The sequence below is a fragment of the Leisingera sp. ANG49 genome (assembly GCF_059694505.1).
Genome location: NZ_JCATZN010000012.1, coordinates 1 through 52,453, shown reverse-complemented (window position 1 = coordinate 52,453; position 52,453 = coordinate 1). Strand labels below are relative to the sequence as shown.

General features: G+C 61.8%; 56 protein-coding genes and 4 pseudogenes. 38 read left to right on the top strand and 22 right to left on the bottom strand.

Translation table 11 applies throughout. The annotated features are described in order from the left end of the window. Positions 1–55: 55 nt before the first annotated feature. Together AC58NV_RS22120 and AC58NV_RS22115 are read right to left on the bottom strand one after the other, a co-directional pair. Positions 56–163 (bottom strand): annotated as a pseudogene (locus AC58NV_RS22120) (IS5/IS1182 family transposase); the annotation flags it as partial. A gap of 116 nt (positions 164–279) precedes the next feature. Next, positions 280–1,164, bottom strand: coding sequence for a LysR family transcriptional regulator (locus AC58NV_RS22115; protein WP_497229076.1), 885 nt, complete (start codon positions 1,162–1,164; stop codon positions 280–282). Between AC58NV_RS22115 and AC58NV_RS22110 the strand changes: the two genes are divergently transcribed. Next, positions 1,121–2,437: a CaiB/BaiF CoA transferase family protein gene (locus AC58NV_RS22110; RefSeq protein WP_497229075.1), complete on the top strand. Its 1,317-nt coding sequence runs from the start codon at positions 1,121–1,123 to the stop codon at positions 2,435–2,437. The two genes, AC58NV_RS22115 and AC58NV_RS22110, sit on opposite strands and share 44 nt — an antisense overlap. After that, positions 2,434–3,570, top strand: coding sequence for an acyl-CoA dehydrogenase family protein (locus AC58NV_RS22105; protein WP_497229074.1), 1,137 nt, complete (start codon positions 2,434–2,436; stop codon positions 3,568–3,570). Before AC58NV_RS22110 ends, AC58NV_RS22105 begins: the two co-directional genes overlap by 4 nt. 220 nt (positions 3,571–3,790) lie before the next feature. Here AC58NV_RS22105 and AC58NV_RS22100 read toward each other — a convergent pair whose 3' ends face one another. After that, entirely contained in the window at positions 3,791–4,153 is a 363-nt protein-coding gene (locus tag AC58NV_RS22100) for a winged helix-turn-helix transcriptional regulator (RefSeq protein WP_497229073.1), read from the bottom strand. 242 nt (positions 4,154–4,395) lie between these two features. Here AC58NV_RS22100 and AC58NV_RS22095 point away from each other — a divergent pair, with 242 nt between their 5' ends. Genes AC58NV_RS22095 through AC58NV_RS22075 form a run of 5 tightly spaced genes read left to right on the top strand, consistent with a single transcriptional unit; the run spans position 4,396 to position 8,145 of the window. Continuing rightward, the gene (locus AC58NV_RS22095) at positions 4,396–5,637 is read left to right on the top strand and encodes a hypothetical protein (RefSeq protein ID WP_497229072.1); all 1,242 of its coding nucleotides are present in this window, start codon (positions 4,396–4,398) and stop codon (positions 5,635–5,637) included. A 7-nt stretch (positions 5,638–5,644) separates the two neighbouring features. Then, on the top strand, positions 5,645–6,481 hold the full coding sequence (locus AC58NV_RS22090; protein ID WP_497229071.1) for an Ig-like domain-containing domain: 837 nt from the start codon (positions 5,645–5,647) through the stop codon (positions 6,479–6,481). A gap of 26 nt (positions 6,482–6,507) precedes the next feature. Further along, entirely contained in the window at positions 6,508–7,122 is a 615-nt protein-coding gene (locus AC58NV_RS22085) for a glutathione S-transferase family protein (RefSeq protein WP_497229070.1), read from the top strand. 2 nt (positions 7,123–7,124) lie between these two features. Continuing rightward, positions 7,125–7,700, top strand: a complete 576-nt coding sequence (locus AC58NV_RS22080; protein WP_497229069.1) for a hemerythrin domain-containing protein — start codon at positions 7,125–7,127, stop codon at positions 7,698–7,700. Next, complete coding sequence (locus AC58NV_RS22075; RefSeq protein ID WP_497229068.1) at positions 7,687–8,145, top strand: SgcJ/EcaC family oxidoreductase; 459 nt, start codon at positions 7,687–7,689, stop codon at positions 8,143–8,145. The genes AC58NV_RS22080 and AC58NV_RS22075 overlap by 14 nt, the downstream gene beginning before the upstream one ends. Positions 8,146–8,294: 149 nt before the next feature. Here the strand turns inward: AC58NV_RS22075 and AC58NV_RS22070 are convergent, their stop codons facing one another. From AC58NV_RS22070 to choX, 7 genes are all read right to left on the bottom strand, one after another. Further along, positions 8,295–8,615, bottom strand: a complete 321-nt coding sequence (locus AC58NV_RS22070; RefSeq protein WP_497229067.1) for a monooxygenase — start codon at positions 8,613–8,615, stop codon at positions 8,295–8,297. Positions 8,616–8,674: 59 nt separating this feature from the next. After that, entirely contained in the window at positions 8,675–9,049 is a 375-nt protein-coding gene (locus AC58NV_RS22065) for a hypothetical protein (RefSeq protein ID WP_497229066.1), read from the bottom strand. Continuing rightward, positions 9,042–9,506, bottom strand: a complete 465-nt coding sequence (locus tag AC58NV_RS22060) for a MarR family winged helix-turn-helix transcriptional regulator (protein WP_497229065.1) — start codon at positions 9,504–9,506, stop codon at positions 9,042–9,044. Before AC58NV_RS22060 ends, AC58NV_RS22065 begins: the two co-directional genes overlap by 8 nt. 124 nt (positions 9,507–9,630) lie before the next feature. Next, on the bottom strand, positions 9,631–10,662 hold the full coding sequence (choV, locus tag AC58NV_RS22055) for a choline ABC transporter ATP-binding protein (RefSeq protein ID WP_497229064.1): 1,032 nt from the start codon (positions 10,660–10,662) through the stop codon (positions 9,631–9,633). A 1-nt stretch (position 10,663) separates the two neighbouring features. Then, positions 10,664–11,497: a choline ABC transporter permease subunit gene (gene choW / locus AC58NV_RS22050; protein ID WP_226431553.1), complete on the bottom strand. Its 834-nt coding sequence runs from the start codon at positions 11,495–11,497 to the stop codon at positions 10,664–10,666. Then, the gene (locus AC58NV_RS22045; RefSeq protein ID WP_497229063.1) at positions 11,484–12,416 is read right to left on the bottom strand and encodes an alpha/beta fold hydrolase; all 933 of its coding nucleotides are present in this window, start codon (positions 12,414–12,416) and stop codon (positions 11,484–11,486) included. The genes choW and AC58NV_RS22045 overlap by 14 nt, the downstream gene beginning before the upstream one ends. Before the next feature lie 5 nt (positions 12,417–12,421). Further along, a complete protein-coding gene (gene choX / locus AC58NV_RS22040) occupies positions 12,422–13,294 on the bottom strand; it encodes a choline ABC transporter substrate-binding protein (RefSeq protein WP_497229062.1) in 873 nt (290 codons plus the stop codon). A 163-nt stretch (positions 13,295–13,457) separates the two neighbouring features. On the opposite strand from choX, the gene betI reads away from it, so the two are divergent. Continuing rightward, a complete protein-coding gene (gene betI / locus AC58NV_RS22035; RefSeq protein ID WP_497229061.1) occupies positions 13,458–14,099 on the top strand; it encodes a transcriptional regulator BetI in 642 nt (213 codons plus the stop codon). Positions 14,100–14,848: 749 nt separating this feature from the next. Here the strand turns inward: betI and AC58NV_RS22030 are convergent. Continuing rightward, entirely contained in the window at positions 14,849–15,742 is an 894-nt protein-coding gene (locus AC58NV_RS22030; RefSeq protein ID WP_497229060.1) for an AraC family transcriptional regulator, read from the bottom strand. Positions 15,743–15,943: 201 nt separating this feature from the next. On the opposite strand from AC58NV_RS22030, the gene AC58NV_RS22025 reads away from it, so the two are divergent. Genes AC58NV_RS22025 through AC58NV_RS22015 form a run of 3 tightly spaced genes read left to right on the top strand, consistent with a single transcriptional unit; the run spans position 15,944 to position 19,459 of the window. Continuing rightward, positions 15,944–16,783 carry an SDR family NAD(P)-dependent oxidoreductase gene (locus tag AC58NV_RS22025; RefSeq protein WP_497229059.1) on the top strand — a complete coding sequence of 280 codons (840 nt, stop codon included), beginning with the start codon at positions 15,944–15,946 and terminating at the stop codon, positions 16,781–16,783. A 35-nt stretch (positions 16,784–16,818) separates the two neighbouring features. Further along, the gene (locus AC58NV_RS22020; protein WP_497229058.1) at positions 16,819–17,280 is read left to right on the top strand and encodes a (2Fe-2S)-binding protein; all 462 of its coding nucleotides are present in this window, start codon (positions 16,819–16,821) and stop codon (positions 17,278–17,280) included. Position 17,281: 1 nt separating this feature from the next. Next, entirely contained in the window at positions 17,282–19,459 is a 2,178-nt protein-coding gene (locus AC58NV_RS22015; RefSeq protein ID WP_497229057.1) for a xanthine dehydrogenase family protein molybdopterin-binding subunit, read from the top strand. A gap of 685 nt (positions 19,460–20,144) precedes the next feature. Here AC58NV_RS22015 and AC58NV_RS22010 read toward each other — a convergent pair. Continuing rightward, the gene (locus tag AC58NV_RS22010) at positions 20,145–20,441 is read right to left on the bottom strand and encodes a DUF3299 domain-containing protein (protein ID WP_497229056.1); all 297 of its coding nucleotides are present in this window, start codon (positions 20,439–20,441) and stop codon (positions 20,145–20,147) included. A gap of 3 nt (positions 20,442–20,444) precedes the next feature. Continuing rightward, positions 20,445–20,732 carry a hypothetical protein gene (locus tag AC58NV_RS22005; RefSeq protein ID WP_497229055.1) on the bottom strand — a complete coding sequence of 96 codons (288 nt, stop codon included), beginning with the start codon at positions 20,730–20,732 and terminating at the stop codon, positions 20,445–20,447. A 65-nt stretch (positions 20,733–20,797) separates the two neighbouring features. Here AC58NV_RS22005 and AC58NV_RS22000 point away from each other — a divergent pair. After that, positions 20,798–20,983 (top strand): annotated as a pseudogene (locus AC58NV_RS22000) (integrase core domain-containing protein); the annotation flags it as partial. A 329-nt stretch (positions 20,984–21,312) separates the two neighbouring features. Here AC58NV_RS22000 and AC58NV_RS21995 read toward each other — a convergent pair. The 6 genes and pseudogenes from AC58NV_RS21995 to AC58NV_RS21970 form a co-directional block, all read right to left on the bottom strand. Continuing rightward, a pseudogene (locus tag AC58NV_RS21995) lies at positions 21,313–21,501 on the bottom strand (transposase); the annotation flags it as partial. A gap of 469 nt (positions 21,502–21,970) precedes the next feature. Continuing rightward, entirely contained in the window at positions 21,971–22,519 is a 549-nt protein-coding gene (locus AC58NV_RS21990) for a DUF3833 family protein (protein ID WP_497229054.1), read from the bottom strand. Further along, positions 22,516–23,742, bottom strand: coding sequence for an MFS transporter (locus tag AC58NV_RS21985; protein ID WP_497229078.1), 1,227 nt, complete (start codon positions 23,740–23,742; stop codon positions 22,516–22,518). The genes AC58NV_RS21990 and AC58NV_RS21985 overlap by 4 nt, the downstream gene beginning before the upstream one ends. Positions 23,743–23,744: 2 nt before the next feature. Next, the gene (locus tag AC58NV_RS21980) at positions 23,745–24,236 is read right to left on the bottom strand and encodes a hypothetical protein (RefSeq protein WP_497229053.1); all 492 of its coding nucleotides are present in this window, start codon (positions 24,234–24,236) and stop codon (positions 23,745–23,747) included. Next, the gene (locus AC58NV_RS21975) at positions 24,229–25,386 is read right to left on the bottom strand and encodes a class I SAM-dependent methyltransferase (protein ID WP_497229052.1); all 1,158 of its coding nucleotides are present in this window, start codon (positions 25,384–25,386) and stop codon (positions 24,229–24,231) included. Before AC58NV_RS21975 ends, AC58NV_RS21980 begins: the two co-directional genes overlap by 8 nt. After that, positions 25,325–26,674, bottom strand: coding sequence for an NAD(P)/FAD-dependent oxidoreductase (locus tag AC58NV_RS21970; protein WP_497229051.1), 1,350 nt, complete (start codon positions 26,672–26,674; stop codon positions 25,325–25,327). Before AC58NV_RS21970 ends, AC58NV_RS21975 begins: the two co-directional genes overlap by 62 nt. Before the next feature lie 124 nt (positions 26,675–26,798). Here AC58NV_RS21970 and AC58NV_RS21965 point away from each other — a divergent pair, with 124 nt between their 5' ends. Further along, positions 26,799–27,569, top strand: coding sequence for a DUF1365 domain-containing protein (locus tag AC58NV_RS21965; protein WP_497229050.1), 771 nt, complete (start codon positions 26,799–26,801; stop codon positions 27,567–27,569). Then, complete coding sequence (locus tag AC58NV_RS21960) at positions 27,566–28,291, top strand: SDR family NAD(P)-dependent oxidoreductase (protein ID WP_497229049.1); 726 nt, start codon at positions 27,566–27,568, stop codon at positions 28,289–28,291. The genes AC58NV_RS21965 and AC58NV_RS21960 overlap by 4 nt, the downstream gene beginning before the upstream one ends. A gap of 25 nt (positions 28,292–28,316) precedes the next feature. Here AC58NV_RS21960 and AC58NV_RS21955 read toward each other — a convergent pair whose 3' ends face one another. Together AC58NV_RS21955 and AC58NV_RS21950 are read right to left on the bottom strand one after the other, a co-directional pair. Next, entirely contained in the window at positions 28,317–28,952 is a 636-nt protein-coding gene (locus AC58NV_RS21955; RefSeq protein ID WP_497229048.1) for a ChrR family anti-sigma-E factor, read from the bottom strand. Then, positions 28,953–29,582 (bottom strand): sigma-70 family RNA polymerase sigma factor, encoded by a 630-nt coding sequence (locus tag AC58NV_RS21950; protein ID WP_497229047.1) that lies wholly within the window; start codon positions 29,580–29,582, stop codon positions 28,953–28,955. A gap of 882 nt (positions 29,583–30,464) precedes the next feature. On the opposite strand from AC58NV_RS21950, the gene AC58NV_RS21945 reads away from it, so the two are divergent. The 24 genes from AC58NV_RS21945 (at position 30,465) to AC58NV_RS21830 (ending at position 51,864) form a co-directional block, all read left to right on the top strand. Further along, positions 30,465–31,358 carry a protoglobin domain-containing protein gene (locus tag AC58NV_RS21945; RefSeq protein ID WP_497229046.1) on the top strand — a complete coding sequence of 298 codons (894 nt, stop codon included), beginning with the start codon at positions 30,465–30,467 and terminating at the stop codon, positions 31,356–31,358. 1 nt (position 31,359) lies between these two features. Continuing rightward, positions 31,360–31,716: an STAS domain-containing protein gene (locus AC58NV_RS21940; protein WP_497229045.1), complete on the top strand. Its 357-nt coding sequence runs from the start codon at positions 31,360–31,362 to the stop codon at positions 31,714–31,716. 8 nt (positions 31,717–31,724) lie between these two features. Further along, a complete protein-coding gene (locus AC58NV_RS21935; protein ID WP_497229044.1) occupies positions 31,725–32,129 on the top strand; it encodes an anti-sigma regulatory factor in 405 nt (134 codons plus the stop codon). Beyond that, entirely contained in the window at positions 32,126–32,767 is a 642-nt protein-coding gene (locus AC58NV_RS21930) for a SpoIIE family protein phosphatase (protein ID WP_497229043.1), read from the top strand. Before AC58NV_RS21935 ends, AC58NV_RS21930 begins: the two co-directional genes overlap by 4 nt. Beyond that, positions 32,764–33,927, top strand: a complete 1,164-nt coding sequence (locus AC58NV_RS21925) for a sensor histidine kinase (RefSeq protein ID WP_497229042.1) — start codon at positions 32,764–32,766, stop codon at positions 33,925–33,927. Before AC58NV_RS21930 ends, AC58NV_RS21925 begins: the two co-directional genes overlap by 4 nt. Before the next feature lie 6 nt (positions 33,928–33,933). Beyond that, entirely contained in the window at positions 33,934–34,347 is a 414-nt protein-coding gene (locus AC58NV_RS21920) for a response regulator (RefSeq protein ID WP_497229041.1), read from the top strand. Between the two features lie 36 nt (positions 34,348–34,383). Further along, a complete protein-coding gene (locus AC58NV_RS21915; RefSeq protein WP_497229040.1) occupies positions 34,384–34,737 on the top strand; it encodes a delta-class carbonic anhydrase in 354 nt (117 codons plus the stop codon). Between the two features lie 771 nt (positions 34,738–35,508). Next, positions 35,509–36,495, top strand: a complete 987-nt coding sequence (gene nuoH, locus AC58NV_RS21910; RefSeq protein ID WP_174149498.1) for an NADH-quinone oxidoreductase subunit NuoH — start codon at positions 35,509–35,511, stop codon at positions 36,493–36,495. Positions 36,496–36,512: 17 nt separating this feature from the next. Next, complete coding sequence (locus tag AC58NV_RS21905) at positions 36,513–37,091, top strand: 4Fe-4S dicluster domain-containing protein (RefSeq protein WP_497229039.1); 579 nt, start codon at positions 36,513–36,515, stop codon at positions 37,089–37,091. Positions 37,092–37,156: 65 nt separating this feature from the next. Beyond that, entirely contained in the window at positions 37,157–37,600 is a 444-nt protein-coding gene (locus AC58NV_RS21900; RefSeq protein ID WP_366661604.1) for a CBS domain-containing protein, read from the top strand. 62 nt (positions 37,601–37,662) lie between these two features. Next, on the top strand, positions 37,663–38,214 hold the full coding sequence (locus AC58NV_RS21895; RefSeq protein ID WP_497229038.1) for an NADH-quinone oxidoreductase subunit J family protein: 552 nt from the start codon (positions 37,663–37,665) through the stop codon (positions 38,212–38,214). Beyond that, complete coding sequence (gene nuoK, locus AC58NV_RS21890) at positions 38,211–38,513, top strand: NADH-quinone oxidoreductase subunit NuoK (protein ID WP_366661602.1); 303 nt, start codon at positions 38,211–38,213, stop codon at positions 38,511–38,513. The genes AC58NV_RS21895 and nuoK overlap by 4 nt, the downstream gene beginning before the upstream one ends. A 4-nt stretch (positions 38,514–38,517) precedes the next feature. Continuing rightward, positions 38,518–40,008, top strand: a complete 1,491-nt coding sequence (locus AC58NV_RS21885) for a monovalent cation/H+ antiporter subunit D family protein (protein ID WP_497229037.1) — start codon at positions 38,518–38,520, stop codon at positions 40,006–40,008. Next, positions 40,008–40,262, top strand: coding sequence for a hypothetical protein (locus tag AC58NV_RS21880; RefSeq protein WP_497229036.1), 255 nt, complete (start codon positions 40,008–40,010; stop codon positions 40,260–40,262). The genes AC58NV_RS21885 and AC58NV_RS21880 overlap by 1 nt, the downstream gene beginning before the upstream one ends. Continuing rightward, positions 40,255–42,027, top strand: a complete 1,773-nt coding sequence (locus AC58NV_RS21875; protein WP_497229035.1) for a Na(+)/H(+) antiporter subunit D — start codon at positions 40,255–40,257, stop codon at positions 42,025–42,027. Before AC58NV_RS21880 ends, AC58NV_RS21875 begins: the two co-directional genes overlap by 8 nt. Beyond that, the gene (locus AC58NV_RS21870) at positions 42,024–43,502 is read left to right on the top strand and encodes an NADH-quinone oxidoreductase subunit M (RefSeq protein ID WP_497229034.1); all 1,479 of its coding nucleotides are present in this window, start codon (positions 42,024–42,026) and stop codon (positions 43,500–43,502) included. Before AC58NV_RS21875 ends, AC58NV_RS21870 begins: the two co-directional genes overlap by 4 nt. 10 nt (positions 43,503–43,512) lie before the next feature. Then, positions 43,513–44,961: an NADH-quinone oxidoreductase subunit N gene (locus AC58NV_RS21865; protein ID WP_497229033.1), complete on the top strand. Its 1,449-nt coding sequence runs from the start codon at positions 43,513–43,515 to the stop codon at positions 44,959–44,961. Between the two features lie 111 nt (positions 44,962–45,072). Beyond that, positions 45,073–45,435, top strand: a complete 363-nt coding sequence (locus tag AC58NV_RS21860) for an NADH-quinone oxidoreductase subunit A (RefSeq protein WP_174149507.1) — start codon at positions 45,073–45,075, stop codon at positions 45,433–45,435. Next, complete coding sequence (locus AC58NV_RS21855; RefSeq protein WP_174149508.1) at positions 45,423–45,935, top strand: NADH-quinone oxidoreductase subunit B; 513 nt, start codon at positions 45,423–45,425, stop codon at positions 45,933–45,935. The genes AC58NV_RS21860 and AC58NV_RS21855 overlap by 13 nt, the downstream gene beginning before the upstream one ends. Positions 45,936–45,937: 2 nt before the next feature. Continuing rightward, positions 45,938–46,447, top strand: coding sequence for an NADH-quinone oxidoreductase subunit C (locus tag AC58NV_RS21850; protein ID WP_497229077.1), 510 nt, complete (start codon positions 45,938–45,940; stop codon positions 46,445–46,447). Further along, positions 46,444–47,661 (top strand): NADH dehydrogenase (quinone) subunit D, encoded by a 1,218-nt coding sequence (nuoD, locus tag AC58NV_RS21845; RefSeq protein ID WP_497229032.1) that lies wholly within the window; start codon positions 46,444–46,446, stop codon positions 47,659–47,661. Before AC58NV_RS21850 ends, nuoD begins: the two co-directional genes overlap by 4 nt. After that, positions 47,658–48,185 (top strand): NADH-quinone oxidoreductase subunit NuoE family protein, encoded by a 528-nt coding sequence (locus AC58NV_RS21840; RefSeq protein WP_497229031.1) that lies wholly within the window; start codon positions 47,658–47,660, stop codon positions 48,183–48,185. The genes nuoD and AC58NV_RS21840 overlap by 4 nt, the downstream gene beginning before the upstream one ends. Next, positions 48,182–49,459, top strand: coding sequence for an NADH-quinone oxidoreductase subunit NuoF (nuoF, locus tag AC58NV_RS21835; protein ID WP_497229030.1), 1,278 nt, complete (start codon positions 48,182–48,184; stop codon positions 49,457–49,459). The genes AC58NV_RS21840 and nuoF overlap by 4 nt, the downstream gene beginning before the upstream one ends. Beyond that, positions 49,453–51,864 carry a molybdopterin-dependent oxidoreductase gene (locus tag AC58NV_RS21830; RefSeq protein WP_497229029.1) on the top strand — a complete coding sequence of 804 codons (2,412 nt, stop codon included), beginning with the start codon at positions 49,453–49,455 and terminating at the stop codon, positions 51,862–51,864. The genes nuoF and AC58NV_RS21830 overlap by 7 nt, the downstream gene beginning before the upstream one ends. 168 nt (positions 51,865–52,032) lie before the next feature. On the opposite strand, the pseudogene AC58NV_RS21825 reads toward AC58NV_RS21830, so the two are convergent. Next, positions 52,033–52,453 (bottom strand): annotated as a pseudogene (locus AC58NV_RS21825) (IS5 family transposase); the annotation flags it as partial.

Sequence of the window (52,453 nt, the reverse complement as noted above, 5' to 3'; positions counted from 1 at the left end):
AACACGTTTTCGATCATTGCCCGGCAGTGCATTGCGCAGCAATGTCACGAGAGGGGCGGTTGCGCCGTTTGCAGCGGCGATTGTCGTACTTCACAGGCGTCTTGCGCTGCTTCCGGCCGGGGGTTCAGACACGCACCCCCCTGTTCTTTAAAGCATTTCTGAATCAGCCGGCATCATAGCGATCCCCGCGCCCGAAAAGGCCGATCGCAAAAGCCGCAGGCAGGATGGGAAACCTAAATCCACGTTGTAGTGGACCTGTGCTGGAGTGGCGCCTTATTCTCAGGGATGCTGATTGAAAAAGGCTTCTGTAAAGGCGGTGAAAGCCTGGAGAATTGGCCGTTTGAGAGCTGCACCACGATGGGCAAGAGCGATCTGATGAAGGGGCGGATTGCCGGAAAGGGGGACCCGGATCAATGGGCTCCCATCATAACAGGGGGCATCCTGCAGATCGGTGGCCAGCAGACCGACGCCGAACCCGTTGGCCACCATAGAACGCAGCATTTCGATTGACCTGGTTTCGTGGGCGACCTGCACTGAGCCCTTGGCGTTTTGCAGCAGGGACAGAAAATAACTGCGGCTGTGGGGCAGGTTCATCAGGATGACCGGCTCCTGCGCCAGGTCTTCGGCGTTCACGCTGGGCTGTTGTGCCAGATGGTGCCCCTGCGGCAGCAGGGCATAGGGCACCGCCGCCATCAGCGGTGTGATGACAAAGTCGGATGGAATGCCGAAGTCGTATAGCAGCGCCATGTCAATCCGGCCTTCGCTGAGCCAGTCGAACAGCGTTTGCAGGTCACCTTCGAGGATACGGACTTCGGCGTCCGGGCGATCGTCCAGGAAGCGGCGCACCAGCCGTGGGGCATAGCGCGGGCCGAGGGTAGAAAACACTCCCAGGTTCAGGAACTCCGGTGTTCCGTCACCGCCGCTCAGTACCCAACGCGCTTGCTTCTCCAGTTCGCGCAGCTGGGCGACCTTGTGCCGCCCGAACGGGGTCAGCTCCATCCCGCGCCCGGGGATGCGGAGAAAGAGCTTCTGTCCGAACACCTCCTCGCAGCGGGCAATGGCCAGTGAAACCGAGGGCTGCGAGGTGTTCAGCGCGCGGCTCGCCGCGGCAGTGCTGCCGGTGTCTGCGACCGCCAGCAGGATTTCAACCTGGCGGAAGTTCAATGGTATATTCAAACAAGAATACCCTTCATATCTATCTCGTATTTTCTACAATACCCAACCGAAGGCTATCCTCCAGCAAGCAATTGAAGGTGGATGCATGTTAAAAGATGACAAAACGGCAGGCCGCAGGCCGCTCGAAGGAGTCCGGGTGCTGGATTTCTCACGTGTTCTGGCCGGGCCTTACTGCACGGCGCTGATGGCTGATCTGGGCGCGGAAGTAATCAAGGTTGAGCCCGCTGCAGGCGATGACTACCGCCATATCGGCCCGTTCAAGGAAGGCGAGAGCCTGCTGTTCCAGTCGGTGAACCGGGGCAAAAAATCCATCGTTCTGGATCTGAAAACCGCGAAAGGCGCGGCGGCGGCACGGGCGTTGGCGGCAGATTGCGACGTGCTGATCGAAAACTTCCGCCCCGGTGTGATGGAGCGGTTCGGGCTGGGTGCCGAGGAGCTTTGCACGGCCTATCCACAACTGGTCTATGTCTCGGTTTCCGGCTTTGGCCAGACCGGTCCGAACCGGATGCTGCCAGCCTATGACATCATCATCCAAGCGATGAGCGGCCTTATGGACATGACCGGCGATCCGGGCGGCCCGCCGATGATGGCCGGTGACGCCTTTGCCGATGTGGCGGGCGGCATGTTCGCTGCATTTGGGACGATGGTGGCGCTGTTCGACCGTACACGCAGCGGCCGCGGACGGCATGTTGATCTGGCGCTCTACGACTCGCTGGTGTCGATGATGCCGGTGGCGGCCTGCCGGGCGCTGATGGCGGGTGAGACGCCAAAGCGGACGGGCAGCAAACATGCGCTATCGGCGCCATTTGGCACCTATCCGGCCAAAGATGGCAGTTTCTCTGTTGCGGTACTGAACGACCGGCTGTTTGCCCGTTTCACAGAGGCCATTGGCGCGCCGGATCTGGCGGAGGACGAGCGTTTTGCCAGTGATGTGATGCGGCGTCAGAATGAACCGGCCCTGGCTCGGCATATCGAAGACTGGGCCACCGCGCGCTGCGCGCAGGACGCGGTGGCGGTCCTGACAGAGGCGGGCATTCCAGCCGCGGCCCTGAGTGCAGTGTCTGAGGCCTGGGCCTCGCCTCAGGCGCAGGCGCGTGGGCTGGCATCCCCAGTGAAACATCCCATTCTCGGCGAATTTTTTGTGCCGGAACAGCCCGTCCATTTCAGTGGAGCGGCAAGAGGTCACCTGCAGGCGGCCCCGGAACTGGGCGCGCACACACAGGAAATTCTACAACAGTTACAGGACGGAGAGGCCAAATGATCAGCGACCTGAACAGCGAAGAGCAGGCTGTCATCGGCCAAATTGAACGGTTTTCCGGCGAGGTGCTGGCACCTGCCGCCGCCGCCATCGACGCCAAGGGGCAGTTTGCAACCCTGCACCGCGCGGCACTGGCAGAATTGGGCATCATGGGCATGAACTTGCCAGAAACCTATGGCGGCATCGGCCTGTCCGGGCCGGCTCTGTACGGCGCGGTGGAGGCCATCGCAGGTGCCTGCGGCTCCACAGCCTCGATGCTGACGGCGCACTTCCTGGCAACAGATTCGCTGCTCCTGGGCGGGGATGAGGCGCTTAAACAGCGCTTCCTGCCGGCCGCCGCAGCGGGCGAGGCACTTGGCGCTTTTGCGCTGACTGAGCCGATGGCGGGTTCCAACCCCGCTGATATGCGCAGTACCGCCAGCCGCGAAGGCGACGGCTACCGGCTGAAGGGCTCCAAATGCTTCATCTCCAATGCGGGTGCTGCGGATTTCATCGTGATCTATGCCAAGACCGACAGCGCAGCCGGTGCCCGCGGGGTCAGCGCCTTTGTGGTTGAACCGTTCAGGAGCGACGGGGTGGAGATCGGCAAGCATGAGGAGACTCTGGGCTTGCGCGGTGGCCATGTTTTTCCGATTTCGTTTGACTGCCTTGTGCCCGCTGAAAACCGGCTTGGCGAGGAGGGGACTGGGTTCCGCACCGCTATGAGGGTGTTGGACAACGGGCGTATCGAAGTGGCCGCCCAGGCCACTGGCATTGCGCGTGCCGCACTGGATGCGGCTGTTTCCTATGCCAAGGAACGAGAGGTCGGCGGACAACCGATCGGCAATTTCCAGGGGCTGCAATGGATGCTGGCCGACAGTGCCACCGAACTGGCCGCGGCGCGGGCATTGGGGCTGCAAGCCGCCCGCAAGCGGGGAACCGGAGAACGGTATTCGTCGGAGTCTGCATTCGCCAAGCTTTATGCCAGTGAGGCTGCCTGGCGTATTGCGGACCGGGCGCTGCAGATCCACGGCGGCTATGGCTATACCCGTGATTTTCCGGTGGAACGCTACTTGCGCGACTTACGGATCTTCCGGATCTATGAAGGATCATCGGAGATCCAGCGAACCATCATCGCGCGCGAAATGCTGAGTTAACGGCTTAGGCGGGCGTCATGTCTGTTAGCGCCGTTTTTGAACATTGCTTCAGCGGAGTGCAACTGAACAGGCATTGTGAAGGCTGTTGCGGTAGTTCGGTCGTCGGACCGAATTCTAGACAGCCTTCCAAAATCTTTTTTGCTCTGGCGAAGCTGTTTTGCTTCGCCCAGTCGGTGCGGCATTCAACAGGCGTGCTCGGTTTCGCCACCGCTTATTCTAACTAAACTACGTCACCGGAACTGCCCAGATTTGCCTGTGCCCATCGGTCAAGCTCCTGCATCACGGGTTCAAGCGACTGCCCAGTTGTTGTCAGGGAATATTCCGTGCGGGGCGGAACCTCTGCATAAACTTTACGGATGACGATTCCATGCGCTTCCAGTTCCCGTAATTTGCGGGTCAGAACCCGCTGAGACACGTCGGGGATTTGACGGCGGATTTCACCGAACCGCCGGGTGCCGCCAAGCAGGAAATGAATGATCTGGCACTTCCACTTCCCGCCGATGATCTCGATGACGGTTTCGACCGGGCATACATGCGCGCCTGCATCTTTCTCTTTTGAATCCTTCATCTTGTCTTCGAACATCCCATTAAGCTCCCCGCTTCAGAAATGTACCCGTGGTTGCGCCGCGCTGCCAAGGCTTACTCCCTTCGCAGGGCGCTGGGTTCTGCGTCATGAACAGCCACTGTGCAGAAGCGAACTGACATCTTCAACAGTATCCAAAGTGTTCCTACTCACCACATTGGGTCATAGGTGCTAAATTTGGGCGCGGCGGCAAGGCAGAAACTGTCTTGGAGCCGCCAGCCCACGACCTGCCTGGAGGCACCATGAAACTGAAATCCACCTCACCCGCCCTGGCGGCAGGAATTCTGTCCCTGTCGTTTGCAACAGGCGCTGCCGCGCTCGAAACGCCTAAGTCCACCACTGTGTTGGAGTTTGCCGACAGCAATACGCTTTTTGTAGCTGATTCCGACGGCGGAAGGATCTTTGCCTACACGCTGCCCGAAGCTGCCCCGGCAGCGGAATCGCGCAGTTACAACCTGATTGGCCTGGGCGCCCGGCTGGCGGTCTCGACCGGCGCAGATCCGTACAGCATCAGCTATCACGATATCGCCGTGCATCCCGTGTCCAAGGAAACCTATATTTCGATGTCCCTGCGCTCGGGCGACAGCAAGTCGCCGATGATTGTGCGGGTGGATCAGGATGGCACCATCACGCCGCTGGATCTGACCACCTTGGAGGGCACATCGGTGGAACTGAACGGCACCCCTGATGAAAGCGTCACTTTCTGGCATGACATTCCGGCTGCCACCTTCACCGTCACGGATCTTGATTTCGTGGATGGCACGCTGTTCGCTGCCGGGCTGTCGACCGGAGAGTTCGCCTCAACCCTGCGGCAGATCCCGTACCCGTTTACTAACTCCGCTTCTGCGTCCAGTATCGAAATCTACCATACCGTTCACAATCAGACTGAAACCCGGGCACCGATCCGGGCTATGAGCGTGGTTAATCTGGACGGCGTGAAAACGGTTGTTGCCGCCTACACCTGTACGCCACTGGTCACGATCCCGTCTGGCGATTTGGCTGATGGTGCCCATGTAACCGGTAAAACTGTGGCCGAACTCGGCTATGGCAATACACCGCTTGAGGTGCTGCATTTCACTGCCCCGAATGAGGAGTTCCAGCCGGAAGAGTATGTGCTGGTCATCAACAAGGAACGCGATGCCGATCTGATCCGGGTGTCTGACCTGGCCGAGGCCAGCAAAGGCGAAGGGCTGTCGTCCCCCGAGCTTTGGGGCGACGCAGGGGTGAAAACCGCCGCACGCCCGCTGGGGGCAGTTTTGCAGGCCGATGACCAGGATGAGCAGTTTCTGGTCACGCTCAAGCGCAATCTGGATACCGGCGATGTCGACCTGGTCTCCTTCCGCAAGGGCGCCTACTTCCGGCTCAGCGATTTCGTTAGCGAATACAACTTCCCCGACTATCAGTATGTGGAGGAGCAGGAGTTTTTCCGCAACTTCCAGAACATGCTGAAGGCAGACGCGGGCTACGCTGATCTGGCGAGGTAAAGTGAAGATGCTCCGCAATCTGAAAACTGCATCCCTTTGGCTGGTCGCGCTTTTTGCGGCCAGTTCAGCGGCACATGCCTGCGAGGAAAGCGTGTCAGGTACTGCCCAGGTAACCCAAGTCTACCCCAGTGCTGATGTGCTGCCCGAAAACCTGCTGCGCTTCTATGTCTACTTCTCCGAACCGATGGCACGGGAGGGAATTTGGGACTCCGTCGTGCTGCTTGATGAAGACGGCAAGGTGGTTCCGGGGGCCTTCATCGAGAACAAATTCGATCTCTGGTCGCCGGATGACAGAAGGCTGACGGTGCTGTTTGACCCGGGCCGGGTGAAGACCGGGCTGGTAGCACACAATACGCTGGGCCGGGCGCTGGAGCCAGGGAAGGCTTATTCGCTGCAAATCAAGAGCAGCGCGGAAACCAGGCGTGGCTGCACGTTAACGCGCAGCTATGAAAAAACCTTCGTTGCTGCCGAAGCAGATTTCGAAGCGCCTGATTTTGCGACGTGGCAGGTGCAGGCACCCATGGCGAATTCTACTGAACCGCTTCTGATGACACTGAATGGCCCGATGGATCATGTCTCCCTGGCCTACAGGGTGCGGGTCACCGATGAAGCCGGTGCAAGGCTCGGTGGTTCCCTGCGCCTTGGGCCGGATGAGCAGGAGTGGATTTTCACACCCCGCGATCCCTGGGCAAACGCCGATTACCGGATTGAGGTGGACACCACCCTGGAAGACATCGCTGGAAACAGGCTGACCGGCTTGTTCGACCGGCCGCTGGACAGCGATGGCTACAGCCAGCCGGGACAGAAGACAGAAAGCCTCACCTTCAAGCCGCGCAGCAACTGAAGAGCTACATGGAAAGGACACCGGTCATGAAACTCTACTACGCACCCGGCACCTGTGCCTTGGCACCGCATATCGCCCTGGAATGGACGGGCAAGCCTTACGAGGTGGAGCTGGTCGAACTCGGGTCCGAGGAATACCTCAAGATCAATCCTCTGGGCATGGTCCCGGCGCTGAAGGATGATGGCTTCCGTATCATGACGCAGGCAGATGCGATCCTGAAGTATATCGAGGCCAAATACCCGGAAGCCGGCCTGGGCGTCGCCAAGGACCCGCTCAGCCAATTCGGGCTGGATGAGGTGCTGGCCTTTCTGACGGGCGATTTCCATCCCGCTTTCTGGCCCTTCTTTGTGCCGGACCGATACACGGTAAACGGCAGCGAGGGGGCACAGGATGAAGTGCGGCAAGGGGCATTCGCCAGGATAGATCGGGTGATGAGCCATCTCGGCACACTGCTGGACGGCGGCCCGCATGTTGCAGGCAGCAAGCGCAAGATTGCCGACCCCTATGCTTTTGCAATGGTCCGCTGGACGGCACACACGCCGAAACCCTGGCAGGACTACCCCTCGGTGAAACGCTTCATGGAAACTATGCTGGAAGACCCCGGCGTGCAGGCTGCGATGAACGCGCAAAGATTGAGCTGACAATGCAGAGCTACGACTACAACGCCCCCGAGTACCACATTGCCTCGCGCGGCCGGATTGGCCCGGACCTGCTGCACGGCCTGTTTCCAGCGGACCGTTCGGCATGGGACGATGACCCCCGGTTTCTTGGCTGGCCTGCGCATCTTCAGCGCCTTCACGCCTCGATCTCTGAGGCCAGTGCCCGGCTGATCGGCGGGCTGGAATTTGTCTTGGGGGAGCCGGAAGGCAGCGCGCAGGAGTTGATGGGCCTGACCGGCATGAACCGGCTGGGGCTTGACCTGGTCTCGCATGTTCACGGCCATCACAGCTTCGAGGACAGCAATGTGCTGCCCGGGTTCCTGGGGCGCTTCCCGCAGCTGGCTTCGGCCATAGACCTTCTGGAAAACGACCACCAGGTCCTGGATCAGGCGCTGGACCAGTCGGAACAGGTCTTTGCCCTGCTTCGCGGTGGGGAAACCTCAAAATCACAAATCGGCAAAGCGCTGGAGCAGGCGAAAGTTCTGAACAAGATCCTGAACCGGCATACCTATGACGAGGAAGATATCCTGATCCCGGCGGTGCTGCATGCCTATGCCTGAAACACCGGACGACATCCCCCGGCTTTTTGCCGAGGCCTGGAACGCCAGGGATGCGGTTGCCCTGGCTGCCCTCTTTGCTGAGGACGCTGATTTCGTCAATGTCGTGGGCCTGTGGTGGCACAACCGCGTCGACATCGAAAAAGCGCACGCCTACGGGCTCAGTACGTTTTTCCGGCACTCAGAGATTACTGCCCGGGGTATCAAGGTCCGGCGGGTTGGCGGCGACACCGCGATCATTCACACCCGCTGGAAACTGGCAGGGCAGATTGGCAAGGCAGGTGAAACCCTTGAGGACCGTTTCGCAATAATGGTGTTCTTTGCACAGCGCCTGGCTAATGGCTGGGCCGTCATGGCTGCGCATAACACCGACGTCTTACCGGGTATGGAGACTATTGCTGCCAAGGACGGGTCGGCATTTGCTGTAAACTACCGGGATGGCGAATAGCGGCTACCCCACTTGTTCGTTCTAGCCCTGGAACCAAGGTCTATTTGCCGCAACTGAGGCTCAGGTAGGAAGAAACTGTAGAATGAACCCGGATTTGGAAGGCCTCTCCTGTTGCGGTCAGGAGAGGCACTAAGGACCTGCTGGCCGGTCTACGAACTTGTCCCAACTGGCGCGCGGTTGATTCGGCTAAGTTCTTCCATCACGTCAAACACGTGGTCGCTGATGACCTCGATGCCGATCGCGTTCAATCGCGGGATATGCATGGCCTTGTAGGCTTCCAGGTGCTCCAGATCCTTGAACAGATAGGTGGAGCCGAAGTGACTGGTGCCGGCCTCATGCGTCCAGATTTTCCAGACGACGCCCGGCTCCTGGGCGATGCTCTCGGCAAGCTGTTTGGCGCCTTGGAGGAATTCTTCGGTGACGGGGCCATCATAGGTCAGGTGGATGTCCCAGATTTTCTGAGTGCTCATGAGTGGGTCCCTTTGAGGAGTTGAGGGGAAACGTGCTGCGGCGATTATGCTGTTGCGGGTCAGCCCTTGCGGAGTTGCAGGAAGCAGAGAGCCGAGAGCAAGGCGAAGAAAGCCGGATCCGACCAGCCGAAGCCGGCGAAAATACCTGCGGCACCGGCGTAGAAGGTGACAGCGAGGCCCAGCAGGTTGGTCCACATCAGGCCGGTCAGGATCTTGCGGCCCTCGCCGCTGCCGGAGGGCGCATCGCGGAACAGGAAGCTGATGACCGCGATGCCGCCCAGAAAGATGCTGTTGTGCTGCGACAGGAACCAGGCGTAGCGGTCGTTCAGCTCGACGCCGTAGTTCGGCCACAACAGGCCGGGTGCAAAGAACAGCGCCAGCGCGAAGAAAGCGTAGATCACGCTGTGCGCTGTCAGGAAGGTGCGGTTACTCATCGGTATGATCCTTTCGGGTGCGGTGCATGCTGCGGCGGAGCTGGTTCAGCACCCGGATGGTTTGGCGCTTGCCGTCGGCGGGCAGGCCTTCAAAGATCTCCGCCAGAGCGGCGTTGTGGGCGGGCAGGAAGGTTTCGACCTTTGCCCTGCCTTCGGTTGTCAGGGACAGGACGCGGCTGCGCCGGTCCGTATCGCTGACCGTTTTTTCGACAAGCCCGGAGCGGATCAGGTTCTTGATCACCACATCCAAGTTTCCGGAGGTTCCAAGTGCCCGTTCCAGCAGCGCATTCACGGTCATCGGGCCTTTGTTGCTGAGGGTTTCCAGCACGTCCCATTGCGACGCGGTCAGGCCTGCGGCCCGGAACGCCGGGCCGATCGCCCGATGGAACTGCTGGGCACTGCGCAGGAGGGCCAGAACCAGGGCCATGTTTTCGCGGTCATGTGTGTTTCGTTTCATGCTTTGGTATTTATCCCTATGTAGGGGTACTTCAAGCTGCGCCTTTAAGGAAAATGGGGGCGGGACGCCACACCTTTGTTTTTTTGAGCAATAAGTTGGTTTTGCGCCGGGAAACCCTGCTGCGCTATTCGCGCAGCAGTGCCTTGAAGATATCGGAATGATCCAGCCTGCCAATGATGTCGCGGCCATTGGACACGAAGTACTCTCCGCCGTCGTTCAGTTGCGCCCGCATCAGGTCCTTAACCGTCGTGCCGGCATCGCGTACGCGCGCGCCGGAGGGGATGGTGCCGTTGACCGGCTTCATGATTTCGGCTGCATGAAGCACATTCATCGGATTCATGTGGGACACGAAGTTCCGCACATAGTCCGTGGCCGGCTTCAGCACGATTTCCTGCGGTGCGCCCAGCTGCACGATGCGGCCGCCTTCCATGATCGCAATCCGGTTGCCAAGTTTGATCGCCTCGTCCAGATCGTGGCTGACGAAAAGGATCGTCTTTTTCAGGTCCGCTTGAAGCTCCAGCAGTTCGTCCTGCAGCTCGTTGCGGATCAGCGGGTCCAGCGCCGAGAACGGCTCATCCATCAGCAGGAGCGGCGCGTCGGTGGCAAAGGCGCGGGCCAAGCCCACCCGCTGCTGCATACCGCCCGAAAGCTCAGAGACATTGGTATTGGCCCATTGCCCAAGATGCACCTTCTCCAGCTGCCGCATGGCCCGCTGAAGCCGCTCCTCCCGTGGCACACTGGCAGCCTCTAACCCGAAGGCCGCGTTTTCCAGCACGCTGCGCCAGGGCAGCAGGCCAAACTGCTGAAACACCATCGACACGTCATGGCGGCGGAGGCTCCGCAATTCTGCGGCAGAGGCGGCGGCGAGGTCCACAAGCCCGCCTTTGCTGCGCAGATGCACGGTGCCGGCAGCCAGCGGATTGAGCCTGTTGGAGGCGCGCAGCAGAGTCGACTTCCCGGAGCCGGACAGGCCCATCAGCACCACGATCTCACCTTCCTGCACCTCGAGCGAACAGTTGTGGACCCCCAGGATCTGCCCGCTTTCGGCCCGGACCTCTTCCCGGCTCAGGCCCGCGTCCATCAGCGGCAGTGCGGATTTCGGATTGTCGCCGAACACGATGCTGGCGTTTTCGAACTTGATGACCGGCTGTTCCATATCAGCTCCTCCCGGCTTTCAGCAGGCGGTCCAGAAGGATCGCAACGATAACAATTACAATGCCAACTTCGAAGCCCTTGCCGACATTGACCTGGTTGAGCGCGCGCAGGGTGGGAACGCCCAGCCCGCTGGCGCCGACAAGCGCGGCCACAACGACCATCGACAGCGACAGCATGATGGTCTGGGTCAATCCGGCCAGGATCTGAGGCATGGCCCAGGGCAGCTTCACCTTCCACAGCACCATCGCCGGGGTGGCGCCAAAGGCATCCGCAGTTTCCACCAGCGCATGCGGCGTTGATGAGATGCCAAGGTAAGTCAGCCGGATCGGGGCGGGGACGGCAAACACAACTGTTGCAATCAGGGCCGGAACCGCACCGAGACCAAACAGCACCAGCGCCGGGATCAGGTAGACGAAGGTGGGGATCGTCTGCATCAGATCCAGTAGCGGCTGCAGAAGCCGGTAGAGCCAAGGCCGCCCGGCAGCCAGAACCCCGACAGGCACGCCGATCAGCATCGACATAGTGGTTGCCGCGAGCACCAGAGACAGTGTTTCGGTGGTCTCGATCCAGTACCCCTGGTTGATGACCAGAAGCAGGCCGAGTGCCGCAAAGGCAGTCAAGGCCAGCGAGCGGTGCAAATACCAGGCCAGCCCTGAAACCAGGCCGACCAGCACCAGCGGATGCGGCATCTGCAGCAGCCAAAGAGTGCCTGCGACGATGGCTCCGATCACCTCTGACAGCCCGTCAAAGAACCAGGCCATGTTGCCGGTCAGCCAGTCGACCATCAGCTTTGCCCAATGGCCGACCGGGATCTTATGTGTTTCAAGCCACTCCATGGCTTTCTCCAATTCTTGCCCTTGTGCCTGCAGCCGGCTCCAGACAGTTGAGGGCGGCATCGCACATCATGGGATCCAGAACATGCCCGACGCCCGGCAGCAGCTCGAAGCGGGCCTCCGGGATTAGCGCAGCCGCAGCCGCGCCCCTTTGCGGGGAAATGCAGCTGTCGCGGTCGCCGTGCAGAACCAATGTCCGGCTTTGGATTGACTTGAGCAGCGGCCGCCGGTCCGGTGTGGTCAGAACCGCAAGTGCGTGGCGGGCTGCACCGCCGCAAGAATACCCCGCGGAGAAAGCAGCGTTGACTTCGCTCCGAAGCTCCGGCGTGTCGGTGAGGCGGCCCGCGCCATAGGCCAAAGCGTCTTCCAGCAGGTATGTCCGGATCAGTTCCGGATCCGAAGGCCGGGTGAACAGACGCGCCATCCGGCACCTGGAATCCGCGTCGCCATCGACTTCGGCGGTTCCGTCGTTGCTGGCCAGCTGCACAAAGCGTCCGGCCCGCGGACCCGCGGCGGCAGCAACCAGCTGGCTGATCATGCCGCCCATGGAGAACCCGATGATGTCGAAGGTGCCGACCTGCAGGCGGTCCAGCAGCGCCAGGACATCATCCCGCATGTCAAAGAGGGAATAAGGGGCCAGATCCTGGGCGGCCGCGGTATCGCCCTGCATCCAGATCCCGGCAGCAAGCGGCTCGCTGTCTTCACCGCAGCGCGGCGACTTTCCAGCATCGCGGTTGTCAATGCAGATGACCCGGCGGGTTTCCGACAGCTGCCGGATAAAATCCGCGGGCCACTCGATCGCCTGCATGCCTAGCCCGACCAAGAGGACAACGGGATGGGCAGCCGGATCACCGGCCTCCCAGTAGCTGAGCTGCACCGGCTGGCCATTTGCCTTGGCGGTGTGAGGAATGAGCCACTCCATGATGGTCATTCCAGCCCGGCATAGGCGCGGACTGCGGGCAGTCCCGGGCCGCCTGCAAGGGTGGACACTCCGTCCAGCCAACCGTCCAGCATGCCCGGGTGGTGTTTGATCAGCCGCATCGCAGCCTCTTCGGGATCTTCGCCATCGTTGATGATGTACCCCATGCCCTCGCTTTCCATCGGCACGGTAAAGTCCAGCTGGGCGATCAGGCGCCCGATGTTCGGGCATTCCTCGGTATAGCCCGCGCGGGTCTGGGTATGTACTGTCGCGGCCCCGAAGTCCGGACCAAAATAGTCGTCTCCACCGCTCAGGTACTCGATGTCGAATTCCACATGCATCGGATGCGGGGCCCACCCGAGGAACACGACCCAATCCTCACGCGATACGGCCCTGCGCACCTGCGCCAGCATGCCCTGCTCCGAGCTTTCAACGACGTTCCAGCCGCCCAGCCCGAAGGCATTCGTGTCGATGATATCCATCATCTGCGTGTTTGAGCCGGGTTCGATGCCGTAGAAGCGGCTGCCGAACTTTTCTGAGTGGGCGGCTAGGTCGGCAAAGCTGGTGACGCCCGCCTCATAGACGTACTTCGGCACGGCAAAGGTGTACTTCGCCCCTTCCAGGTTCTGGTTCACCGTCTCAATGTCATCGCCTTCGATATAGGGCGCGAAATAGGTTACCATGGCAGGGTCCCAGTATCCCAGGAACAGGTCCAGATCGCCGTTGACCATCGCCTCATAGGTGACCGTGGTACCTAGCACCTTTGTTTCCGCCCCATACCCCAGCCCCTTCAGCAGCACGGATGCCACACCTGAAGTGAGCGCTAGGTCCGTCCAGCCCGGCTCCGCCATCCGGACTTTCTCGCAGGATGCTTCAGCCAAACCCGCCCCCCAGAAGCGAAATGCCAAGGGCAGCTGAAATCGATAATGCCTTCATTTTTTCCTCCCAGTTTTTTAGACTCATTGGTCTACAAATAGTCTGATAGGTACACATTGACACTCGAGTCAACGAATTATTTACTCTGGCCAGCTCTGGGAGAGACGGATGAAGCGGAACAAACTGTGGCGGCTAAGGACCGAGGAATATTCCAAGGCGGCCTTCGAAACCCTTAGTGAAGAAGGGCTTTCCGCAACCACCGTGGAGAAGGTAGCCAAGCGTGCGGGTGTCTCTAAGACCAACGTCCTGCACTATTTCGGAAACAAGGCCCGGCTGCTTGAAATGGCCCTGCGCTACGGCAACGCGGACCTGGCCCGCGAAGTCAGCGCGCTCTTGATTCGCTCAAACACGCCCTGGGAAAGGGTCTATTCTGTGATCGAAGCCAACTTCTCGCGTCAGTTTTTCACTCCCAAGATTGCGCATGCCTGGCTCTCGCTGCTCGCGGAGATCCCGTACAATCCGAGCTACCAGAGAATACAGACCGCCATTCACCAGCGGATGCGCTCAAACCTGATGCATGCGCTGGAACAGCTGGCAGAGCGGGAAAGGGCAGAGGAGGTCGCCTTGGCGATTTCGGTCATGATCGACGGACTTTGGCTGCGGTGCGGCCTGCACGAAGGCGGTATCAGCCGTGACACCGCCCTCCAGCAAATGGAACTGCTTATGTTGTCCCTGTTTCCTAACAGCCCCGAACGGTTGGCTGCCAAGGCCCGCATAGATGAGGTTCAGTCGATCCTGAACCCGGGTTGAACCCGCTTACTGACTAACCTTCCCCGAAAAGGACCTTTGGAGCGGGAGCCGCCACCCTGTCAGTTTGCACAGAGGAGTTGAGCACCTGTCCCTTTGGCCCGGAGGATCAGGACGCACCGCGGAAGATTTGGCAGGCCTGCGCGTGCGCCGAGATGAATCTTCTGCTGTCGGCATGTCTGAAAGCCCCGCACGTGAGTGTCTGATTTCTCAAGCAAGCTTAAGTGAATTTCGCTTCCTTAGCGAAAAGCGGCTGTGCCGCCAGAACGTTCTAGTGCTCTCGCAAATGAAGCAATGATCTCGTGCCTGCAGAGATGGGCAGGTTTGTCCGGTGGGCTGTGAGTTCTACTATCTCCAGATTTTGCACGTGCGGCGAATGGCCGGTAAGCGAGCTGCGGCTGCAGCAACGTGAAGGTAGGGCGAAGGTCCGGTCTCTTCCGGTCATGCCACTTCGGCGGACCTTGAGGTCAATCTTTGCAAAGGTCACTATCTGCGCAAAGGTGCCGTTAGCTGTGCTATATCATGGGACTATATGATTGTGGAGAGGGCAGCTAGGATACGGCGGTTGCCTGGTCTCGCAACCTAAATATTTTTGGCAAAACAACGCGTCACGCCACGCAATCGCGGGGCTTTCTGCGTTCGCGCCAAGGTGCTGGAAGAACTCTTGAGGGCAAGGAGCCAAGTCAAACCGTGGCGGATTGGCAACGGGGCGCCATGCAGCCTTGGCACAGTGCGGCCCTTGCCAGAGCGCTCTAGTCGGCGGCCGGCAAAGACGGCAATTTCTCGTGCCGCGGCGGAACCCCGAATTTCCGCACGTATTCCCGGCTGAACTGGGTCGGGCTTTCATACCCGACATCATAGGCCGCCGAAGCCACCGACTTGCCGCCGCCCAGCAGCAGGCGGCGCGCCTCCATCAGCCGCAGCTCCTTTTGGTATTGCAGCGGCGTGGTGGAGGTCAGCGCCTTGAAATGCTCGTGAAAGGTGGACTGGCTCATGCCTGCCTCCGCAGCCAGATCGGCCACCGGCAGGGGGGACTTGTACTGTTCACGGATCAGGGCAATCGCCTTGGTGATCCGGCTTGCCGGACTTTCGTGCAGCAGCAGCTGGCGCAGCATCCCGCCGTGCTGGGCGCGCAGCAGGCGGAAATGGATCTCCTTCAGCACCAGGGGCGCCAGCGCCTGCACCTCCACCGGGTCCCGCGCCAGCCGGAACAGCCGCCCGACGGCATCGAACAAGGCGGCATCGCCGTCCGCCACGCTCATCGAATGGGAGGACCGCCCTGCATCCGGCAGGGTGCCGGTCTCGTCATAGAGGCTGCGCACCATCGCCAGGTCCAGCTGCAGCGCCAGCGAGACATAGGGCTTGTCCGGCGAAGCATCGATCACCCCGGCCGACACCGGCAAGGCATGGCTGACGATCAGCGATTTGCCGGCGCCGTAACGGACCGTGCGGTCCTCCAGCTGCGCCTCCTTGGCGCCTTGCAGGACCAGGCACATCACCGGCTCATAGATCATCGCCTGGAATTCAGTCCGCTTCTCGCTGCAGAAGGCAAACAACCCGCCCACGCCGGTTTCGCAGCCGGTGTCCAGCGCGCCTTGCTGCCGGACAAAAGCCGCAACATCGGAAATCAGGTCCTGCGGTACCATCGGCGCTCCTCCTCTTTGATCAGACTATAGGCGGGCAGGGGCAGGGGAAGAACCGCAAATCCCGGCATCCCGGAGGATCAGGCAGATCATCCGGAGGATCGGGCACAGGAACCGGCCCGGCGGGCACTAGGTTAAGGTCCAGCAGCACAGCCAAAGCCCGGCGGTTGACCGGCAGCACGGCATTTCAGGGAGGACACATCCATGTATGAAGACGCACTTGCAGCAGGCGGCCTGGCGGTTGTGACCGGCGGCGCCAGCGGGGTTGGCTTTGCCGCCGCGGAACGCTTTGCCCGGGCCGGGCTGGGCGTGGTTCTGGCCGATCTGCCGGGCGAGGCGCTGGATCAGGCGGCGGAGAAGCTGCGCAGCCAGGTTCAGCCGGGTACGCAGGTTCTGGCCGTTCCCACCGATGTCAGCGACGCAAAGGCCGTTCAGGCCCTGGCGGATGCTGCCTTCGCCGCGGGCGAGGTGGCGGTGCTGATGAACAACGCAGGCATCGGCCGCCCCTCCGGCAGCTGGGAAGAACCTGAGGCCTGGCGCGCGATGATCGAGGTGAACCTGTTCGGCGTGCTGAACGGAGTGCAGGCCTTTTTGCCGCGGATGATCGCCGCTGCACGCCCGGCGGTTGTCATCAACACCGGCTCGAAGCAGGGCATCACCACGCCGCCGGGCAACCCGGGCTACAACGTCTCCAAGGCCGGCGTGAAGGTGCTGACAGAGATGCTGGCGCATGACCTGCGGCAGGCCGAGGCGCCGGTCACCGCGCATCTGTTCGTCCCCGGCTTCACCTATACCGGCATGGTCGCCCGCCACATTCCGGAGAAGCCCGCCTCTGCCTGGACCTCGGAGCAGACCGTGGATCACCTGCTGACGCGCATGGCAGCGGGCGATTTCTACATTCTTTGCCCGGACAACGACGTGACGCCGGCCCGCGACCGGCGCCGGGTTGCCTGGGCCCTGGGCGATATCCTGGAAAACCGCCCGGCCCTGTCGCGCTGGCATCCCGACTATGCCGGTGCCTTTGCAGACTTCGAAAAATCCTGAACCAGAAATTCCAGCCAAGGGGAGGCCCCATAGCCATGGCACTATCACTGAAACTCAACGGCCAGACGCATCAGGTCGAGGCCGAGCCCGGAACCCCGCTGTTGTGGGTGATCCGGGATGAACTGAAGCTGACCGGAACCAAGTTCGGCTGCGGCGTCGCCGCCTGCGGCGCCTGCACCGTGCATCTGGACGGTCAGCCGGTGCGCTCCTGCCAGACCTATGTCGAGGACGCCGAAGGCGCCGAGATCACCACGATCGAAGGGCTGGAGTCCAAAGTGTCCAAGGCCGTGCAGGACGCCTGGGTCGAGTTGGACGTGGTGCAGTGCGGCTACTGCCAGTCGGGCCAGATCATGTCTGCCGTGGGGCTGCTGAGCGAAAACCCCAAGCCGACGGTGGAAGAGATCGACGATTACATGAACGGCAACGCCTGCCGCTGCGCCACCTACCAGCGCATCCGCGCCGCGATCCAGCGCGCATCTGAAATGATGGAGGCCTGATATGACCCTCAATACCTCCCGCCGCGGCTTCCTGAAATCCGCTGCCGCCGCTGCTGCGGTTCTTTATGTCGGCGTCCGTCCGGACGGCGCTTTGGCCGCAGGCGCCGCACCGGCGCAGCTGAACCCGTTTGTGAAGATCGATGCAGACGGCACAGTCACCGCCATCGTCAAGCACTTCGAGAAGGGGCAGGGCCCGGCCACCGGCCTCACCACCCTGATCGCCGAGGAGCTGGGCGTCTCGATGGAGGACATCCAGTACGAATTCGCGCCCTCCGACCCCTCGCGCTATGCCAACCTGGCGTTCGGCCAGATGCAGGGCACGGGCGGTTCCACCGCGATGGCCAATTCCTTCCTGCAGTACCGCCAGGCCGGGGCAGCCGCCCGCGAGATGCTGATCAAGGCCGCGGCCGAGGCCTGGGGCGCCGACCCGGCAGAGCTGACACTTGAGGACGGCCTCATCAAAGGCGCAGGCCAGGAGGCGCCGCTGGCAGGGTTTGTTGCCGCCGCCGCGCAGATGGAGGCCCCGGCAGAGCCGCGGCTGAAGGACCCCAGCGAATTCCGCCTGATCGGCAATGCCTCGGTCAAGCGCAAGGACTCCCTGCCCAAGACCAATGGCACCGCGATGTATGCGATGGATCTGCATCTGCCGGACCAGATGGTTGCGGTGATCATCCGCAGCCCGCGCATGGGCGGGCTGGCAACCGGATTTGACGACGCCGGCGCCAAGCAAGTCAAAGGCTACATCCGCGCTGCCGTGCTGCCCAATCAGGCGGGTGTCGCGGTCTATGCCGAGGACACCTGGGGCGCGTTCCAGGCCCGCGAAGCGATCACCGTGGACTGGGATTTCACGAACGCCGAAAGCCGCAGCTCTGACCAGATCCGCGAGGAGCTGCTGGCCGCTGTGAACAGTGACCCGGAGTACAACGTAACCGGCACCGACCAGGCCGCAACCGCGGCGCAGATCGAGGGGGCCGCGAAGGTGGTGGAGCAGACCTTCTACTTCCCGCTGCTGGCGCATGCGCCGATGGAGCCGCTGACCTGCACCATCGAGGCCGATGAGGACGGCGGCGTCACCCTGCACGACGGCTGCCAGTTCCCCACCGGCCCGCATATGGCGATGGCGCAGATATTCCAGCTGCCGATGGAGAAGGTCCGCATCAACACCATGTTTGCAGGCGGCTCCTTCGGCCGCCGCGCCACACCCACCGCGGATTACCAGGTGGAGGCGGCACTGGCCTTTGCCCTGACCGACCGCTCGCGCCCGGTGAAACTGGTCTGGTCGCGCGAGGATGACATCACCGGCGGCTATTACCGTCCGGCAGTGGCGCATAAGGTCCGCGTGGGCCTGGACGCGGATGGCAATATCGCCGGCTGGGACCACCGCATCGCCGCGCAATCGATCCTGAAAGGCACCGCCTTTGAAAGCATGCTCGTGCATGACGGCGTCGATCACAGCTCGGTCGAGGGCGTGGGCGACAGCCCCTACCGGATTCCCGGGCAGCATGTCGGCCTTACCGATGCGGCCAAGGCAACCACGGTTCTGTGGTGGCGCTCGGTCGGGCACACCCACACTGCCTATGTGATGGAGACAATGCTGGACGAGGCCGCCCGTGCGGCAGGCCGCGACCCGGTCGAATTCCGCCTCGCCCTGCTGGAGGGCGGCGGTGCCGACCAGCAGCGCCTGGCAGGGGTGCTGAAGCTGGCCGCCGGGAAGGGCGGCTGGGGCAGCGCGCCGGAGGGCCGCAGCCAGGGCATTGCCGTCCACAAGAGCTTTGGCAGCTATGTGGCCGAGCTGGTGGAGATCTCCGGCAATGCCGATGACGGGGTGAAGATCGAGAAGGTCACCTGTGCGGTGGATTGCGGCATCGCGGTCAACCCGGATGTGATCAAGGCGCAGATGGAGGGCGGCATCGGCTATGGCCTGGGCCATGTGATGCGCAACGAGATCACCCTGACCGGGGGCGAAGTGGACCAGTCCAACTTCCCGGACTACGAGCCGCTGCGGATCGGCGACATCGGCGCCATCGAGGTGCACATCGTGCCCTCCGCCGAGATGCCCACCGGGGTCGGCGAGCCCGGCACGCCGCCCTCGGCCCCGGCGCTGGCCAATGCCATCGCGGTCAACGGCCCGCGGGTGACGGCGCTGCCGATGAACCTGAACGGCGTCAGCTTCGCCTGAACCGCAGCCTGCACCGGACGGCATCCAGTCCGGTGCAGGCAATTCGGCGCAGGACGGCTCTCAGCTGTGATCATGTGAATGGTGATGGCTGGGGTCGTCCGCAGACTTTCCGGTCCGCCACGCGGCAACTGCCTGCCACAGCATGACGGCCCCTATTGCCATGATCAAAGCCTAGCTGCCCAGCCGGATCGCACGGGTGTCGGAAGGCGCGCTGCCGGTAGCCTGCCGCCAGGCGACGTCAAGAAGGGCTACGACGACGACGGCAGAAAGCACGTGGAAGGCCGCGATCCGCAAGCCCATGCTTAGGCCGCGCCGAAGGCTGCCACCGATTCCGAAGAAAAAAGGACGCCACAACCGTCTTCCAGTGCCCGGCCCCAGAGTGTGCAGGACCCCGTAAGCAAAGGACAACAGCACTGCAGCAGTAATGGCGCCGACCGATCCTCCGACCTGCATCGCCGACATGCCCTAGGTAAACAGGCCGTTCACCCGGATCTGGATCCGGGTGGCCAGCGGCAGTTCCGAGGCCGCGGCGATTTCGCCAGGCGTGCCGGCAAGCGCCGCACCCGCGAGCCTCCGCTGCTGCCGTCGGTCAGAAACAGTGTACGTGCCGCGACTTCGTGGCGAAGCGAGCTAGGTAGCCGGACTGGCTCGAACCAGCGGTCAAGGTCCAGACCTTCGGGGTAGTTTACAATACCTCATTGGGCGGCGGCGGTGTGTGAATGCAGGCGACGACCCAGAGCACAAGCAGGAACTCCACCGCACGTTCGTCTTCCCATTTCAGCGGCAGTGCATACCCGTCCAGCTGCACCTCGCGGCCAAGATGGGTGGCTGTGACACCGGTCGCTTCCACCTTTCGCCGTCCCATGACGACAAGGCGTTGTGCCAGCAGGTGTTCCGGATTCGGGCCGAACTCGGCCAGCCGCTGGAGGTCGGCCGTTTCGGCGGCCTGCATCCCTAGCGGTACCTTGCCGGCCTTGCGCACCTGCTACACCCGCGGAACGTCACGCAGGTCCGATTTGTTGTAAAGGGACATCTCGAAAAAAGGATCGTCAAAGGGCGCAACCAAGCGTGCGAGCGCGTCCCAAGTGACAAGGGTGGGTCCTGCGGCCCCGCCCACAGTTGGCAGAAGCGTCGCCAGCGCCGGAATAGCCCGGCAAGGGCGGTGGCCGCGATGCGGTGATGCAAATGGCTCATCGGGTGCGTCGAACAGGTCGCTCTTGTAGATCTCGCCTCCCTTCATGATCAGGCGGAAACACTCGTCTCTTTGGTTCATCACGGCCATGTCTTTCAGTAGATTGCCGTCAATCAGCAGGAGATCCGGAAGGAGCTCGAATTTAATTCCTCGCCCGGCTCCGCGATGAACTGCTCAACGGTGAGATATTCTACAGCCTCCGCGAGGCTCAAATCCTGATCGAAAAGTGGAGGAAACACTACAACACCAAGCGACCACACAGTGCTTTGCGGTATCCCGCACCCGCGCCGAAAACCATCGTTTTGATGGATCAACGGCCGGTCATGCACTAGCAATCAAACCAGACCACTCAGGTGGGGCTGATCAGAAGTTTGTTCCGGCAAGTGTGTTCGCATAATAGCCGACGAACTCCCCGAAACAAGGGTTGATCAAACTGCTGATCGGCTCTTTCGGGGAAGCCAGTAACCAATCCTATTGCCGGATCGGAGACGCCTGTCCGACCGACCGTAAACGATCACTTTCACTGCTTGGGCGGCACTCACGGATACAGAGAAAACTCACTTTCCGTCCTCCCATCCGGAAATCCTGGGGCAACGCGCACTGGATGTCACGTCCGCGTGGGTTTGCGGCGCTTGTTTCGACGCCTGTCATACCTCATCTACCGGCTGTACAGCGTCTTGTGCGGTCCGTAGGCTTCTGGAGCATCTCTCCAGCGCAACCTATTGCGATTGAAAAAAATACTCCCACTCAACACCCGTCTGTTATCGACCCGTGGTTTACCGTGCGACTTCGGGAGGAAAGGGGCATACTTGGCCGTCTGCTCGCCGGTCAGCCAGTAAAGGTCGCTCATGTCACCGCTCCGTTTTCCGAGCCGTGAATCACACAGCGCGCTGAAAATCAATGCATCCTGAACCTAGCGTAGCCCGTTGCGATTTAATGATATTTCCTCAAAAGTGCGTGAGCCATCGGCGCGTGGCTTGCAATAGGACATTCGAGGAATGAGGCGGATTAGAAAACAGTGTGGCAAGGCGTTTCCCCAACAAAGGGCTTGTAACGCGCCATTTGAGCATCGCCTAACCAGAATAGATCAGAAATGTCACCGCTCGTTCTTTGGTTGGTGAATGAAGCTGTTTTTCGGAAACTAGTGGGTCCTGCCCCCTAATGTCTTCAACGGTCGTCGCTATTAACACCAAATCAAGTCCCCGGTTGCTGGATTGCAGATTGGTGAAATTCTGGCTGAGCTAGCCTGCGAAACTGAGGATCAATTTGCAACTGGCAGGCTGGTCCTCGGCTGCGGCAAACACGTGGCACCATTCTAATCACTCCGCAGGCCGCATGGTGGCGACCAGCTCAGCAACCTTGAGCCCGAATTTGCGCATTTCGGACTTGTTCATGATCTCCCCGTCAGCGGTCAGGTACAGCCAATCGGTGGCTTTCAGTATGTGCCCGCCGGCGCTTTCGGGCAGGATGATTTCATATTGGAGCTGCACCGTTGAGCCGGACACGATGCCCTGCGCCTCTCCAACCAGATCATCGGCTGTGGCGGTGAAGGTGTTGCCGGGGCCAAGGGTCAGGAACCACTTGCGGCTTTGGGTGACGCCGTTGGAATAAGTGAACTCTTCGCTCAGCGTGCCGGTATTGCCGTCCCATTCCCCCACCATCCTGGCGGTAAAGCTGTTGGCCATCTTACCGGTGGGGCCAAAGATCACGCCTTCGGACAGGATCTCACCGGACAGGTGTTCGGTCAGGATGAACTGCGGGCCGGTCTCCGCATAATCCTGCGGCGACTGGAAGCGGAAGCTGAACAGGTAGGTTTTCGCGATCATCACAAGCACGATGAGGGCGAGGACGAGGGTCAGGAGTTTCATGCGGTTGCTCTTTCTGATGGCAGGGTCAGGGCAAAGGCGAAGGCGGCGGTTTTCAGAATGCAAGGTAGGACGGCATAGGCCAGGGCAAGGGCGCAGAGCGCCTGCTGGCTGTTGTCCGTTCCGGGCCGGAAGCCCTGCTGCTCCAGCAGCGGCAGCGCCAGGGCGGCGGCCAGTGCCAGCGCCAGCTTGCCGGCAAAGGACCAGATGCCAAAGGCGGCAGAGGCGTTGAGGCCCGCGCGGGTCAGCGCGATGCTGAACATGGCGGGTAGCAGCACCATGTCTGCGCCCAGCGTGGCGCCCGACACCGCGCAGATCACCGCAAAGCCCAGCAGGCTGCCCGGCCCCAGGACAGCAGCGCCGGCAAAGCTGGCGATGGCCAGCGGCATGGCGATCAGCAGCGTCTGTTTCGCTCCGATCCGCTGGCTGAGGCGCGCCCACAGCGGCACGCTGAGCCCAGCGCAGAGGAAAAACAGCACCAGCAGCGGCCCTGCGTATGCAGGCAGGTTCAGCCGGTCTTCGACAAAGAACAGGAACAGGGTGGAGGTCAGCGCCACCGGCAGGCTGTTGAGCACCGCCAGCACCAGCAGGCGCAGCGCGCCGGCCTGGGTCAGGGCCATCGCCGACAGCGGCTGGCCGGTGACTGCCGAACGCATCCAGACCGGCCGGGTTGCAGCGGCGGTGAACAGGGCGAAGCCTCCCAGCACAAGGCCAAAGGCCGCATAGCCTTGACCCGCGGCTCCAAGCGCCACCAGGACGCCGGGTGCGATGGTGGCAAAGATCACCCCGCTCAGCATGCCCGCTTCGCGGAAGGCCGCCAGCGTCAGCAGTTCACGCGGGGCAGCGCGTTTGGCCAAAGTGGCGCTGCGGCCATAGAGCAGGATCATGCCAAGGCTGTAGGCCGAGAACAGCAGTAGCAGGATCAGCACAAACCTAGGCACCACCAAGGGCCCTGCCGTCAGGTTGAACAGCAGTGGAAAGCCTATTGCCAGACCACCCGCCGCCAGCAGCGCGAACCAAAGCTGCGCCCCGGGCCAGCGGTCGATTGCCCAGCCGATCAGCGGATCCTGCACCAGGTCGAACAGGCGGATCCCCAGCAGGATGCCGCCAAGCACCCCCAGGCCGATCCCCAGGTTCACCGACGCAAACTGCGGCAGGTGGATGTAGAGAGGGATCCCCGCAGAGGCGAGCATCATCGCATAGAGGCAGACCCGGGGATACAGCATCATCAGCCCAGAAGCGCGCGGGTGAACCGGGCGGAGCGGGTGTTTTCGCCCACAAAGATCGACATGAAGCTGCGCTTGATACCCGCTTGGTTCAGGGTGCAGGCGGTGCGTCCATTGCGCAGAAACCTGACCCGGTCCGGACCCTGGCTGACCGCCAGATACCGGTCGCCGGCGGAGACGCCTTTGAAACAGGCCTCGAACCGCGTGCGGCCGGGCGCGGAATACCCCAGGCGCCGCATCTCGCGCAGCGTTGCGTCGACCAAGGCTTCCTGGCTCAGTTTGCGCTGATAGGTCAGCTCGATTCCGAAATCTTGCGACCAGTCCAAAGGCGCGGCACCCTTGGTGAAGAGCCGGGCCTGGTAAACTGGCAGGCCAAGCAGCCGGAACGTCGCCGCGCCGCGTTGTTCGGCCTCCGGCAGCAGGGATTGAACCGGAGATGCAAAGCCGACCGCCGGAACCGCCAGCAGGCAGAGGGTCAGGAGCAGCTTACGCATGGGCCAGCTCCACCTGCACCACATTGGTGTGGTCGATGGCAAAGGAGGCGGCGCAGATCTCCAGGTAATACTGCCAGTTGCGGAAGAACGCCTCGCCATATCCCAGATCCATGACCCGGCGCTTTTGCGCGGCCAGACGCTGTGCCCATATCCGGCAGGTGCGGGCATAATCCTGGCCGAAGGCGAAACTGTCAGCGACCTGCAGCCCGGCAGATCTTGCCTGCTGCGCAATCACCTGGTCGGACAGCAGCATACCGCCGGGAAAGACATACTGGCGGATGTAATCGGAGGAGGTCCGGTAGGTCGGGAAGAAGTCATCCCGCACCGTGATCGCCTGCAGCAGCACCCGTCCGCCTTCGGCAAGGCTGCTTTTGAGCTTGGCGAAGTAGCTGGGCCAGTAGCGTTCGCCAACGGCCTCGATCATCTCGATGGAGACGATGCTGGAAAACTTGCCCTCAATATCGCGGTAGTCGCGCAGCTGGATGTCGGCGCGTCCGTCCAGGCGGCTTTCGGCATAGCTGTGCTGGTTGCGCGAGATGGTAACGCCAGTCAAATCGCGGCCTTCGGCGCTGGCTTGTTCCGCAAAGCCGCCCCAGCCGCAGCCGATCTCCAGCACCCGATCGCCGTCCCCCAGACGCGACAGGATGCGGGCGTTCTTGCGGGTTTGCGCCTGGGCAAGATCGTCGCCATCCGGGCCGAACAGCCCCGAGGAATAGGTCATGCCGTCATCCAGCCACAGCTGGTAGAATTCATTGCCCACATCATAATGGGCGCGGATATTCTTGCGGGCGCCGCGTTTGGAATTCGCCCGCAGCAGGGTGTCGACAATGCGGAACTTGGCGCGGTTCAGCGGGCTGGCCTGGTCGTAGCTGCCCAGATGCTCCCGGTTGCGCATTGCCAGCTGCATCAGGCCGTCGACCGACGGCGTGTCCCACAGGCCCTGCACATAGGCCTCGCCCAGACCGACCTGGCCATGCGCCGCCATTGCGGACACCGAGGCCCAGTCATTGATCTGCATTTCGGCCTCGGGGCCGCGGTCACCGAATTCGTAGCGCGCGCCATCCGGCGTGCGCAGCGTCAGCCGCCCGTCACGCAGTCGCGCGCAGACCGTCAGAAATTCCGACTGAAGGGCTTTGTCCGTGAATGCCATGATCTGTTCCTTTGGCCGGGTAAGGGGTGAGAGAATTAATCATGCGGACAATCCGCATGGCGCTGGCGATGCCGTCTTCGTGAAAGCCGTGGCGATTGTACGCGCCCGCGAACCACGTGTTGTTCTGCCCCTGTATCGCCCGGATCTGGTGCTGGGCGCGCAGGGCCGCTTTGTCGAAAACCGGGTGAGAAAACTCCACCCGGTCATAGACCTTCTCTGCCGGGATGGGCTGGGACGGGTTCAGGGTCACGAACAGCGGATCGCTTTCCGGAATGCTTTGCAGCCGGTTCATCCAGTAGGTGACCCCGACACCGCCGTCCTGGCTGCGGTAGGCCCAGCTGGACCAGCAGCTGCGCCGCTTGGGCATCTGGCCGCTGTCGCAATGCAGAACCGCGGTGTTCGGCTGATAGCGGATTGCCCCCAGCGCCGCGGCTTCGGCTCGTGTGGCATCAGCGCCCAGGATCGTCAGCGCCTGATCGGAGTGGCAAGCCAGGATGATGTCATCGAACAGGCGCGCGTCTGCGCCCTCTGCCCGCACCGAAACACCGCCCGCCTGCCGGGTGACGTGCTGGATGGGACTGCCGGTGCGGATCTCGCAGCCCCGGGCAATCAGTACCGCCTCCAGACGGCGGACATATTCGATGCTGCCGCCCTTGACCGTCCACCACTGATGCTTGTCGGTGCCCGACAGCAGCGCGTGGTTGTGGAAGAAGCGGACCAGCGATTTTGCCGGGAAGGCATCGACGTCGCTGACCGGTGTAGACCAGATCGCGCCGCACATCGGCATCAGGTAGTGGTTGCGGAACCAGCTGCCGAGGCCCAGCTCATCGACAAGCTCGCCGATGGTCTTGTCATCATCGGTGGCGGCGGCCTCGGCCCGTTTACCAAAGCGCACGATATCGGCGACCATCTTGTGGAACTGCGGGCGCACCAGATTGCGCTTCTGAGCCGCCAGCATCCGCAGGCTGTTCAGCCCGTATTCCAGGCGGCCGTCGTCGATGCTGGCGCAAAAGCTCATCTCGCTTTTGATCACCGGCACATCCAGCTCGCGGAACAGCCGCGTGAGGTAGGGGTAGGTGACATAATTGAAGACGATGAACCCTGTATCCACCGGCTGATCGCCGTTCTTTCCTGCCAGAACGGTGCGCGCATGTCCCCCCAGCCGGGGAGCGGCTTCAAACAGTGTGACGTCATGGCTGCCAGCCAGGTAATATGCCGCGGACAGCCCGGAAATACCGCCACCCACGATGGCAATCTTGCGGCGCGGCCCCTGAGTTTGATCCAGCATGCGTCGGTTTTCCCTTGCTGTTGTTTGGACCGGATACGCCGTCGAGAAGAACGCGGATCACTTCTTTCCCGATAAAACTGTGCTTGCGGGTGATCCGGGGGGACTGCGGCTGCGTAACCGGTGCATGATCGAACATGTTGCAGCACAGACTTTTCACGCGCGCCGGGGGCGGCTGAAGAACGCCTTCCGCTACGGCGTGGACTACATTCTGACCGACATGACTGATGGCGCGCCGCCGCTGCTGTCGCGCAACCGCTTCAACCTGTTCTCGATCCATGACCGCCGCCACGGCGGCCCCCGCGGCAACGGGCGCGGCGTTGCCTGGTTCCGCGAGGAGCTGGAGCGGCGCGGCTTCCCCTTGCAGGGCGCTCAGCTGTTGCTGCTGACACAGCCAAGTTTCCTGTGGTTCCATTTCAACCCGGTCAGCTTCTGGATCGCGGTCAAGGATGGCGGCACCCGGGCCTTCATTGCCGAGGTGAACAACACCTTCGGCCACCGTCACTGTTATTTTGCGGCCCATCCTGATTTCCGCCCGATCCAGCGCAGCGAGGTGATCAAAGCGGAGAAGCTGATGCATGTCTCCCCGTTTCAGCAGATGGCCGGGCGCTACCGGTTCAATTTCGAGATGACGGAGCACGCCTTCAACATCCGGATTTCCTACACCAATGGACGCGAGGGCGTGCTGGCGACGCTGAATGGTCTCCGCCGCCCGGTGACCACCGGCGGTCTGCTGCGGACTGCCCTGCGCAGGCCGCTGGGCGCGGCCCGCGTGGTGGCGCTGATCTACTGGCAGGCGCTCAAGCTCTGGGCCAAGCGCGCGCCATTCCTTCGCAAGCCGGAACCCCCGGAGCCGTTGATCTCTGACAGCTCGACATTTTCGGGGGGCAAAGCGTGACGCAGTTTGCAGGCAAGACCTTCTGGCTGGTCGGGGCCAGCCACGGGCTGGGTCGCGAGATTGCCCGGCAGCTGGACCGGTCTGGCGCCAGGCTGGTCTTGTCGGCGCGGTCCGAAGATGCGCTGGACGCGCTGGCACAGGAGCTGCGCCGGTCAAAGCCGGTGCCTGTGGATGTCACCGACAGGGACTCGGTCAGAAAGGCCGCCCGTCTTGCCGGGCCGCTGGATGGCATCGTCTACAACGCAGGCGCCTATGAGCCGATGCGCACCCAGGACTGGGACAGCAGCGCGGTGCTGGGGATCAGCGATGTGAATTTCACCGGCGCGCTGCGGGTTCTGGGGCAAGTGGTGCCCGGATTTGTGAAGGCGGGCCGGGGCGATATCACGCTGGTCGGTTCCCTGGCCGGATACCGCGGTCTGCCCGCATCCATCGGCTATGGCGCTAGCAAGGCTGCGCTGATCAGCCTTGCGGAAACCATGCGGCATGATCTGAAGGACAGCGGCGTCACCGTGCGCGTGGTCAACCCGGGCTTCATCAAAACCCGGCTGACGGACAAGAACAGCTTTAAGATGCCGCAGCTGATGGAACCGGAAGATGCTGCCCGGCATGTGGTTGCGGCGATGCAATCGCGCCGGTTCCGAACGGATTTCCCCCGCCCATTTTCCTACGCGATCAAGGCGTTTAACCTTCTGCCCGATTGGCTGGTTTACCGCGGCAAGTAAGGCCGGCAGCCCGTTACCGCTGTGGTCAAATCCGGAACAAGGGCTGCAGCAGACGCGGCATGAACGCCTTGAAACGCAGCGGCGCATCGGTGGCGGCCAGGCAAATGCAGGGATCGCCGGCATCCGCAACCGGCGTGTGCTCCAGGGTTTCATCGCCGATTTCGACATCCCCGACACCAAACCGCCCGGTCTCGTCGCTGAAACTGCCCTGCAGCACCAGGGTCAGTTCCAGCCCGTTGTGGCTGTGATCCGGCACCGCCTGACCTGCAGGAATGTACAGCAGCCGGGCAGAGCCGAAGTCATCTTCGAATAGGATGTTTTGCTTGACCCCCATGCCCAGCGTTTTCCAGCGCGGCGGCTGACCTTTCAGGGACCGCATCACCGGCCCCGGGTAGATCCCCTTGGCGTCATAGACCGGCACCGGCGCTGCAGGCTGATCCAGTTGCGCCATCAGGTTTGATTTCGCTTCCTGCGACATTGCCACACCGGCGGTCTCCTCCAGCAGCGCACCGCCGACGGCCTGATGCGCGCCAAGCGCTGCCTGGCAGTCGCGGCACAGCGACAGGTGGCTGGCAACAACCATGGAAAAGGCGTGCGGCAGGCTGCCCGCTACATAGGCCGCGATCATCGGGTCGGGGATGTGATGTGTGATTGCAGGCATTCAACGCAATCCTTTTAGTTCCTTGCGCAGCCGCCCGAGGCCAAGACGGATACGCGACTTTACGGTTCCCAGGGGCAAGCCCGTCTGGGTGCTGATCTCCTGATGAGTCAAATCGCCGATATAGGCCTTTTCGATCATCTCCTTCTGATCGGGATGCAGCTGCTGGATCGCCTGCTTCACATGCAGGGCCTCCTGCTCCAGAGCCAGGATCTGGCTGGCGTCGGGCTCGGTTCCAGGATCCTCTCCCAGCTCATCGGGAACGGGGCGGTTTTCCTTGCGGACAATGTCGATATGGCGGTTGCGGGCGATCTGGTAAATCCAGGCCGACGCCTGCGCCTTGTGCGGATCAAACATCGCCGCCTTGCGCCAGATCGTCAGCATGACGTCCTGGACAATCTCCTCGGCCAGCGCCGGCCGCGCGCCGCAGCGGATGACGAACCCTTTCAGGCGCGGTGCCAGATAGTCGAACATGTCACCGAACGCCGCGCGGTCCCGTTGATCGCGCACAGCGAGCAGCCAGACGGTGAGCTGCGAATAGGTTTGCTCTTTTGACACTACTGCTTTGCCCTCAGGGGATGCCCGAAGCACGGTGTTTTTATCGGGCGGCCTGTCCAAATTTAGTGTCAGCATAGTCCGGTTACGGACCGGTGTGGAAGTTGGATCATGGGCAACCGCTATTTTTGCGCCGCTAGGAAGTCCCGCCAAATGGCTAGGGCGCTTAGAACTGATCCACGTCCGGTTGCGGGCCGTAACACATAAGACCCCCGGCAAGAAAGAGTTCAGTAAAGCGCAATATCGTTGTCAGCGGTAGGTCCGGAGCGATTGGGTCAGCCTTCGTCAGTGAACTGGCTCGGAAGTGGAGCGGCCATATTCTGCAAAACGTTGATTTATGGCCGCATGGGGTCGATCGCGACGGTCCTACTAAATTGGGTGTGAGCCTCCCCAACCGAATTGGACCAGCGTTATTTTTTGAACTGGTGGACCGAGACCGGCAAACAAGAGACCTAAGCCGGAAAAAGATTGTCACGAAGTCGCTGCAGGTGCCCTTGCAGCGTGTTTAGCCAATGAACACTTAACAAAGATACTTTAGTTGCTCATCGGCAGGGGGGAGGCAGCGGTTGCTTTTCGGCAAATCTGGCCCGCGGCTCCAGCCAGTTCGTTTTGTCAAGATGGCTTTCTAGGTTTGGATTTTCGACTTGTAACGATCTGCAGCGTCCTCGGTTGGCAAGCAACCGACCAGAAAAGCGAGGTAGGAAGAAACGGTCTCCAGCGTGACGTTTTGAAGTTCGAGCCCGCGGTTGCAGCAATACCCCGCGATACGGCTGCCTTCCCCCTGCCATTCCTTGGTGACGCGAACGGGCCCCAAAGAACCGGCGAAACGGGGTGGAAATTGCGGATGCTACCCATCGTACTGTTTTTACGGGGTATTATCGGCCGCACTCTTAGCACTTAGTGTTTCGTTAAGCATATCGCCGGACCCTTTCAGCATATATCCATGGCTGCGAGGGTCCCATGAACGAGGTCATTTCGTCGACAATTCAATCCCCGGCTCAGGGGCTGCAGGCAGTCTGGGGCTGGTTCGACGTCAGTCAGGACGACAGGGCCCGGGTTTCCGACCTTTTGCCGCTGGCCGAACAGAACATCGAGGCGATTCTGCAGGATTTTTACAGCCGCGACGGCGGCTATGATCACCCCAGCGGCGAGGGGGCTGCCTCCGGCATGCAGAAGGTGAAGGACGAACAGCGGCGGCATCTGCTGGAGCTCTTCGACGCGGGACTTGACCAGAAGTATTTCGAGGGCCGCAAGAACGCCGGCATTTTCAACGAAAGCTACGGCATCTCGCCGAGCTTTTACCTGAGCCTGTACACCTTTGCCATCAACCGGATCTGCGATCTGATCCGGGAGCATACGAAAGACGGCGCAGAAGCCGAGACCGTCCAGAAGGCGCTGCGCAAGACAGCCGCCTGCCATCAGGCGATCACGATCGAAGCCTTTTCGGCAGCCCGGTCCGAGGCGATCGAGCAGCGCGAACGCCAGATGAGCGAATTGCCGACACCGGCGCTGCGCCTGCAGGAAGGGCTGTTGCTGGTGCCGGTTGTCGGCGTGCTCGACAGCCACCGGTCACGGCTTCTGACCATGCAGATCCTGGATGCCATCCGGGATCAGAACGCCCGCGTGGTGGTGCTCGACATCACCGGGGTTGCGGCGGTGGACAGCATGGTGGCCAATCACCTGATCCAGACCATGACAGCAACCCGCCTGATGGGGGCGCAATCGGTGCTGACCGGGATCAGCGCCGAGGTGGCGCAGGCGCTGGTCAAGATCGGCGTATCCGATGACGCGCTGAACCCGGCAGGCGATCTTGAGCGGGGCGTCGAAACCGCACGCAAGCTTCTGGAGCGCTGAGATGGCCCGGCGCGTCCCCATCATCAGCCAGGGCGACCTGCTGATCGCAGCGGTGCAGGAAGAACTTTCCGACAGCGACATCCAGGAGATGCAGCACAGCATCCTGAAGGAGGTCTCGCGGCGGGCGGCATCCAAAGTGATCCTGGACGTCAGCCTGCTGGATGTCATCGACAGTTTCGGCACCAGGATGCTGAGCGACATTGCAGCATCGGTCGCCCTCCGCGGGGCGCGGATCGCCATCGTCGGCATCCGGCCTGAGATCGCCATGGCAATGGTTCTCCTGGGCCTTAATCTGGAGAATATCCCCACCGCGCTGAACCTTGACCACGGAATTGCGATCCTGCGAGACCGTTCATGAATGCGCCCGTGGCGGAACCCGCAGCCGTGCTGCAGCCGGTGTCCTGTGACAGCGATGTTGTTGCAGCGCGCCAGCTGGTGCGCCAGCTGGCGGTGGAGCTGGAGTTCAGCAGGCCGGATCAGGCTCTGATTGCAACCGCGGTGTCCGAACTGGCCCGCAATATCGTGAAATACGCGGACGAGGGAGAGATTGAGCTGTGTGCCGCCGCCAGCGGTTCGAAGACCGGAATCAAGGTGACGGCGCGGGACCGCGGCCCCGGGCTGGATGACGTCGAGCTGGCGCTGCAGGACGGGTATTCAACAGGCAACAGTCTCGGTCTCGGTCTGCCAGGCACCCGGCGGATCGTTGATCAATTCGAGATCCGCTCGGAGCCGGGCCGCGGGCTGACTGTGACGGTGGTGAAATGGCGGTGAGCGCGAAGAGCGGCAGTATCGCCTTTGGCCCCGGCGGCTCCCAGATCGACTGGGCAGTGGCCCAGGCGGCAAAGGAGGGAAGCACTGCCTGCGGCGACGGCTATCTGCTGCGGCGGGCCGGCGGCAGGCTGCTGGTCGCGCTGGCGGATGGCGTGGGCAGCGGCGCGGAAGCCCGGGACGCGGCCAGCGCGTGCCTGCAGGAACTGGCGGCCGGTTCTGTCCGCGGCATCGCGGACCTGTTCGAGGCCGCCCATGGCCGCTTGCAAGGCTCCCGCGGGGCGGCGCTGGCGGTGGCGCTGATCGACCCGGATCAGGCTGCCGTTGAATGGGCCGCGCTCGGCGATGTGGAGGGTGTCATCTGCCCGCTGCAGCCAGGCAGCAGGGAAAGCAGTGTGATCATGCAGAAGGGCGGAACCCTGGGGGTGCATTTCCCGGGCGTGTTCTGTCAGACCCGGAATTTTCCGCCGCAGCATGTCCTGGTCTTCGCCTCTGACGGGATTTCCCGGCGGTTCCGGGATGCGCTGCCCCGTGCGCAGGTGCCGCCCCGGGAGTGGGTGCCCTCCTGTCTCGGCACCTACGGCAAGGCGTATGATGACCGCACACTTCTGGCTGTTGCCCACCGGCGGAGGGGCGCATGATCGGTGTGGAGGAGCCCCGGGCAGACGACGCCATGACGGTGGCGGCCCGCCGCTATAACGCCGCCCTGACCGCCTACATGGACAGCGGCGATGCGGAGCAGTTGGGAGAGGCTTATGAAGCCGCCCGTCTGGCCCTGGCCGTGAATGTGCCGTTGTCCGGCTTTGGGGGGTATCACTTTTCCGGGTTGCGCGAGCGCCTGCTAGCCGAAGGCGCATCAAGCTTGTGCCTTGACCGGGCAGAGGACTTCTTCCTGGAAGGGATGGCGGTCTATGACATGGCGCTGCGCGGATATGTCAGCGGCACCGCCAAACTGAGAAAGGAAGTCGCGGAACGGCGCCGGGTCGAGGAGGAACTGCGCGATATCACCTTTGAACTGGCCCGCCAGAGGGACGAACTGGACCGCGAGGTGCAGAAGCGGACAGCGGAGATCCGGCGGCGGGCAGAGGAGCTGGAATGCAAGAACCGGCAGCTGACGCAGACCAATCAGGACCAGTCCAATTTTACCTATGCGCTGTCCCACGACCTGAAATCGCCGATCAACACGATACACTGTTTTCTGGATGTGCTGCTTGAGGATTTTCAGTCGGACCTGCCGCCGGACGCGGCTGGCATCATCAGGGATCTGATTGGCACCGCGCGGCGGATGCGGCAGCTGGTGGATGATGTGCTGGACTACTCGAAAGTGGTCGGCCACCAGTTCACGCCGGAACCGGTGGATCTGCAGCAGATGGTGCAGCAAATCCTCCAGGACATGGACGCCCTGGTCGCCGGTTCGCAGGCCGAAATCCAGGTGGGGGCTTTGCCCGCGGTCCTGGGCAGCCCGTTCCAGATCCGGGTTCTGCTGACCAATCTGCTGTCAAACGCGCTGAAGTACAGGGTGGAGGGACGGAAAGCCCGGGTCCGGGTCGAAGGCTTGCCCGTTGATACTGCAGACAAGGTGCGCCTATCGGTTTCCGACAACGGTCCGGGCATACCGCAGGAACAGCAGGAAAAGGTCTTCGACTTGTTCAAGCGTCTGCACCGTCATGACGAACTCCCCGGTTCGGGCATAGGACTGGCCCTGTGCAAACGTGTGGCAGAAAACCACGGTGCGGTGGTTCATGTCGCCTCGGAGCCCGGGAAAGGCGCAACCTTCAGCGTTGACCTGAATTTGGAGTAGGAACAAATGCGGAGCCGCGCAAAAACAGCTTACGTCATTGATGATGACAGGATGGACCGGAAGTTTGCAAAACGGACCATCGGCAGATCGCAGCTGTTTGAACGGGTGGAGCTGTTCGACGGGCCTATAGCTGCAATGAAGCACATCGAGGAAGGAGGGGATACGCCGGAACTGATCTTTCTTGATATCAATATGCCTCCGGTCACCGGCTTCGAATTCCTGGAGAAATACGGCGGGCAGCTCCAGGCCCTTGATCCCGTGCCTGCCGTTGTCATTGTCAGCACCACGGTTAACCCGGCGGATCTGGAACGCGCGGCCCAATTCCCGCTGATAAAGAAATTCTTCTCTAAACCATTGTCTCCGGAGCACATCACTGAAGCGAATTCGCTGCTAGGGCCCTGTGAGGCAGGATCACAATGATCGGCGCCGCCGGCCGTGATTCCACGGTAAGGACAATTGCGGATCCCTGATCGGGATTTCCAGGCAGACGGGCGCATTGACGCGCGACCCTTCCCCAGAATCCCGGCAAACTACGGCAGGCCAAGGTCGAACGTATGGTTTGGTCTGCGCTTGCAGAACCTGCCGCCCGATCTGGGTACACCGGTAGTATATGATGGATCGGCCACCGGACTGGGATACAACGAGAAAGGTTCGCCTTTCCAGGTCACTTGGAGCGTGCGTCCGGAGGTCGTGAAGCTGAATATCGGCTCAGTGGATGGGTGGCTCACAGACAATCCGTTCGGAGAAGATAACGCCCACGGCGTGCGGAATCTAGTCGTCAATCCTGGTTTGTTGTCACAGATTAACTGAGAGAGCCTGTGTCTAAGGGCGGACAACTGCGCCCGCCCTTGGTAACGCGCGCGACGCCAATCACACGGTCAATAACCAATTCGGTTTCGATCGCGAGATAGCTGAGTTTTGAAGGGAGCAACATTTGCTTTGCAAGCAAATGTTGCGTGGAAAGCTGATTGGGGCCAGAGGCTGCCCTTGCGCTTTGCTAACAGCGCAAGCCGTATTCATTCCGAGTGGGCCTGGCCCAGAACAGTCTGGGCTTCTTCGCTCTCACTGGTTTCGTGCCTTGGAACCTTCAAAGAGCTCTGTCATCAGGCAGGTATTGGCAGAGTTTTCCGTCTTCTCGAGGCCAAGTGGCTCAGTTTAATCCGCAGCTCCGGAACAAGCGCCCCAAGCACCGGGTAAATGCGAAGCTTCGTGGGGGGAGGGGCCAGGAGGCCATCGGCTGAATGAGATCTGGGCAAGGGATTTCGTCCACGATCTGGTCGCCTTGGGGAAACGGCTCCGCACCCCATCCATCGCAGATACACTTTGCTGCCATATGTCCCGGTCGCACTAATCAGCCCCACTTGAGTGGCCCAGTGCGCCCCGGCAGTATAGCGGCCCTATTTGCTCATTTTGCAAAATTTACGCAGAACTGATAGTATACGGACAGATTAATTGAGTTTGTTCGCAATGCTTTGCGGCAATATCACTAGTCGGCGGGGCCCGTATGGAAGGGCTGGCGCAACTCTCTGACAGCGAACAATCTTTCGGAAATGACGCGGCCGGGATCGGAGGTTCGGCAGCATGGAGTATGTTCTGGCGCTTTTGCCGATGCTTGTCAAAATGGCCATCGTCGTGGGCGTTTTGCTGCTGCTTCCGCTGCCGCTGACCTGGATGGAACGGAAGATTGCTGCCCATATTCAACAGCGCCCTGGGCCGATGCGCGTGGGCTGGCATGGCTTGCTGCAGCCGCTGGCAGATGCTCTCAAACTGCTGACCAAGGAAGACCATATCCCGGCGGAGGCCGACCGGCGGCTGTTTGCGATGGCGCCGGTTGTGGCACTGGTGCCGCCGTTCCTGGTGTTTACCGCAATCCCGTTCGGGGAGCCGGTTCAGGTCTTCGGGACCGAGGTCACGCTGATGTTGTCCGACATGAACGTTGGCCTGCTGTTCATCCTGGCGGTGTCCGGGATCGGCGTATTCGGCACAATCCTGGCGGGTTGGGCATCGAACAGCAAATATGCGGTGCTAGGCAGCCTGCGGTCAATTGCGCAGATGATCTCTTACGAAATCCCGATGGGGTTCTCGGTGATCGGGGTGGTGATGCTGGCCAATTCGATGAACCTTAGCCGGATCGTTGCGGCGCAGGAGGACCTATGGAACGTGGTTGTGCAGCCGGTGGGTTTTTTTGTGTTCTTCATCGCCGGGCTGGCTGAGGCGCAGCGCATTCCCTTTGACCTGCCCGAGGCCGAAGGCGATCTGGGGGCGGGATACCACACCGAATACAGCGGCATCCGGTTTTCGCTGTTCATGCTGGCGGAATACCTGGTGGTGGTGATGCTTGCGGCGCTGAACGTGCTGCTGTTCTTCGGCGGCTGGCAGGGCAGCCCGTTCTTCCTGCCGGACACCGTCTGGTTCCTGTTGAAGATCGGCTTCTTCGTCTGGGTGTTCATGTGGTTCCGCTTCACCTTCCCGCGCTACCGCTATGACCAGCTGATGGCAATCGGCTGGAAAGTGCTGCTGCCGCTGTCCCTGCTCAATATCCTGGTCAGCGGGATACTGATGCTATGATCCGGGGGTAAGACATTATGGCAAGAACATCAGTCAAAAAGGCGGGCTGGATCGGCAGGGTCTTCTTCCTCGACCTGCTGGCCGGGCTGCGGCTGACACTGCGCTACATGTTCTCCAAGACGGTGACGCACCGCTATCCCGACCATGAGAAATGGGTGCCCTACGAACGCCACCGCGGCCACCACTTCATCAAAACCAATGACGAAGGCGATGTGAACTGTGTCGCCTGCGAGCTTTGCTCGCAAATTTGCCCATGCGATTGCATCACCGTCATTCCCTATGAAAACGAAAAGGGCGACCGGCGCCCGAAGGTGTTTGATATCAACCTGGCGCGCTGCCTCTATTGCGGGCTGTGCGAAGATGCCTGTCCGGCGGACGCAATCAAACTAGGTCAAGAATATGAGGTCGCCTGCGACCACCGGCCCAAGCTTGTGGTGCATCTGGAGGATTTGGTGGCTGCACCGCGCAAGGCTGAGGACGGCGGCCAGGTGCGGCCAGCCCGGCTGGAGCCCGGCGGCAAGCGGCGGTCGGTGGCCACTGCGGCAGCCGGTGCTGAAAGCCACGACTGGTGGCAGCACATACGGAAGGGAAAGTGAAACGGATTTGAATGGGCGCGGCCCGGGAGGAAGGGAAGGGGCGGCACAGATAGAGGGGAAAGAAAATGTATGTCAAAGCGGTGTTGGGACAGAAGGGATATGAAACCTATTCAGTTGCGCCGGACGACAGTGTTTTGGCGGCTCTGCAATTGTTTAACGCAAACAAGGTTGGATTTGCGGTAGTCCGGGATGCAGCCGGCAAGGTGGTTGGCGGGATATCGGAGCGCGATATCTGCATTGCCCTGTCTGACCCGGAGGGGGCGGGCCGGAAATCCGCCGTGCGCGATGTGATGACCACAGACATCCTCACCTGCTCGCCGGACGACAATCTCATCAGGCTCATGGCTGTCATGACGGAAAAGAGAAACCGGCACATGCTGGTCTATGACGAGGAGAGCCTGCAAGGGGTCATCAGCATCGGTGATGTGGTGAAGCACCGCCTGGATGAGATCATGCGCGAGGAAGAAGAGCTTTTGAAATACATCGACGGCACCGGTTACAGCGTGTGATAGCAGCGGCGGCGGGCCGGAAGTAAGTTAAGAACGGGAGATAGTATTCAGGGAGGGCATTGATGGAACAGGCGTTTTTTCTGCTGCTCTCGGCGGTTGCGGTAGGGGCGGGGCTGCTTGTGGTCATTGCCCGGAACCCGATCCACAGCGCGCTGGCGCTGGTGGCCTGCCTGGTTCAGATTGCGGCGCTGTACGTGTTGCTGGGGGCGCCCTTCCTCGCGGTGATCCAGATTTTCGTCTACGTCGGTGCCGTCATGGTGCTGTTCCTGTTTGTCATCATGATGCTGGACGTGCGCAAGGAGGCCCAGGCCCGGTTCCTGCCCAAGGCGCTGCTGCCCGGCCTGATCGTGCTGGTGATCCTGGCCGGTGAGCTGATTTTCCTGCTGCTGCAAAGCGCCCGGCTGCACGCAGTCATGGGGCCGGGGCAGCCAGTCTCCGAACAGCCGCCTGTAGCGGATCTCAGCTTGCTGCTGTTCCAGGAGTACCTGCTGCCTTTTGAGGTGGCGTCTGTGATCCTGCTGGTCGCCCTGGTCGGGGCAGTGGTTCTGGCGCGCGGCGACGAGGCCGAAGAAATAGCGGCCCAGCGCAAGGCCCCGCGCGGGGCGGCCCGATGATCCCGGCGGCGTGGTATCTGATCCTGGCTGCGGTTCTGTTTGTGATCGGCGCCGCGGGCGTTCTGCTGCGCCGCAATGTTCTGATTGTGCTGATGTCGCTGGAGCTCATGCTGAACAGCGTGACCATCAACTTGGTTGCCTTTGGGCATGTGCTGCAGGACCTGCGCGGGCAGATCATCGCCATTTTCATCATTGCGATCACCGCGGCGGAGGTTGCGGTCGCGCTTGGCATTCTGGTCGCCTTGCTGCGCAACAACCACTCGCTGGAAGTGGATGAGCTAACGGTCTTGAAGGGGTGACGCGGTGGAGTTTCTTCTGTCCATCCGGCCGGTTCTGGCCATTGCCGTCAGCCTGGTGGCGGCAGCTCTGATCCTGTGGCTGCACCAGCGTCCCAACCTGCGGGATGCTGTATCGGTGGCCGCGGCAGTGTTGAAGTTCCTGATCGTGATTTCGATGGCGCCGCTGGTGCTGGCAGGCGGCACGCTGGAGCTCAACCTGTTTGAAATCCTGCCGGGGGTGGATTTTGCCTTCAGAGCGGACGCACTGGGGATGGTATTCGCCACCGTGTCCAGCTTGCTATGGATTTTCGCAGCGCTCTATTCGATCGGTTATATGCGCAGCCTGAACGAGCACGCGCAGACCCGGTTCTTTGCCGCCTTTGCTGTCTCGCTGTCGGCGGCAGTGGGCGGCGCCTTTGCTGCCAACCTTTTCACGCTGGTCATCTTCTATGAAGTGCTGAGCCTGGTCACTTACCCGCTGGTCTATCACAAGGAGGACGAGGAAAGCTGGGCCGGCAGCCGCCGCTATGTGGTGTATCTGATCGGCGCCTCGAAGTCGTTTCTGCTGGCGGCGCTTGCGCTGACCTATCAACTGGCCGGATCACTGGATTTCATGCCGCAGGGGCTGCTGGCCGCTTCCGGGGCGGAGGGCTGGCTGCTGAGCGTTGTCTATCTTTGCTACCTCGCCGGCTTCGCCAAGGCGGCAGTGATGCCGTTTCATGCCTGGCTGCCCGCAGCAATGGTTGCCCCCACCCCGGTCAGCGCACTGCTGCATGCGGTGGCGGTTGTGAAAATGGGTGTGTTCTGCATGCTACGGGTGATCTTCCACGTGATGGGCGTGGAACTGATGGGCAACCTGGGGTTGGGCATCGCCACCGCCTATTTGGTCTCCTTCACCATTGTGATGGCCTCCATCTATGCGCTGACCCGCGACGACCTGAAGGCGCGGCTGGCGTATTCCACGGTTAGCCAGCTTTCCTATATCATCTTGGGGGCGGTTCTGCTGACGCCGATGGCAGCAATTGGCGGCATTACCCATATCGCCGCCCATGCGTTTTCCAAGATCACGCTGTTCTTCTGTGCCGGGTCGATCTACTGCGCCTCGCACCGGCGCAAGATCAGCGACCTGGCAGGTATCGGACGGCGGCTGCCCTGGACCATGGCGGCGTTCTTCATCGGCTCGCTGGGCATGATCGGTATTCCGCCCTCGGGTGGGTTTGTCAGCAAGTGGTTTCTGGTGCTGGGGGCGGCAGGCGGGCAGGAAATGGTGTTCCTGACGGTGCTTCTAGTTAGCGCCGTACTGAATGCCGCCTATTTCCTTCCGGTCACCTTCACTGCGTTCTTTGAGCACGAAAAACCCGGCACCCCCGGCCTGGTGGCAATGCAGGAGGTGCGCGAGATTCCGATGGTGGCGGTGCCGCTGCTGATCACCGCGCTGCTTTCGCTGGCGCTGGGGCTGTACCCGGGGTTCTTCGTTGAGCTGGCACAGCTTGTGATGCGCGGGGCGGGGCGGTGATGATCGGTCGGCTGGTGAATTTCTTTGGTGGCGCGCGGTACAGGAGACTGCGCTGGCGAATGCTGCTGGCGGTGCTGGCGCTGATCCTCATCGCCGATCTGATGGTGCCGCGCCACCACACGGATCACTTCTGGGACGCCATCCCCGGCTGGGGCGCGGTGTTCGGATTTGCCAGCTGCGTAGCCATCATTTTCGTCAGCAAGTTCATCGGCCACAAAGGCCGCATCATGCAGGGCGAGGACTACTATGACTGAGTGGATGCACCCCGCGTTGCTGATGCTTCTGGGCGCACTGCTGCTGCCGCTCACACGCGGTACCGGGCAGAAGTTGCTGTCGCTGCTCGTGCCGCTACTGGTCCTTTACAGCGTCTCACAGTTGGTGCCAGGCACGTCCGGCGAAATCGCTTTCGCCGGAGTTGAGCTAGTGATGTTCCAGGCGGACAGGCTGTCGCTGGTCTTTGCCTGGGTCTTTGCCATCATGTCGGTGATCGGCAACCTTTATGCTTGGCATACCGAGGGCACCGGCCAGCGGGTGGCGGCCTTTCTTTATGCGGGCAGCGCCTTTGGGGTGGTCTTTGCCGGCGACTGGCTGACGCTGCTGATCGGCTGGGAAGTGATGGCATTTGCCTCCGCATATCTGATCTTTGCCTCCCGCAATGCCAAAGCGGTGGCGGCGGGGTTCCGCTATCTGCTGGTGCATGTGGCGGGCGGGGTGCTGCTGTTCGGCGGCATTGTCCTGCACGGGCTGCAGACTGGGTCCTGGCTGGTGGGGCCCTTGGACGCGGGGCAGGGGGGCTTGGCCTACTGGCTGATCCTGATCTCTTTCCTGATCAATGCTGCCGTGCCGCCGCTTAATGCCTGGCTGACCGATGCCTACCCCGAAGCCACCGTGACCGGCGCGGTGTTCCTCAGCGCCTTCACCACCAAAACTGCCGTTTACGTGCTGATCCGCAACTACCCGGGGGCTGAGATCCTGGTGGGGCTCGGTGTCGCCATGGCGCTTTACGGGGTGGTGTTCGCGGTGCTGGAAAACGACTGCCGCAGGCTGCTGGCCTATCACATCGTCAGCCAGGTGGGGTACATGGTGGCAGGCGTTGGCATCGGCACCGGGATGGCGCTGAACGGGGCCGCCAGCCATGCCTTTGCCCACATCCTTTACAAGGGGCTTTTGTTCATGGGGGCCGGAGCCGTGATCATGATGGCCGGGCGGCGCAAGCTGACCGAGCTGGGCGGGCTGTACCGGACGATGCCGCTGACCGTCGTTCTGTACATGATCGGTGCCTTTGCCATCTCGGCCTTCCCCCTGTTCAGCGGGTTTGTCAGCAAATCCATGGTGGTCTCCGCCGCCGCCGGAGATCACCGGGCCGCCGCGGCGCTGCTGCTGACCGTGGCATCCTCCGGCACTTTCCTGCACACCGGGCTGAAGCTGCCCTATTACATGTTCTTCGGAAAAGACAGCGGGCTGCGGCCGCCGGAGCCGCCGCTGAACATGCTGCTGGCGATGGGTATCGCCGCAGCCTTCTGCATTGGCATCGGGGTTTTTCCACAGATGCTTTATGACCTGCTGCCCTATCCGGTGGACTACCAGCCCTACACCGGCGTTCATGTGACTGAGAGCCTAGGGATCCTGATGTTCACACTCCTGGCCTTTGTGCTGCTATTGAAACATCTGGATCCGGAGGACACCATCAGCCTGGACACCGACTGGGTCTACCGGCGCGGCGCGGCGCTGTTCATGCGGTTGGCCAAGGGGCCGCTTCTGGTCTGGGAGCAGGTGCTGATCACCCTGGGCGACGGCGCCGGGCTGGGGCTGATGCACCGGCTGTCGCGGCTGAGCCTGCGGGCGGATCTGGGGGTGGTGGATGCGCTGGTCAATGGCGTGGCTGAAACCGCGCGCCAGGGCGGGCTGGTGCTGCGCCGGATGCAGACCGGCGTGGTGTCGCATTACGCCTTCTGGATCATTGCCGGGCTGATTGCAGTGCTCGGGCTACCGCTGATCGCCGGGATAGGTGCGCGATGAGCGGCCTGCCTGTCCTCAGCATCCTGATCCTGCTGCCCGCAGCGGGGGCAGTTGCGGTGCCGTTCCTGCGCAGCAGGGATGCCGTGCGCTGGTTTACCCTTCTGGTGTTGCTCGCAGATTTCCTGCTGGCAATCTGGATCCTCGCGGCCTTTGATCCGTCTTCCGCCGCAATGCAGTTCCGCGAGACCCGTATCTGGGTGCCCGCGCTGGACATGGGCTACCGGCTGGGCATCGACGGCATCAGCGTCTGGTTCGTGCTGCTGACCACGCTGCTGGGCTGGGTCTGCGTGCTGGCCTCCTGGCGTGCGATTGCCGAGCGGGTGAAGGAATTCATGACCTGCCTCCTGGCCATTCAGGCGATGATGGTCGGTGTATTCTGCGCCCTCGATCTGGTGCTGTTCTATGTGCTGTGGGAGGTGATGCTGGTGCCGATGTATTTGATCATCGGCATCTGGGGCGGCGGCAGCCGGGTTTATGCGGCGTTCAAGTTCTTTCTCTACACGCTAGCGGGCAGCCTGTTATTCCTGGTCGGCCTGCTGGCGCTGTATTTTGCCGGCGGGCGGACCTTTGACATGCTGGCGCTGATGGCGGTGGAGTATCCGTTTCGGTTGCAGGTCTGGGTGTTCCTGGCCTTCCTGGTCGCCTTCGCGGTCAAAGTCCCGATGGTGCCTGTGCATACCTGGCTGCCGGATGCCCATGTGCAGGCGCCGACGGCGGGCAGCATCATCCTGGCCGGCGTGCTGCTGAAAATGGGCGCCTACGGCTTCCTGCGCTTCTCGCTGCCGATGCTGCCGGATGCCTCGCAATACCTGGCGCCGCTGATGATTACCTTGTCGGCGGCCGCGATTGTTTACGGCGGGCTCCTGGCGCTGGCGCAGAGCGACATCAAGAAGCTGATCGCTTATTCCAGCGTCAGCCATATGGGGTTTGTCACGCTCGGGCTGTTCACCTTCGAGGTGAACGGCATGTCCGGCGCGGTGATCCAGATGTTCAATCACGGCATCACCACCGGCGCGCTGTTCCTGTTTGTCGGGCTGATCTACGAGCGGACCCATTCTCGCGAGATCGCCGCCTATGGCGGCATGATCAAGGCGGTGCCGCTGTTCGGGGTTCTGTTTGCCGCCTTCCTGCTGGCCTCGATGGCGGTGCCCGGTACCAATGGGTTCATCGGCGAGATCCTGGTGCTGGCTGGCACTTTCGGGGTCAGCGGCTGGGCCGGAACCGCCGGCGTTCTGGGCGCGCTGATCGGCGCAGCCTACCTCCTGGGCCTCTACCGGCAGGTGCTGCTGGGGCCGGTGAAAGTGCCGGAGGGCTCCGTGATGCAGGATCTTCGCCGCCGCGAGCTGGCCTGCGCGGCGCCGCTCTTGCTGTTCGTTTTCTGGTTCGGCCTTTATCCAAAGCCTTTCCTCACCATTCTGGAGCCGTCGTTGGACCATCTGATGACCCAGCTTGCGCCAGCAGGGGCGGTGCAATGAGGAGGGCGGCATGGAGATGACATCGGTCACCGCCTCAGTGCTGGCTTCCGGCCCTGAGATCATCATAATTCTGGCGGCCTGCACCGTGTTGATGCTGTCGCTGCTGCCGCACCCGAACCGCAGGCTGCTGGCCGGGCTGAGCCTGCTGATGATCGCCCTGGCGGCAGGCATGAGCTATGGGCTGGCCGCCACGCCTCAGACGGTTTACTCCGGCATGTTTGCAGTCGATCGGTTCTCAACGTATTTCAAGATGGTTCTCTATCTGGGAACGGCGCTCACGGTTCTGATGTCCGGCGGGTATCTGGCCACGGAAAGGGCGGTGAAGGGCGAATATTATGCCCTGCTGCTGTGTGCGCTGGCGGGCGCGATGATCATGGTGTCGGGCACCGACCTGGTGATCATCTATGTCGGGCTGGAGCTGCAAGCGCTGTCTGTCTACGTGCTGGTGGGGTTCCTGAAGACACATGGCCGGTCCAATGAGGCAGCTCTGAAATACGTCATCCTGGGCGCCTTTTCCTCGGGGCTTTTGCTGTTCGGCCTGTCGCTGTTCTATGGCCTCGCTGGCACCACACAGCTGCAGGCCCTGCAGGCGGCGCTTGCGCCCGGAGGAACGTCCAGCCCGCTGCTGGTGCTGGCGACCCTGTTCCTGGTGATCGGGCTTTTGTTTAAGATCGGCGCTGTGCCGTTCCACATGTGGATGCCGGACATCTACGAAGGCGCGCCGTCGCCCATCACCGGTTTCATGGCGGCGGTGGGCAAGGCGGCGGCTTTTGCCGTGGTGCTGCGCATACTGATGCTGGATCTGGTGGTGCTCGATCCGGTCTGGCGATCCAGCGTGGCGGTAGTTGCGGTGCTGACCATGGCCACCGGCAGCCTGGCCGCGCTGGTGCAGGACAACATAAAGCGGATGCTGGCCTACTCCGCGGTTGCGCACGCGGGGTTCCTGATGCTGGGGCTGATTGCCGGCGGCACCGGCGGCCTGGCCAGCGTGATGCTGTATCTTCTGATTTACACCTTCATGACGCTGGGCCTGTTTGCGGTCGTCATTCTGCTGAACAAGGGCGCGGAACTGGGGGAGCCGATTTCAGCCTTTGCCGGGCTGGCGCGCAGCCATGCCGGGCTGTCGGCGATGGCGCTGGTGTTTCTGTTTTCGCTGGCGGGCATTCCGCCTACGGGTGGCTTTTTCGCCAAATTCTATGTGCTGATGGCGCTGATCGAGGCGGGCAATGCGGCGCTGGCGGTGATCGCGGTGCTGTTCAGCGCAGTGGCGGCATGGTTCTACCTGCGCATCATCATGCTCATGTACATGCAGGAGGCTGCGGAACCGGCGAAAATCCGGATATCCCCGGCGATGCAACTGGTGCTGCTGATAGCCCTTGCCGGCACCCTTCTGACCGGAGTCCTTCCGGCCTGGTTCCTGGGCGCGGCGCAGGCGGCCGCGGCGGCTGGCCTTGGTTGATAAGGCCCTTTGGTGTACTATTGTTGCATGAATGGCACAGCTGAACGGGCGCTACGCGCTCACTAGGCCAGAGGAGGAGAGGACAGGGTCAAACCACAAGGAAAAACAGCAATGCCTATCGATTTTCTTCCTGTGTTTCTGATGGTTGCCGTGGTGGTCGCACTTTCGGTCTTCATCCTGACTCTGTCGCGGCTGATCCGGCCAGCCAATCCTTACCCGGAAAAGAACCGCCCCTACGAATGCGGCGTTGATCATGTCGGCGAGGCGTCGGGGGGGCTGTTCAAAGTTCAGTATTTCGTGATCGCAATTCTCTTTGTCGTGTTCGACGTCGAGACCATGTTCCTGTTTCCCTGGGCAGTGGTCCTCACCGACCTCGGGCTGTTCGGCTATATCGAGATGTTCGTGTTCATAATGCTGCTGCTGGTCGGCTTTGCCTATGCCTGGATAAAAGGAGCTCTGGAATGGGTGTCCTGACCAACCGTTTCCAAGACAGCGTGTTCTTCACCACCTCGGACAACATCATCAACTGGAGCCGTAAGTCGTCGCTCTGGCCGCAGACCTTTGGTATTGCCTGCTGCGCGATCGAGATGATCTCGGCCGGCTGTTCCCGTTACGATCTGGACCGCTTCGGGGTGGTTTTCCGGCCCTCGCCGCGGCAGTCCGATGTGATGATCGTGGCCGGCACGGTGACCCGGAAAATGGCGCCGATTGTCCGCCGCCTGTACGATCAGATGGCCGAGCCGCGCTATGTCATCGCCATGGGCACCTGCGCCATCTCTGGCGGGGTCTACAACACTTATGCGGTGGTGCAGGGTGTCGACTGCATCATCCCGGTGGACATTCACGTGGCCGGGTGCCCGCCGCGCCCGGAGGCGCTGCTGCACGGCTTCCTGCAGCTGCAGGACAAGATCACCGGAACGCGGGTGCTACGCGCGGAAGAGCCGGAAACGCTGCCGTCTCCGGAAGGGGCGTGACGATGGCCGCAGAGGTTCCCCTGGCAAAGGTGCTGGAGCGGTTCGGCGGAAAAGTGGAGCTGGATGAAACCGCCACCGACATGCCGTGCCTGTTCGTGCCGGCCGACGAACTGGTGGAGCTGTGTCTGTTCCTGCGGGACGATGCAGAGCTGCAGTTCAATTTTCTCTCCGATATCTGCGGCGTGGATTTCCACCCCGAGACCCCGCGCTTCATTCTGGTCTATCACCTGGTGTCCATTCCCAACCATTGGCGCCTGCGGCTGAAATGCCGCCTTTTCGACCCGCCAGCAGCTCCGACCATCACTCCGGTCTGGACCACCGCGAACTGGCATGAGCGGGAAGCCTACGACATGTACGGCATCATCTTTGACGGGCACCCGGACCTGCGGCGGCTTTACATGTGGGACGAATTCGACGGATTCCCGATGCGGCGGGATTTTCCGCTGCGCGGGTACAAGGACAACTACAACCCACTGGGCGCAACCCGGTGTGACGGCGGAGGGGGGGCATGACCGAAGTCACCACCCTGCAGGAAACCAAAACAGGCAGCGGCTATGCCCGTGAGGTCTTGATGAACCTTGGCCCGCAGCACCCCAGCACCCACGGCGTGCTGCGGCTGCTGCTGCAGATGGACGGCGAGATTGTCGAGCGGATCGAACCGCATATCGGCCTCTTGCACCGGGGCACGGAAAAGCTGTTCGAAAGCTTCACCTACACCCAGATATTCCCGCTGACTGACCGGCTGGACTACCTCTGCCCGCCGTCGAACAACCTTGGCTATGCGCTGGCGGTGGAGGCGCTGCTGGGGATCGAGGCGCCCATCCGCGCCCAGTACATCCGGGTGATCATGGCTGAACTCGCGCGCATTTCCGGCCATCTGCTGATCACCGGCGCGCTGCCGATGGATGTCGGCGCGATGACCTCGCTGCTGTACACAATGCGCGACCGGGAAATGGTGCTGGACCTGATGGAGATGATCAGCGGGGTGCGGATGCACACGTCCTTTGTCCGCGTCGGCGGCGTCCGTGAGGACCTGCCGGAGGGCTGTGAGGCGCGGACCCTGGAGTTCTGCGACATCTTCGCGGACCGGATTTCAGATTATGAAACCCTGCTGAAGAACAACCGGATTTTCCTCGCCCGGGTGGAGAACATCGGCAATATCGCCGCCGAGGATGCCATTGCCCTCGGCCTGACCGGACCCAACCTGCGCGCCTCCGGCGTGGATTGGGACCTGCGCCGCGATGCGCCTTATGAAATTTACGACCGGCTGGAGTTCAACGTGATCACCCGCAAGGACGGCGATTGTTACGACCGCTGGAAATGCCGATTGGACGAGATGCGCGAAAGCCTGCGGATGATCCGGCAATGCGTTGAGCAGATGCCTAAGGGCGATTTCCTGGTTGATGATCCGAAAATCGCCTTCCCGGTCGACAAGGATCTGCTGGCCCATTCGATGGAAACCCATATCCATCACTTCGAATTGGCCGCCTATGGCTTCAAAGTCCCGAAGGGCGAGGTCTACACCGCGATCGAGGCGCCGAAGGGCGAACTGGGTTATTACCTGATCTCCGACGGCAGCGAAAAACCCTTCCGGCTGAAGGTGCGCTCGCCTTCCTTCGTCAACCTGCAGGCCCTGACCGAACGCACCACCAACGTGAAATACCTGGCTGATGTGATTGCCATGCTCGGCAGCCTGGATCCGGTGATGGGGGAGGTCGACAAATGAGCGATGACCGCACCGTTGCCGGGATCAAAACCGCGCTGGCTGCCCAAGTGCAGGAAGCCGCGGCGCGCTATCCCGCAAACCGCAGCGCGATCATGCCCGCGCTTGAGCTCGCCCAAACGAAATTCGGGAGCGTCGATGGCACAACCTATCGGGCCATTGCGGAGCTGCTGGATGTCCCGGAAATCTGGGTGTTTGAAGTGGCAAGTTTCTACACGCTGTTCGACAGGGCGGAGTCAGGGCGCTATCACCTGCGCCTTTGCACCAACATCTCCTGCATGCTGCGTGGGGCGGAGGAGATGCTGCTAGAGCTGCAGCGCCATCTGGCGGTGCAGGATGGCGGCACCACCGCCGACAGGCTGTTCAGCCTGAGCGGCGTGGAATGCCTGGGCGCCTGTGACAAGGCGCCGGTGCTGATGGTCAACGAGGACTACATCGAAGACATCACTCCGGCCAAATTGGAGGTCCTGCTGGCGGCCCTCAAACGGGAAGCGCAGGAGCAGTCGGCAGAGGAGGGCGCGGCATGAGCGATCTGGTCCTTCTTCGTAACATTCAGAACCCTGAGGCGCCGGAGGTGGCCGTCTATGAAAGCACTGGCGGTTACGAGGGCCTGCGGATTGTGCTGCGCGGCTATGCGCCGGATCAGGTGGTCGAGGCCGTGAAATCCTCAAGCCTGCGTGGACGCGGCGGGGCGGGGTTTCCCACCGGCCTGAAATGGAGCTTTGTGCCCAAGGACAGCGGCAAGCCGCATTACCTGTGCTGCAACGCGGACGAGGGTGAGCCAGGCACCTTCAAAGATCGGATCCTGATGGAACGTGACCCGCACCAGCTGATAGAGGGCATAGTCATCGCCGCTTATGCCATCGGGGCCAACACTGCCTATCTATACATTCGCGGCGAATACGGGCTCTCGATCCGGCGATGCGAACAAGCCATCGCCGAAGCCTATGCCAAGGGATATCTCGGCAAGGATATCCTTAGCAGCGGCTTTGATCTGGACATTCACATCCATAAGGGGGCCGGCGCCTACATCTGCGGTGAGGAAACCGCGCTCTTGGAATCGATCGAGGGCAAGCGCGGTCAGCCGAAACTGAAGCCACCATTCCCGGCGGTAGCGGGCCTCTACGAGTGCCCGACGGTGGTCAACAACGTGGAAACGCTGGCCTGCCTGCCGCATCTGTTCCGCCGCGGGGTGGAGTGGTTCACCTCGATGGGGCCTAAAGACGGGCCGGGGCCCAAGCTGTTCTGTTTCAGCGGCCATGTGAAGAAACCCGGCGTCTATGAAGCGCCGATGGGGTTGCCTCTGGGAGAGATGCTGGAGGTCTATGGCGGCGGCGCGCTCAGCGGCCGCTTCAAGGCAGCGATCCCGGGCGGCGTGTCGGCGCCAATGTTCCCGGAGAACGGTTTCGATGTGAAGATGGACTTCAGCTCCTTGGGGGAGGCAGGCAGTATGCTGGGGTCTGCCGGGGTGATCGGCCTGGATGAGAGTGCGTCAATCCCGCGCGTGGCGCGGCGCATTACAGAGTTCTTCAGCCATGAAAGCTGCGGAAAATGCACCCCCTGCCGTGAAGGTTTGACTTGGGCCGCCAAGATCCTGCGCCGGATTGAGGCCGGCGAGGGCTCGCCCGGCGATGTGGAGCAGCTTGAAATGCTTTGCGGCAGCATCTTCGGCAAATCCTTTTGCGCGCTTGGCGATGGCGCTGTCTGGTCCTTGGGAGCGGCGCTCAAGCATTTCCGGCATGAGTTCGAGGCGCTGATCCCGGCGCAGGCACAGCCGGTGCAGGAGATGCGGCTATGGTGAGCTTCACACTGGACGGGCGGGAAATGCAGGTCGAGCCCGGCACCACCATCCTGCAAGCCGCTCGCTCAGTGGAGATCGAAATACCCACCTTCTGCTATCAGGAACGCCTGTCAATCTCAGCCTCCTGCCGGATGTGCCTGGTCGAGATTGAGGGCCGCGGCAAGCTGGAGCCCTCCTGCGCCACCGCGGTGGCCGAAGGCATGGTGGTGCACAGCCACTCGGACCAGGTTGTGGAGACACGAGAGGACATGCTGGAGATCCTGCTCGCAAATCACCCGCTGGACTGCCCGGTCTGTGACAAGGGCGGCGAATGCGAATTGCAGGATACGGTGTTCGAATACGGTCGCGGCAGCTCGCGCTTGCGCGACCCGAAACGGGTGTTCCGCGAGCGGGACATCGAGCTTAATCAGGTGATCGTCTTCAACGCCAACCGCTGCATCCAGTGCCAGCGCTGCGTGCGCATGTGCGAGGAAATCGTCGGTGACGTGGCTTTGGGCACCGCCGAGCGCGGGCTGGATTCGGAAATCACCGGCACCGGCAACAGTCTGAAGGACTGCAGTCATTGCGGCAACTGCATCGAGGTTTGCCCGGTGGGCGCGCTGATGAGCATCCCCTACCGCTACAAGGCGCGCCCCTGGGACATGCAGAAGACCGAAACAATCTGCAGCATGTGCGGCACCGGCTGCAGCATGACGGTGGAGTCACGCGACGGTGAATTCAAACGAGTGAAAAGCCGCTTTGATACCGGGATCAATGGAGAACTGCTGTGTGCCAAGGGCCGGTTCGGTTTTGACGCCATCGGCGGCGGTACCCGCATCCTTGAGCCGATGATCAGGAAGAACGGCAGCCTGGCGCCGGCCAGCTGGGCCGAAGCAATCGGCTTCATCGCCGCAAAGGCCCGCGAAGCCCGGGAGCAGGGCGGCCGCATCCAGGGTCAGATTTCTCCGCGACAGACCAATGAGACCGCGTTCATGTTTCAGCGGCTGGTGCGGCAGGTCTTCAGCTCCCAGGATATTCGCTCCAGCAGCCGCTTCAGCGGTTTGCAGGCTGAAGGGGCAATTGCGGCTCTGGCGCAGACCGCCGGGGGGCTTGCGGACCGCAGGCCGTTGGAGAGCCTTCTGAAAGCGGACTGCATTTTCGTGCTGGGGTCGAATGTGACCGATGAAAACCCGGTAAGCGGCTATCTGATCCGCGCGGCGCTGGCGGAGGCTGGCAGGCGGCTGCTGGTGGCATCCTCCAGACCTTGCGGCCTGGACAGGATCGCGGCCGCACAGCTGCGTCTGCTGCCGGGCCGGGAGGCGCATCTTCTGGCGCTGCTGGCGGCAGGCGGGCAGGAGATGGAGGACCGCGCCCTGGCCGGGTTTGCAGCCGCCGCAAAACCGGTTCTGGCAGACTCGGAGAGTATTGCCTTGCTGGTTGGAAGTGAATTCCTGCGCACCGCCGCAGTTGCCGAAACCCTTCAATGGATAACCTATGCGGTTGCCCACTACGCAGGCCTGGGCAAGGCAGTGCAGCTGCAGTTCCTGTTCGACCGGCCCAACCAGCTGGGCCTGTGGGATTTGGGCTGCTTGACGGGTGTACTGCCGGGCTGGCGGCTTGGCGGGGGCGCCGCGGCCGCAGCGGATGAGGCACCGGGGCTGCTGTATGTCCTGGGCGCGGATCCGGCCCGCAACTGGCCGGACGGCGGACCAGGGGACAGGGGCGGGCGGCGGACCGGCTGCCTGGTTGTGCATGGGCCGTATATGAACGCCACGGCGGAACTGGCGGATGTGCTGTTGCCCGCCCCGTCATGTGGCGAGGAAGACGGTACCTTCACCAGCAACGAAGGGCGGGTGCAGCAGGTGCAGGCGGTCAAGACCGCTGGCTATGCCGGACCGGTGCCGCGGCAGGTGTTCAGTCAGATTGCCCAAGCCATGGGTGAGGATCTGCAACCGGTTGCGGTAGAACCGGTTCAGGCCGCGATTGCAGCGGAGGTGCCGGGATTTGGGATGTTCACGGCGGACGGGGCACCTGAAATCTCTGCGGAGGCGGTACGGGCACCTGCCTTGCCGCCTTTACCTGCTGACGAAGTTAGCCTGGGACAGGAACGCTATCTTGTTACTGGCGACGGCCTGTTCCACTCGGGCCAACTGTCAACCCGTTCGGAGTGTCTGTCCTCACTTAGCGGCGGACCCTATGTGGAGTTGAATCCGGGAGAAGGCCATGATCAGGCCGCAGGTGCGCTGTCAGCACGGATCTCGCGCAAAGGGGCGAGCTTTACTGCACCGCTGAAAATCAACACCGCTTTTGATGACAAGACTGTTTTTATTCCGGAATGCTATCTGGCGAAAGGCGGCAATAATCTGCTTGCAGATGCCGGCTACCCGCCAAAGGTGACGGTGGAAGTATCATCTCTGACAGATTGAGTGTGAGAGTACCTTCAAGTGCGAAAAGGCGGCATGCACTTTACATCACCGCTGAGAGCAGCGAAAAGTTTTAGAGGTAGTTAATATGCCCTGCTCTTATCTCTAATATGTTTCCGGGTCACATCTGACAAGTATCGCCGCCAGAGCCGGATTGGCTAGGGGCAGGGTTCATAACCAGTAGATGGCGACTGCGGCGAGAGCGATGGCGGATAGGAAGACCTTGGGGCAGCGATCATGGCGTGTCGCCACACGCCGCCAGTCCTTGAGCCTGCCGAACATGATCACGAGGCGGTTGCGCCGTTTGTATCGGCGCTTGTCGTTTTTGACCAGGGTCTTGCGTTGCTTTCTGTCGGGGATGCAGGCGCGTATCCCTTTGTCTTTCAATGCGTTCCTGAACCAGTCGGCGTCGTACCCGCGATCCCCGAACAACCAGTCGACATTGGGCAAACTGCTCAGCAATGCCCGGGCACCAAAGTAGTCGCTGACCTGCGCGGCGGTGACAAACAGATTGAGGGGCGTCCCTGGCTGTTGCAGATGGCATGGAGTTTGGTGCTCAGCCGGCCTTGGTCCGGCCGAACAGGCGTCCACG

Excerpts from the sequence above, each read along its gene's own strand:
- AC58NV_RS21840 (WP_497229031.1), top strand. The coding sequence starts at position 47,658 with ATGAGCGATGACCGCACCGTTGCCGGGATCAAAACCGCGCTGGCTGCC.
- AC58NV_RS22075 (WP_497229068.1), top strand. The coding sequence starts at position 7,687 with ATGCCTATGCCTGAAACACCGGACGACATCCCCCGGCTTTTTGCCGAG.
- betI (WP_497229061.1), top strand. The coding sequence starts at position 13,458 with ATGAAGCGGAACAAACTGTGGCGGCTAAGGACCGAGGAATATTCCAAG.
- AC58NV_RS21975 (WP_497229052.1), bottom strand. The coding sequence starts at position 25,386 with ATGGCATTCACGGACAAAGCCCTTCAGTCGGAATTTCTGACGGTCTGC.
- AC58NV_RS22095 (WP_497229072.1), top strand. The coding sequence starts at position 4,396 with ATGAAACTGAAATCCACCTCACCCGCCCTGGCGGCAGGAATTCTGTCC.
- AC58NV_RS21900 (WP_366661604.1), top strand. The coding sequence starts at position 37,157 with ATGTATGTCAAAGCGGTGTTGGGACAGAAGGGATATGAAACCTATTCA.
- AC58NV_RS21870 (WP_497229034.1), top strand. The coding sequence starts at position 42,024 with ATGAGCGGCCTGCCTGTCCTCAGCATCCTGATCCTGCTGCCCGCAGCG.
- nuoF (WP_497229030.1), top strand. The coding sequence starts at position 48,182 with ATGAGCGATCTGGTCCTTCTTCGTAACATTCAGAACCCTGAGGCGCCG.
- AC58NV_RS21850 (WP_497229077.1), top strand. The coding sequence starts at position 45,938 with ATGGCCGCAGAGGTTCCCCTGGCAAAGGTGCTGGAGCGGTTCGGCGGA.
- AC58NV_RS21965 (WP_497229050.1), top strand. The coding sequence starts at position 26,799 with ATGATCGAACATGTTGCAGCACAGACTTTTCACGCGCGCCGGGGGCGG.
- AC58NV_RS21955 (WP_497229048.1), bottom strand. The coding sequence starts at position 28,952 with ATGCCTGCAATCACACATCACATCCCCGACCCGATGATCGCGGCCTAT.
- AC58NV_RS22045 (WP_497229063.1), bottom strand. The coding sequence starts at position 12,416 with ATGGAGTGGCTCATTCCTCACACCGCCAAGGCAAATGGCCAGCCGGTG.
- AC58NV_RS22105 (WP_497229074.1), top strand. The coding sequence starts at position 2,434 with ATGATCAGCGACCTGAACAGCGAAGAGCAGGCTGTCATCGGCCAAATT.
- AC58NV_RS21860 (WP_174149507.1), top strand. The coding sequence starts at position 45,073 with ATGCCTATCGATTTTCTTCCTGTGTTTCTGATGGTTGCCGTGGTGGTC.
- AC58NV_RS22085 (WP_497229070.1), top strand. The coding sequence starts at position 6,508 with ATGAAACTCTACTACGCACCCGGCACCTGTGCCTTGGCACCGCATATC.
- AC58NV_RS22070 (WP_497229067.1), bottom strand. The coding sequence starts at position 8,615 with ATGAGCACTCAGAAAATCTGGGACATCCACCTGACCTATGATGGCCCC.
- AC58NV_RS22005 (WP_497229055.1), bottom strand. The coding sequence starts at position 20,732 with ATGAACCAAAGAGACGAGTGTTTCCGCCTGATCATGAAGGGAGGCGAG.
- AC58NV_RS21925 (WP_497229042.1), top strand. The coding sequence starts at position 32,764 with ATGATCGGTGTGGAGGAGCCCCGGGCAGACGACGCCATGACGGTGGCG.
- choW (WP_226431553.1), bottom strand. The coding sequence starts at position 11,497 with ATGGAGTGGCTTGAAACACATAAGATCCCGGTCGGCCATTGGGCAAAG.
- AC58NV_RS21940 (WP_497229045.1), top strand. The coding sequence starts at position 31,360 with ATGGCCCGGCGCGTCCCCATCATCAGCCAGGGCGACCTGCTGATCGCA.
- AC58NV_RS21990 (WP_497229054.1), bottom strand. The coding sequence starts at position 22,519 with ATGAAACTCCTGACCCTCGTCCTCGCCCTCATCGTGCTTGTGATGATC.
- nuoD (WP_497229032.1), top strand. The coding sequence starts at position 46,444 with ATGACCGAAGTCACCACCCTGCAGGAAACCAAAACAGGCAGCGGCTAT.
- AC58NV_RS22020 (WP_497229058.1), top strand. The coding sequence starts at position 16,819 with ATGGCACTATCACTGAAACTCAACGGCCAGACGCATCAGGTCGAGGCC.
- AC58NV_RS21920 (WP_497229041.1), top strand. The coding sequence starts at position 33,934 with ATGCGGAGCCGCGCAAAAACAGCTTACGTCATTGATGATGACAGGATG.
- AC58NV_RS21880 (WP_497229036.1), top strand. The coding sequence starts at position 40,008 with ATGATCGGTCGGCTGGTGAATTTCTTTGGTGGCGCGCGGTACAGGAGA.
- AC58NV_RS22100 (WP_497229073.1), bottom strand. The coding sequence starts at position 4,153 with ATGTTCGAAGACAAGATGAAGGATTCAAAAGAGAAAGATGCAGGCGCG.
- AC58NV_RS21865 (WP_497229033.1), top strand. The coding sequence starts at position 43,513 with ATGGAGATGACATCGGTCACCGCCTCAGTGCTGGCTTCCGGCCCTGAG.
- AC58NV_RS21980 (WP_497229053.1), bottom strand. The coding sequence starts at position 24,236 with ATGCGTAAGCTGCTCCTGACCCTCTGCCTGCTGGCGGTTCCGGCGGTC.
- AC58NV_RS21945 (WP_497229046.1), top strand. The coding sequence starts at position 30,465 with ATGAACGAGGTCATTTCGTCGACAATTCAATCCCCGGCTCAGGGGCTG.
- AC58NV_RS22030 (WP_497229060.1), bottom strand. The coding sequence starts at position 15,742 with ATGGTACCGCAGGACCTGATTTCCGATGTTGCGGCTTTTGTCCGGCAG.
- AC58NV_RS22090 (WP_497229071.1), top strand. The coding sequence starts at position 5,645 with ATGCTCCGCAATCTGAAAACTGCATCCCTTTGGCTGGTCGCGCTTTTT.
- AC58NV_RS21985 (WP_497229078.1), bottom strand. The coding sequence starts at position 23,742 with ATGCTGTATCCCCGGGTCTGCCTCTATGCGATGATGCTCGCCTCTGCG.
- AC58NV_RS22065 (WP_497229066.1), bottom strand. The coding sequence starts at position 9,049 with ATGAGTAACCGCACCTTCCTGACAGCGCACAGCGTGATCTACGCTTTC.
- AC58NV_RS22080 (WP_497229069.1), top strand. The coding sequence starts at position 7,125 with ATGCAGAGCTACGACTACAACGCCCCCGAGTACCACATTGCCTCGCGC.
- AC58NV_RS21895 (WP_497229038.1), top strand. The coding sequence starts at position 37,663 with ATGGAACAGGCGTTTTTTCTGCTGCTCTCGGCGGTTGCGGTAGGGGCG.
- AC58NV_RS22025 (WP_497229059.1), top strand. The coding sequence starts at position 15,944 with ATGTATGAAGACGCACTTGCAGCAGGCGGCCTGGCGGTTGTGACCGGC.
- AC58NV_RS21855 (WP_174149508.1), top strand. The coding sequence starts at position 45,423 with ATGGGTGTCCTGACCAACCGTTTCCAAGACAGCGTGTTCTTCACCACC.
- nuoH (WP_174149498.1), top strand. The coding sequence starts at position 35,509 with ATGGAGTATGTTCTGGCGCTTTTGCCGATGCTTGTCAAAATGGCCATC.
- choV (WP_497229064.1), bottom strand. The coding sequence starts at position 10,662 with ATGGAACAGCCGGTCATCAAGTTCGAAAACGCCAGCATCGTGTTCGGC.
- AC58NV_RS21830 (WP_497229029.1), top strand. The coding sequence starts at position 49,453 with ATGGTGAGCTTCACACTGGACGGGCGGGAAATGCAGGTCGAGCCCGGC.
- AC58NV_RS21875 (WP_497229035.1), top strand. The coding sequence starts at position 40,255 with ATGACTGAGTGGATGCACCCCGCGTTGCTGATGCTTCTGGGCGCACTG.
- AC58NV_RS21970 (WP_497229051.1), bottom strand. The coding sequence starts at position 26,674 with ATGCTGGATCAAACTCAGGGGCCGCGCCGCAAGATTGCCATCGTGGGT.
- AC58NV_RS21950 (WP_497229047.1), bottom strand. The coding sequence starts at position 29,582 with ATGCTGACACTAAATTTGGACAGGCCGCCCGATAAAAACACCGTGCTT.
- nuoK (WP_366661602.1), top strand. The coding sequence starts at position 38,211 with ATGATCCCGGCGGCGTGGTATCTGATCCTGGCTGCGGTTCTGTTTGTG.
- AC58NV_RS22015 (WP_497229057.1), top strand. The coding sequence starts at position 17,282 with ATGACCCTCAATACCTCCCGCCGCGGCTTCCTGAAATCCGCTGCCGCC.
- AC58NV_RS22060 (WP_497229065.1), bottom strand. The coding sequence starts at position 9,506 with ATGAAACGAAACACACATGACCGCGAAAACATGGCCCTGGTTCTGGCC.
- AC58NV_RS21905 (WP_497229039.1), top strand. The coding sequence starts at position 36,513 with ATGGCAAGAACATCAGTCAAAAAGGCGGGCTGGATCGGCAGGGTCTTC.